We start from the raw sequence: 57,671 nt of genomic DNA, 5'->3' as shown, positions 1-57,671 counted from the left end.
CAAGCTGATGTTGCGGACAGTGCCGCCGAGGACGAACTCGAGCGGCAACACGCCGGCGCCCGCTGTCGACCGGAAGCCGATCATACGGTGTCCTTCCAGCCGTCCCAGGTGCTTGGGCATACCGTGCCGCTCGATATAGGCTGGCGAAGCAAGGGTGACTTCGTCCAGCATGGCGACACGGCGGGCGACCATATCGCTGTCCTGTGGAGTACCGACGCGCAGCACGCAGTCTATGCCCTCGCGGACCAGATCGACCAGGCGATCGCCTTCGCTCATGTAGAATTCGATGTCCGGATAGGCTTCGAGGAACGAGGGCAGACTCGGCAGAACAAAATGCCTTGCGAGCGTACCATGGACATCGACCCGCAACATGCCCTTCGGCATTGCGCCGCCGAACGCACCTTCGGCGTCCTCGATATCGGCGAGGATGGCGAGGCAGCGCTGGTAATAGGCTTCGCCGTCAAGCGTCGGACTGACATGTCGCGTCGTCCGCTGTAGCAGGCGGACGCCGAGGCGGGCTTCCAATTGCTTGACTGCATCGGTGACTGTGGAGCGCGGAAAGCCGGTATCGTCTGCGGCGGCCGTGAAACTCCGTCGCTCCACGACGCGGGAAAACACCCGCATGGCATCGAATCTATCCATTTTTGTTTGTTCGCGATTCCCGGATTGTGATGCCGGATCATGGATGATTATCCGCGTGAGTAAAGGGAGCATCTTCTCGACATTGAAAACGCGCTCCGGCGCAAAAGATCAAAGGAGAAAGACAATGGCTACCAACGCGGGCAAAGTCGCACTGGTCACCGGCGCGTCCAGAGGCATCGGCGCTGCCATCGCCGAGCGTCTTGCCAAGGACGGCTTTACCGTCGTCGTCAACTATTCCGGAAACGCGGCACCGGCCGAAGAACTGGCGGGGAAGATCGAGCAAGGCGGCGGCAGGGCGCTGACTGCAAAGGCCGATGTCAGCGATACCGAAGCTGTTCGCCGGATGTTCGATGCCGCCGAGGCTGCCTTTGGCGGCATCGATGTGCTGGTCAACAATGCCGGTATCATGATGCTGTCATCAATCGCCGATGCCGATGACGCCAATTTCGACCGCCAGATCAGCGTGAATCTGAAGGGCACCTTCAATACGCTGCGCGAAGCCGGCAAACGTCTGCGGGACGGTGGCCGGATCATCAACTTCTCAACCTCGGTGGTCGGACTCAAGCTCGAAACCTACGGGGTCTACGCCGCCACCAAGGCTGCCGTCGAGACGCTGACGGCGATCATGTCGAAGGAAATGCGCGGGCGAAACATCACCGTCAACGCAGTCGCACCAGGCCCAACGGCCACCGACCTTTTCCTGACCGGCAAGTCGGACGAGGTCGTTGCCCGCATGGCAAAGATGAACCCGCTCGAACGCCTCGGCACTCCGGGGGATGTCGCCGCGTCGGTTTCCTTCCTGGCCGGCCCTGACGGCTCCTGGATCAACGGTCAGGTGCTGCGCGCCAACGGCGGCATAGTCTGATCTCCGGAATATGTTCCCGCTGCCGGCACCGGGGCCGGCGGAACCCGAGAAATCTCGCAGAAGGACTGGGACAATGAGCAAGCAAACTATCGTCGTCACCGGTGCATCCAGCGGCTTCGGCGCTCTCACCGCCCGCGCTCTCGCCAGGGCGGGTCATATCGTCTATGCTGGCATGAGGGCCACCGAAGGCCGCAATGCCAAAGCCGTTGCCGATGCAGCAGCCTTCGCTCAAGAGAACGGCGTCGATCTGCACTCGGTCGAACTGGATGTCGCCTCAGACGCCTCGGTCGAGGCGGGTATCGCCCGAATCCTTGCCGAAGCCGGTCGTCTCGACGTGATCATCCACAATGCCGGCCATATGTCGTTTGGGCCGGCTGAAGCCTTTACGCCGGAACAGTTCGCCGAACTCTTCGACACCAACGTGCTTTCCACCCAGCGTGTGAACCGCGCCGCGCTTCCCTACCTGCGCAAGCAGGGCAAGGGGTTGGTTGTCTGGGTGTCGTCCTCCAGCACGCGCGGTGGTACACCTCCGTATCTCTCGCCCTATTTCGCCGCCAAGGCTGCCATGGATTCGCTTGCCGTCTCCTATGCCGCCGAGTTGTCCAGGTGGGGCATCGAGACGTCGATTATCGTTCCCGGCGCCTTCACCAAGGGTACTAACCACTTTGCCCATTCCGGTTCGCCAGCCGATATGGCCCGTGCGGTCGAGTACAACGAAGGCCCCTACAAAGGCGTGCCGGAACAGGCGCTTCAGGGGCTGGCGGCTCTCGAGCCGGCCGATGCGGATGCTGGCGCGGTGGCCGTTGCGATTGTCGATGTCGTCAACATGACCTTTGGCAAGCGGCCTTTCCGTGTCCACGTCGATCCTTCAGAGGATGGCGCGCAAATCGTCAACGGCGTGGCAGACCGTGTGCGTGCCGAAATGTTTCGCCGGATCGGTTTGGAGGATCTGCTGAAGCCGACCTCCGAGGTCTGATCTTGTCGTCTCAGCGCATCGGTTCATCCGCAAAAAGCTGCCATTCGCGAATCAGCACTTACAAAAGGCAGATTCAGAGCCTATATTGATTGGGTAAGGGCGACGGGAGGACCTCCAACTCCGGGCGCCAGGTTCTCAGATACCGGCTGGGCCATTTCCCTGGTGGTGTGGATGGGTCTGAAGGAAATTTGATAGCAGACAATTGCGGCCCGTCGAAGGAACTCCCTTCCGGGCCGCATTTGTTTTCAAACTTCGTTAAGCTTTGAATCCACGAGCAGTTTCACTAGCCAATCCACGAAGACACGCACCTTGTTGCTGAGGTGGCGGTTCGGCGGATAGACGATATAGAGCGCAAGCGGCTCGCGGGTCCATTCGGGCAGCACTTGCACGAGATCGCCCTTTGCCAAGGCTTCGCGGATCATGAAGCGCGGCAGTTGCGCGATGCCAAGTCCGGTCATCGTTGCGTTGACGAAGGTTCGACTGTCGTTGACGGACACCAGGTATCGCGGATTGATCTCCAATTGTTCGTTGTCCCTGCGGAACTCGAACGGAAGCGTCCGGTTGGTCTGTGCGCGAAAGTAGTTGACCGAGTAATGATCGGTTTCAAGATCTTCCGGTCGTTCCGGCTTGCCGTATTTTTCGATGTAGAGTGGCGATGCGCAGGTGATCATGTCGACTTCTGAGACACGTCTGGCAATCAGCGACTGGTCGGCGGGCGTGCCGCCGCGGAGCGCGCAGTCGACGTTCTCAGCAAGGTAGTCGACCGTGCGGTCTCCGACGCCGAGATCAATACGAATGTCCGGGTATTTCTGGTAGAAATCGCAGAGGGCCGGCACGACGATCTCGTCCGCGAAGGCGCCCGCCATTTCAACGCGCAGGCGTCCGCTAGGCAGGCCTTGCGAGTTCGTCAGGCTGCCGTCCAGTTCCTCGAGTTCGGATACGATTTGCGCCGCTCGCTCATAATAGAGTGCGCCGTCGGTGGTCACCATCACGCGGCGCGTCGTCCGATTGAGAAGCTTGGTATGCAGATGCGCTTCGAGCCCTTGAATGAGATTGGTCACCGTCGCCTTGGGCATGGCGAGCGTGTCGGCGGCCCGTGTGAAATTGCCCGTCTCTACGACACGGATGAAAGCGCGCATTGCCGAGAGTTGATCCATCGGAAATCACCTAGCAGGTTGCACTGCGGTATTGTTCGAAATCTGGAACAGTGTAATCATGATGATGCCGCTTATTCCGTGAGTGGAATAACAATATCTTTTTTTCAGAAATTGCAAGCCGTAGCGGTAGGCAATACGTTACTCCGATGAAACGAAAGCGGGAACTATGACGGTGCAGGTGAAAGACATGTTGCTGGAAAAGGTGGCGATCGGCCCCGTTTCCGCACGCGTCTATCAAGGCGCCGAATACGGAAAGGGTTCTCCTATCGTACTGTTCTTTCACGGTGGCGCGTTTCTGGAGTCCGGTGTCAAGGATAGTCTTGTTGCCGAAAGTATTGCGAGCGCGGGCGCCATCGTGGTGGTTCCCGACTACAATGCGCCGCTCGGCAACGTCTTCCCCAAGCCACTCGAAGTCGGTTTCTCGATCTTTTCCTATCTTGCCAACAAGCGTGCGTCGGGTCTCGGGGATCGGAACTCGCTGCTTCTCGTTGCCGGCGAGGAGGCGGGCGGCAACATTGCAGCTGGCGTTGCCCTGAAGGCGCGGGACCACTATGCCGAAGCGCTTGATGGTCAAATCCTGATTTCTCCCTTGCTGGACCCTTTCATGGGGACCGCATCCATTCGCAAGGCCGACGGTATCGGCATGCGGCAGCGGTGGACGGCGGGTTGGAGCCATTATCTCAGCGGCGGCGGCTGCCACCCATATGCTGCACCCTGCCTCTGCTCGCGAATCTCTGGCGTCGCGCCGGCATTGGTTCTGACCGCCGAAGACGATCCACTTCGCGACGAAACGCTTGGCTATGCGGACCGCCTGAAACAGGCCGACGTAAAGGTTCGCCAGCATGTCCTGCCTGCCGGGACAGGCTGGCCATCGATCTACGGCGGTCAGTCTGAAAAAGTTTCGAAATGGCAGCACAGCGTCAGCGAGCAGTTCGGAAGCTTTGTTCAGACCATTAGTGTTCGACCCATTGCATTGAAGACAAACTGATTAATTTTCGGCCGTGAGGGCCGTAAGGAGAGTACCAATGACGTCCAGTAAGAAGCGCTGGGCCCTTGTGGGCGCCGGTTTGGGTCTTGCTGCGTCCGTTTCGGCCGCAGCAATCTTTTTCGAACTGCCGATGAGCGCGACCGCCACGGCTGCCTCCGCCCCTGCACAGGCTCCCGCTGTGCCGGTGACGGTCGCCGTCGTCGCCAGCCGTGATGTTACGACCTGGGAAGAGTTCTCAGGTCGTCTGGAGGCCGTCGACCGCGTGCAGGTCCGCTCGCGTGTCGCCGGCGCCGTCCAGTCGGTTCACTTCCGCGAAGGTGCCTTGGTGAAATCCGGCGACCTGCTCTTTACTATCGATCCGGCACCTTACCAGGCGGCTGTCTCACAGGCGGCCGGGCAGGTGGCCTCGGCCGAGGCCAGGGTCAACCTTGCGCAGATCGAGCTTGAACGCGGCCACAGGCTTTCCGAAAACAAGACGATTTCGCAAAGCGACATGGATCAGCGCCAGAACGCCTTTGCGGAAGCGCAGGCAGGTCTTCGGACTGCGCAAGCGGCCCTTCAATCCGCCCAGCTCGAGCTTGGTTACACCGAAGTCCGTGCCCCGGTTGCTGGTCGCGTCGGCAAACTGGAGATCACTGTGGGCAACCTGGTTGCCGAGGGGTCGAGCGCTCCTGCACTGACGACGCTTGTCTCCGTCGATCCGATCTATGCAAGCTTCAATGCCAGCGAAGAAATGGTCACCAAGGCGCTTGCCCAGCTTCCCGCAACCCAGGGTGCCGTTCCCGCCATCGAGGAGATCCCGGTCGAGGTAGGCACGCTCGCGGATCAAGGCACGCCGATCAAGGGCAAGCTGCAACTGATCGATAATCAGGTCGACGCAGCGAGTGGTACGATTGGCGTTCGCGCTGTCTTCGACAATCCGGGCGGCAAGCTGATTCCTGGTCAGTTCGTCCGTGTGCGCATGGGCCAACCGAAGGCCGAGAACAAAATATTGATCAGCGACCGCGCAATCGGTACCGACCAAGACAAGAAGTTCGTGTTTGTGGTCGATGGCGAAAACAAGGTCAGCTACCGGCCGATCCAGCTCGGTGCTGCGACGGATGGTCAGCGTATCGTCGAAAGCGGTCTGACTGTTGGCGACAAGATCGTCGTCAACGGCCTTCAGCGCATCCGTCCGGGTGCCGTGGTAGCGCCGCAGACGGAAGAGAAAGTCGCCACGGCTCAGTAAGCCGTGGCAGCGAAGCGCTTCAGGGCTTCGTCGAATTCCCGAATGAACTGACCTACCGGCGGCCTTCCCAACCGCCGGAGAGGGTCGTTGCTTCCCCGATTTCATCCCGGAGAGGGCTTTGAAATGAATTTCTCCAGATTCTTTGTCGACCGTCCGGTGTTCGCCGGAGTCCTATCGGTCCTCATTTTGGTCGCCGGTCTGCTTGGCCTGCGCTCACTGCCGATTTCCGAATATCCGGAAGTCGTTCCGCCATCGATCGTCGTGCGCGCCACCTACCCTGGCGCAAACCCCGAGGTTATCGCGCAAACGGTCGCGACGCCGCTCGAAGAGCAGATCAACGGCGTCGAGGGCATGCTCTATATGTCCAGCCAGGCGACCTCCGACGGCGTGATGACGCTGACGGTAACCTTCAAGCTCGGCACGGACCCCGACAAGGCACAACAGCTTGTCCAGAACCGCGTTTCGCAAGCCGAACCGCGCCTGCCTGAAGAGGTGAAGACCATCGGCTTGACGACGGTCAAGAGTTCTCCCGACCTGATGATGGTCGTGAACCTGATCTCACCCGACAATCGCTACGACATCACCTACCTGCGCAACTATGGCGTCCTCAACATCAAGGACCGGCTGGCGCGTATCGATGGCGTCGGTCAGGTGCAGGTTTTTGGTTCGGGCGACTATTCGATGCGCGTCTGGATCGACCCGCAGAAAGCCTCCGAGCATGGCCTTGCCGCCAGCGACGTCACCAACGCGATCCGTGGCCAGAACGTGCAGGCTGCAGCAGGGACAATCGGCGCCTCGCCGAGCCTGCCAGGCGTCGACCTGCAGCTCAATGTCAATGCGCAGGGCCGCCTGCAGACGCCGGAGCAGTTCGGCAATATCATCGTCAAGACGGGAGCCAACGGCGAGATCACGCGTCTTCGCGACGTCGCGCGCATTGAGCTCGGCGCTGCCGATTACTCGCTGCGCTCGATCCTGGACGGCAAGCCTGCCGTCGCCATTCCGGTCTTCCAGTCTCCGGGTTCCAACGCCATCACCATCTCGGACGAAGTCCAGAAGACGATGGAAGAGCTGAAGGCCGGCATGCCTGACGGCGTGAGCTACGAGATCGTCTACGACACGACGAAGTTCGTCCGGTCGTCGATCGAAAAGGTCATCGACACGCTGCTTGAGGCCATTGCGCTCGTCGTCATCGTCGTCATTCTGTTCCTACAGACTTGGCGTGCCTCGATCATCCCGCTGATCGCCGTTCCGGTGTCGATCATCGGTACGTTTGGGGTGATGTACGTCTTCGGATTTTCCATCAACGCGCTCAGTCTCTTCGGCCTTGTCCTGGCGATTGGTATCGTGGTGGATGACGCCATCGTCGTCGTCGAAAACGTCGAACGAAACATCGAAAACGGGCTCAGTCCGCGGGCTGCGACCTACAAGGCAATGAAGGAAGTCTCAGGCCCGATCATTGCGATCGCGCTGGTGCTTGTCGCGGTCTTCGTGCCGCTGGCCTTCATTACCGGCCTGTCGGGACAGTTCTATCGCCAGTTCGCACTGACGATCGCGATTTCGACGGTCATTTCCGCCTTCAATTCGCTGACGCTTTCTCCGGCTCTGGCCGCGCTGCTGCTGCAGGACCATCACGCAAAGCGCGACTGGCTGACGCGGGCGATGGACGCCGTCTTCGGCTGGTTCTTCCGCGGTTTCAACAGGGCCTTCGGCGCAGGTTCGCGCGGCTACGGAAAGGGCGTCGGTGGCCTGCTGTCGCGCAAGAGCATCGTCATGCTGGTGTATGTGGTGCTGGCGGGTGCGACCTACGGCCTCTTCAATGCGGTGCCGGGCGGTTTCGTGCCGGCGCAAGACAAGCAGTATCTGATCGGCTTCGCCCAGTTGCCGGATGCCGCAAGCCTCGACCGCACTGAAGACGTCATCAAGCGGATGAGTGACATCGCCATGGCAGAACCGGGCGTTGCGCATGCCATCGCCTTCCCGGGCCTCTCGATCAACGGCTTCACCAACTCGTCGAATGCCGGCATCGTCTTCGTGACACTGAAGGACTTCGATGAGCGTAAGTCCCCGGCACTCTCGGGTGGTGCGATCGCAATGTCCCTGAACCAGAAGTTCGGGGCGATCCAGGATGCATTCATCGCGATGTTCCCGCCACCGCCGGTCAACGGTCTCGGTACGACGGGCGGATTCAAGATGCAGCTAGAAGACCGGGCCGGTCTCGGCTATCAAGCGCTCGACGAAGCCAACAAGGCGATGATCGCCAAGGCCTACCAGACGCCTGAACTGACAGGCATCTTCTCTTCCTATCAAATCAATGTTCCGCAGCTCTATGCCGATCTCGACCGTGAGAAGGCGGAACAGCTGGGTGTCCCGGTGACGAACGTTTTCGAGACATTGCAGATTTATCTCGGTTCGCTCTATGTCAACGACTTCAACGCCTTCGGCCGCACCTACAGCGTGCGCGTCCAGGCAGATGCCAAGTTCCGGGCCCAGCCTGAGGACATTGGCAAGCTGAAGGTTCGTTCGGCATCGGGCCAGATGATCCCGCTGTCGGCGCTCCTCAAGGTAAACGCGACCACCGGGCCGGAGCGGACCAACCGCTATAACGGTTTCCTCTCCGCCGATATCAACGGCGGTCCAGCTCCGGGCTTCTCCTCGGGGCAGGCTCAGGCGGCGATCGAGAAAATCGCCGATGAAACCCTGCCGAAGGGCATCAGCTTCGAATGGACGGATCTGACCTACCAGCAGATCCTGGCGGGCAATTCCGGCGTGATCGTCTTCCCGCTGGCGCTGCTGCTGGTGTTCCTCGTGCTGGCTGCCCAGTATGAAAGCCTGACACTGCCGATCGCGATCATCATGATCGTGCCTATGGGCATATTGGCCGCACTGACAGGCATCTGGCTGACCGGTGGAGACAACAACATCTTCACCCAGATCGGTCTGGTTGTCCTTGTGGGGCTCTCGGCGAAAAACGCGATTCTGATCGTGGAGTTCGCCCGTGAGCTGGAGTTCGAGGGTAGAAATCCGGTTCAAGCCGCAATCGAGGCAAGCCGGTTGCGTCTGCGTCCGATCCTGATGACGTCGATGGCCTTCATCATGGGCGTCGTGCCACTGGTCGTTTCGACCGGTGCGGGTGCCGAGATGCGCGCTGCCATGGGTGTGGCGGTGTTTTCCGGCATGATCGGCGTCACGTTCTTCGGTATCTTCATGACGCCGGTCTTCTATGTGCTGCTTCGCAGACTGACGGGCAATCGTCCGCTGGTGCAGCACACAGAGCACGAGCACGACGCGGAAGAAGCAGAAATCATACGGCTCGCTGCCGAATAGCCCCCTCTGGGTGGCGAGACGCGTGTAAGGCGGGGCATGTCCCCGCCTTTTCTGTTTTATTGCGTCGACCATGCGGCTATGTCTTGATCGATCTGCACCACCGGGCGAGAGGAGTCGCACGGTACGTGGCGAATGGGGCGTTCGGTGCATCGTGGACGCTGCGGGCACGATCGGCGGCAAGCTGACCGCGCCTGATGGTCGCTGTCGGGAGATCGCCATTCGATGTGGTGAAGCGACATCGCCAAAACCGATGCATCGCCTGAGGATATCGTTCGCGCGGATTTGAAGACAACGGGAAGGAACGATTTGATGAATGACAAGGCACGCAGCATCGCGTTTCTCGGAACCGGGCTGATGGGTGCGCCAATGGCCCGTCGGTTGCTGGATGCCGGGTTTGCTGTCGCAGTCTGGAACCGTGACAGCGCAAAAGCCGAGGCACTCGCGAAGGACGGCGCGTTTGTCGCCGATACGCCTGCCGCTGCAGTGAATGGAGCGTCCGTCGTCTTCACGATGTTGACGGATGGCAACGCTGTCGGCGACGTGCTCTTTGCGCAAGGGGTGGCCGTTACTCTGCAATCCGGTGCCGTCGTGATTGACTCAAGTTCGATCTCGCCGAAGACCGCACGCGAACATGCAGAAAAATTGGCGGAATTCGGCATCCGCCACCTTGATGCGCCGGTCTCCGGTGGGGTCGTCGGCGCAGCAGCCGGCACGCTGGCGATCATGGCGGGTGGCGACGCGGCACTTGTCGAGGAGCTTTCCGATGTCTTCGCGCCACTCGGCCGTGTCACGCATGTCGGCCCCAGCGGCGCCGGCCAACTTGCCAAGCTCGGCAATCAGCAGATCGTCGCCGTGACGATCGGTGCGATCGCCGAGGCAATGCTGCTGGTCGAGGCTGGTGGCGGTTCACGCGAAGCGTTCCGCCGGGCAATCCGTGGAGGCTTTGCCGAAAGCCGGATACTCGACATTCACGGCCAGAGGATGGTTGAGCGCAATTTCGGCACCGGCGGTCCCTCGAAGCTGCAGTTGAAGGATCTGGACAACATTCTTGCGACTGCCGAAAGCCTGTCGCTGACCTTGCCACTGACGGAGGCGGTTCGCGGCGAATTCGCCACGTTTGTCGAGCATGGCGGCGGAGAAATCGATCACAGCGGCCTGCTGCTGCAGCTGGAAGCCAGGAATGGGCGTTCGCCTGGCCTCGGGTCCAACGAATAGCACCCATTGTCCGATGGCGAAGAATTGCCTCAGCGCAATCATTGAGGGATTTTTAGGGTCTCCTAATTAATCTCTCGCCAGAAAGTGGGTTCTGTGCGCATAAAGGGGTCCTTGACCATGTGCCGTGACCAAACGGTTTCACTGAAGCTGCGTGAGGCTTAGACGGCGTTGGAAACCAGCAATCCCACACGCTCCGAGCGGGAGTTCCAGGATATCCTGCGGCGCCTCGAACTTGCGCTTGATGCGTCCCAGATCGGCGTGTGGGAACACAATCTGGATCAGAACGTCATCTCATGGGATGTGCAGATGCACCGGCTCTATCAGACCGGGCAGAAAAGCGGCGCTGTGCCAACGGCGATCTGGTCGAATGCCATTCACCCAGACGACCGCATCCGCGCTATCCAGGATTTTGAAGATGCGATCCACAGGCGGGGACAATACAATTCGGAATTCCGGATCGTCTGGCCGAACGGCGAGATCAGACATATCCGATCGCGTGCCCATTTTTACGTCAACGAGGAAGGAGCCCCGTCGTTCATCGGTGCCGAATGGGACGTTACCGCTGATGTCCGGCTCAACGACGAGGCGGCACGCCAGCGGACCGTGGCCGAAGCCCGTGCGCTGGCGCTCGAGGAAAGCAGCGCGCGTGTCGAGTATGCTGCCGAACATGATTATCTGACCGGCCTTCCCAACCGGCGGCTGTTCGACAAGCGCCTGATCGAATTGGCTGAGGATCCTACAGTCTCGACGCTGGCGGTGTTGCATCTCGACCTCGATGAATTCAAGCAGATCAACGACAGCTTTGGCCACGCGGCTGGCGATGCCGTTTTGCGGGCAGCGGCTTTGCGCATCGAAGCAGCTACACCGAGAGCCGGCATGGCGGCGCGGATCGGTGGAGACGAGTTTGTCATCATCCTCGTCAACTTCGGCAATTTGATAGAGTTGACGCGCGTCGCTCGCGACGTACAGCGGCGCCTGAAGAAGACGATTCGCTTTGGTTCCGAGATGTTGCAGTCCGGTGCTTCCATTGGAATTTCGTGGTCGGACCGTGCCGAAGCAAACCTGCTTGCCGAGTCCGATATCGCGCTCTACCAGGCCAAGGTGTCGGGGCGCGATCGCATCGAATTCTTCTCGCAGCAATTGAAGGATGAACTGATGGGCAAGCGACGGCTTGCCGAAGAGCTGAAGCTTGCGCTGGAGCACAACGAAATCGTGCCTTTCTATCAGCTACAACTTGATGCTCATACCCGTGAGATTGTCGGTATTGAAGCGCTTGCCCGCTGGAAGCACGACGAACGCGGCATCATTTCGCCGGCGGGCTTTCTGAAGATCGCAGATGAGTATGGTCTGTCGGCCGAGATCGACGCTGCCATCTTGAGGCACGTTCTGGAGGACAGGCGGGTGTGGCAGCATCATGGTGCTACCCTGCCACGCATCGCCGTGAACATTTCGGGCCAGCGGCTTTACGATCCGTTGCTGATCGATGACCTGCTGGCGCTCGATATACCGCAGGACGCCATCGTCTTCGAACTGGTCGAGACGATCTTCCTCGATGATTGCGACGACGAACTTTTACAGAATGTCGAGCGTATCAAGCAGATGGGGATCGAGATCGAGATCGACGATTTTGGCTCGGGTCACGCATCGCTTATCGGCCTTGTTCGATTGCGTCCGTCACGGCTGAAAATCGATCGGCAGCTTGTGGACGAGATAGACACCTCGGCCGAGCAGCGTCGCGTCGTGAAAGCGATCATCGAAATTGCGAAGGCTCTCGGCGTCGACGTGATCGCGGAAGGTGTTGAGACGGAAAGTCACGCTGCGACACTAACCAAGCTCGGCTGTCAGACACTGCAAGGCTTTGCGCTGAGCCTTCCGATACCGGCTTCCGAGATCGATCTCATTTTTGCGGCCACGGAAAGTGTTCGCTGAATCGATTGCTCGGACGGTCAGGCGCTTGGCTCGAGTTCGCTGCGCGCTTCCAGATACCAATCGACAAAAGCCTTCACGCCAACTTCAAGCTTGGTGTCCGGCTTGTAACCCGTCAGAGCGACTAGCAGATCCGGGCTTGCGAACGTTCGCGGCACGTCGCCCTTCTGCATCGGCAGCATCGTGCGTTTCGCAGTCTGGCCGAGTGCCTTCTCGACGGTCGCGACGAAGTTCATCAGGCTCTCAGGTTGGCCGCCACCGATATTGATGACGCGGAACGGCGCCTGGCGGGAGAGCGTTTCCGCTTTCTCGTTGTCCACGCGGTTCGCTTCCGAGGGAACAACTGCGGAAAGACGAAGGATCGATTCGACAAGATCATCGACGTAGGTGAAATCACGGCTCATATTGCCTTCGCCGTAGATCTCGATCGGCTGGTCCTCCAAGATGTTCTTGACGAATTTGAAGAGCGCCATGTCCGGACGCCCCCATGGACCGTAGACCGTGAAGAAGCGGAACGCGGTCGTCGGTACTTTGTAGAGATGCGAATAGCTGTGCGCCATCAGTTCCATGGACTTCTTGGTCGCAGCGTAGAATGTCAGTGGCTCATCGGCGCGATCGGTCTCACGGAAAGGAACGGAGGCGTTCGCGCCGTAGATCGACGACGTCGAGGCCAGCATCAGATGGCCGATGCCGACATCCTTGGCGATCTCGAGAATGTTCCATGAGCCTTCGAGATTCGACGTCAGATAAGCCCTTGGATTTTCAAGGCTATAGCGAACCCCTGCCTGGCCAGCCAGATGGATCATCACATCTGGCTTCGCGGCCGCAACCGCATCCTCCAGTGCCTTGCGGTCCTCCAGCATGGCGGTAACCGGGCGAAACGCCGGAAACTGCGCCAAAGCCGCGTTGCGCATGTGCTTCAGCTTTATGTTGTAGTAGTGCGTCATGCCGTCGAAGCCGGTGACTTCGTGGCCGTCCTGTAGCAGACGGCGAGCGAGGTGAAAGCCAATGAAGCCAGCCGTGCCGGTGATGAAATAGCGCATTCCTATTTCTCGACCTTCTTGCCGACGGCGAAATAGTTGAAGCCGTGTTTGGTGACTTCGGCGACCGGATAAATGTTGCGCAGATCGACGATCGTCGGATTCTTTACGGTCGACTTGAGACGCTTGAAGTCGAGCGCTCGGAACTCGTCCCATTCCGTGACGATGACAATCGCATCCGCGCCTTCGGCGATTTCGTAGGGATCCTTGCCGTAAGCGATATGACCAAGAACCTCCTTGGCCATCTCCATGCCTTCGGGATCGTAGGCATGAACGTTGGCTCCACCGTCAAGCAGGGCCTGAATGATGGTGATGGATGGCGCGTCGCGCATGTCGTCGGTATTCGGCTTGAAGGTGAGGCCGAGGACGGCAATCTTCTTGCCGCGCACGTTGCCGTCGCAGGCGGCAATGACCTTGCGGCCCATGGCGCGCTTGCGGTTGTCGTTGATCGCAACGGTCGTTTCGATGAGGCGAACGGGGCTATTGAAATCCTGCGCCGTCTTGACGAGTGCCAGCGTGTCTTTGGGGAAGCACGAACCGCCGTATCCAGGGCCGGCGTGAAGGAACTTGTCCCCGATGCGCTTGTCCATGCCGATGCCCTTGGCAACCTTCTGGACGTCGGCGCCGATCTGTTCGCAGAGATCGGCCACTTCGTTGATGAAGGTGATCTTCATCGCAAGGAAGGCATTGGCGGCATACTTGATCAGTTCGGAAGTACGACGTTCGCAGAAATAGAGCGGCGCCTCGTTGAGGTAGAGCGGACGATAGACTTCCCGCATGACTTCAATAGCGCGTGGTTCTTCGGTGCCGAGGACGATGCGGTCGGGTCGCTTGAAGTCGGTGATTGCCGCACCCTCGCGCAGGAATTCGGGATTCGACACGACCGAAATGTCCTTGTCGGAGAACTCGTCGCGGAAAATCCGTTCGATCTCGTCGCCTGTGCCGACGGGAACCGTCGATTTCGTGACGACGACCGTGAAGCCCGTGACAGCTGCAGCGATTTCGCGTGCGGCTGCATAGACGTAGGTCAGATCCGCATGGCCATCGCCGCGCCGAGACGGCGTGCCGACGGCGATGAAGACCACGTCGGCGTCGGCGACAGAGGGTGCCAGATCCATTGAAAAGTCCAGTCGGCCGGCGGTCCTGTTATGCTGGATGATCGCGTCGAGACCGGGCTCGAAGATCGGTACCTCACCAGCCTCCAGAGCATCGATCTTCGCCGTTGACTTGTCGACGCAGGTCACGTGATGGCCGAAATCGGCAAGGCAAGCACCAGAAACAAGGCCGACATAGCCTGAGCCAATCATCACAATACGCATGGATTCATTCCCCGATACGGCGACCGCGGCCCCGCCGATCAGCAAGGCCGCGATGGTGTTACAGAGGTAAGTTTATAAGTTCAAGACAAAGACACTCACTTGCGGCCGAACTCGTCGACGATACGAATGATATCGTCCTCTCCGAGATACGAGCCGGTTTGGACCTCGATCAGTTCAAGCGTGATCTTGCCGGGATTGGCGAGGCGATGGACCTCGCCGAGCGGGATGTAAACGGATTCATTTTCCCTCAGCATCTGAACATCTTCGCCGATGGTCACTTCCGCCGTGCCCTTGACCACGATCCAGTGCTCCGAACGGTGATGATGCTTCTGCAGCGACAGCTTCTTGCCGGGTGTGACGAAGATGCGCTTCACCTGGAATCGGTCACCGTTCAAGACCGAGGTGTAGCCGCCCCATGGACGGTAGGATGTCGGATGCGTTTCGGTGAGGCTGGATGTCGAGGGCGCGGACGCGAGCATCTTGACGATGTTGCCGACATCCTGACTATCCTGCAGGCGACCGACATAAACCGCGTCCTCGCTGGCGATGACGGCGATATCGTCCATTCCCTGGACGGCGAGATGCACGCCGTGGGTCATGACGAGCGAATTCTTGGTGTTGACGAGTGTGGTGTTGGCCGCAGCGACGTTGCCGTGCTCGTCGCGACTGCCGCTCTTCCAGACGGAATCCCAGCTGCCGAGATCGGACCATTTGAACGGTGAGGGAACGACAGCCGCATTGCTCGTCTTCTCCATGATGGCGTAGTCAATGGAGATGTTGGGACTGGCGGCGAATGCAGTCTTGTCCAAGCGGACGAAGTCGAGGTCAGCCGTTCCGTTGGCGAGGGCGTCAGCGGCCGCCTTCAATACCGCCGGCGCATAGGTCCCCATCTCGTCGAGCAGCCGCGCCACCGCGAACATGAACATCCCGGAGTTCCAATAGAAGCCGCCGTCGGCCAACATTTCCTCTGCCTTTACCAGCGGCGGCTTCTCGATGAAGCGCTTCACAGTCTGCGCCCCACTCGCAAGGCTTTCTCCGCCCTCGATGTAGCCATAGCCCGTCGCGGGTTCTGTCGGCTTGATGCCGAAGGTGACGAGCTTGCCATCGGCTGCGGCTGCAGCAGCGGTGCGCACACAACCGAAATAGGTGTCGTCTGCGACGATCTCGTAGTCTGAGCCGAGTACGTGAATGATCGTGCCGTCGTCAAAGCGATCGCGTACGAGTGTCGCTGCTGCGGCGACTGCGGCGGCGGTATTGCGCGCGACCGGCTCGAGTAGAATGCCGGAGAGAGGGATATCGAGCTCGCGGGCCTGCTCGGCGACAAGAAAGCGGAATTCCTCATTGGTGAGAACGACCGGTGCTTCGTAGAGCGTTGGATCGGAGACACGCAGCAGCGTCTCTTGAAACAAGGTCTTGTCGCCGATAAATCGGATGAATTGCTTGGGTGCGGCGGCGCGCGACAGCGGCCAGAGACGTGTGCCCTTGCCGCCGGCCATGATCACGGGAACGATTTTTTGCGTCATCTGGAATTGTCTCCGAATATCTTCTTCACGTTTGTCTACTAGTCCGCGCCCACCAGAGGACGCGCTCCAACCCGGCACGCAGCAGCTCGCTCGCCATCGCTTCGGTTTCCGCTTCAACGTAACAACGCATTTCGGGCGCATTACCGGAGGGCCGGAAATGGATGATTCGCTGATCCTTGAGCGCTACGCGAAGTCCGTCGATATCGCTGATGCCGCCAATCTCGCCGATTGGCTGCAAGAACGACGTGAGATTGTTCGAACTTGCACGCAGGTAAGCCATCAGCCGCGCGCTTGCTTCGACGGGAAAATCCTCCAGCCGGTCGGCCGAGGCAAACGGCAGGTGATAGGAGGCAGCGATCACCGAAAGCGGTTGCTTCCGCGATGCCGCAAGCGACAGGGTCGCGAGGATCGGAAGGAAGCAATCGCGCGTCGGCAGGGCGCCCAGCACGTGGCCGTTGACTGTGAACTCGCTGGCCGTCAACAGGCCGCCATTTGCTTCAAAGCCGACGACCCCGCTCTTGCCTTGGGCAAGCGATTCTTCCATGCCGGCGATTACGAACGGCGAGCCGACACGCGTGCGAATGACATCAAAGTCACCGGCCGCCTCGATGCCGGAGTTCGAAGTCACCGGCGTCACAAGCGATCTTGCGCCCAGGAAAGTCGCGGTGATCAGGCCCAGGAGATCTCCGCGCAGCGGCGTACCCGTTTCATCGGTCACAAGCGGACGATCGCCGTCGCCGTCGGTCGAGACGATTGCGTCTAGGCCTTTCTCCTCTGCTGCGCTCCTGAGTCTGGAAATAGTTTCTTCGGACACGGCTTCGGTATCAACGGGGACGAATGTTTCGGACCGGCCGAATGCAAGGACGTCAGCGCCGAAATTCGTGAGCAGGTCGACAAGCAGGTCGCGAGCGACGGTACTATGCTGGTAAACGCCGATCCTAAGGCCGGCAAGTGCCGTGCTGCCGAGGACGTTTGAGTTGCGCTCGGCAAAGAGCGCCTGGCATTCGGCGGCACAATCTTGCCACTCGGCGTTGGCGGGTTGGAAGGCGAAGTCCGATTTCTCGAGTTCGGCGGCGCCGGCAGTTATTGCCGCTTCGTCGGCTTTGTCGATTTCGCCGTCGGGACGGTAAAATTTAATACCGTTGCGGTCGGCGGGAATGTGAGAGCCTGTGATCATCAAGCACGCCGCCTTCTCCCGAAGGCCGTATAGGGCGAGCGCCGGCGTCGGCACAGCACCGCAGTCAAGGACCTTGAAGCCGAGGCCGTTCAGGGCGTCCTTGCAGTTGGCTGCAATATCTGGACTGGAATCTCGAAAGTCGCGACCGATGAGGACCGCGTCGCCGACATGGGCCATGCCACTGGACAGGAGATAGCGACCGAAGGCCGTGGCATAGAGCGCGGAAGCGCGTCCCTTGAGGTCTACGGAAAGGCCTCGAAGCCCGCTTGTTCCGAATTTCATTCTGAATAAGTCCCCCGACGCGCTTGAATTCGCGAACGATTTGAACGCAATTTGCGCTACGTATGTGAAATTTCATGGCTGCCGATCGTTAAGATGTCTGCCAATTCCCTTTGAGGCAAGCTCAAAGCGCATTCGAGCAAGAGGACCATTGATGAGTGAACAAGTGGTCGCTTTGGAAGAGAGCTGGCGGGGCGCTCTCGCTGCAGAGTTCGATAGTCATTACATGCAGCAGCTCAACGCTTTTCTCGTGGCGGAGAAGCAAAGCGGCAAACGGATATTTCCGAAAGGAACCGAGTATTTCCGGGCGCTGGACCTGACACCGCTTGCGGATGTCAAGGTAGTGATCCTTGGACAGGACCCGTATCACGGGCTTGGTCAAGCCCACGGTCTTTGCTTCAGCGTTCGCCCCGGCGTGCGGATCCCGCCTTCGCTGGTCAATATCTACAAGGAAATGCAAAGCGATCTGGGCATCGCACCTGCACGGCACGGTTTCCTGGAGCATTGGGCGCGTCAGGGTGTGTTGCTGCTGAACAGCGTGCTGACTGTCGAGGAGGCGCAGGCGGCGTCGCATAAAAACAGAGGCTGGGAGCGCTTCACCGATGCCGTGATCCGAAAGGTGAACGACGAATGCGATGCCGTGGTCTTCATCCTCTGGGGCTCGTATGCGCAACGCAAGGCGGCTTTCGTCGATACCTCACGCCATTTCGTGCTGAAGGCGCCGCACCCATCGCCGCTTTCCGCACATAATGGCTTTTTCGGCTGCAAACATTTCTCCAGGGCCAACGCGTTTCTGCAATCCCGCGGTCGTGGTCCTGTCGATTGGCAGTTGCCCGCCAATCCCCAAGATGCCTAGCATTTTTGAACGGCAAAATTCTATCGTTCACTAATGAGAGACAATGCGTTCGGGCCCTCGGGGCTATTCCAATCGGCGCTCAAAGCTCATTTATGATCCATCCAAAGCCTGCGAGGCAGGCAAGAAAGGGGTCTCAAATGCTCGATCAAATCAAGGGTCTGCACCACGTCACGTCGATGGCGGGGGATGCCCGCACCAACAACCAGTTTTTTACCAACGCGCTCGGCCTGCGCCGAGTCAAAAAGACCGTCAACTTCGATGCGCCGGATGTCTACCACCTGTACTACGGTGACGAGACCGGAGCGCCCGGCACCATCATGACCTACTTCCCGTTCGCGAAGATGCCGCAAGGCCGTCCGGGAACAGGAGAGGTCGGCACCACCGTTTTCTCCATCCCCCAGGGCTCGATTGGCTTCTGGACAGATCGGCTTGGCAAACTCAACGCCGGCGGTCTGAAGACCGAGGAAACGTTCGGCGAGAAGCGCCTCAATTTTTCCGGTCCGGATGGCGACGGCTTCGCGCTCGTCGAAGTCAAGGATGATGCACGTTTGCCCTGGACGCATGGCGGTGTAGGCGAAGAACAGGCCATACGCGGCTTTCACTCGGTGGCCATGCGGCTGCGCGATGATGGCGCCACCTCCGAACTCCTGAAATTCATGGGATATGAAGTGCAGGAGGAACGCGACGGCGTGAAGCGCATGACGATTCCGGGCGGAAACGGTGCGCACCTCGTTGATCTGGAAACGATGCCGAGCATATCGCGGGCTTTGCCAGGCGCCGGTTCCGTCCACCACGTGGCCTTCGCTGTCGACAACCGTGAGAAGCAGCTGGAAGTGCGCAAGGCGCTTTTGGATACAGGCTATCAGGTAACGCCGGTGATCGACCGTGACTATTTCTGGGCGATCTATTTCCGTACGCCAGGCGGCATCCTGTTCGAAATCGCAACCAACGAGCCTGGCTTCGACCGGGACGAGGACACGGCACATCTCGGCGAGGCGCTCAAGCTGCCGCAGCAGCATCAGCATCTGCGTGCTCTCATCGAGCAGCACCTGCAGCCGCTCGAAGCCTAAAGCAGGAGAAAGTCGATGTCTGACAACAATTATGTGCACCAGCTGCATGCCGGTGCACCGGGAAAACCCATCCTTGTCACCTTGCATGGCACCGGTGGTGACGAGAACCAGTTCTTCGATTTCGGCCGGAGAATGCTGCCGGATGCGACCATACTCTCGCCGCGCGGCGATGTCTCGGAGTTCGGAGCTGCGCGGTTCTTCAGGCGAACGGGTGAGGGTGTCTATGATACGGTGGACCTCGCACGGGCGACCGAGAAAATGGCCGCGTTCGTTACTGAAGTTGCGGACGCACACGGTGCATCCGCAGTTCTGGGACTAGGTTTTTCCAACGGGGCAAACATTCTTGCCAATGTGCTCATCGAGAAGGGATTGTTCGATGCTTCCGTCTTGATGCATCCGCTCATCCCGTTCCAGCCGAAGAGCAATCCGGCATTGGCCGGGCGCACGGTGTTGATCACGGCAGGCGAGCGTGATCCGATCAGTCCCGTACCTGTCACCAAGGCTCTGGCGGAGTACTTCGCAAGCCAGAGCGCCATGATCACGACCGAATGGCATGCTGGCGGGCACGACATACGCCCCAATGAAATCGAAGCGGTGCGTGCGCTCTTCGAGCCGTACCTCTGACATGGCGCAGTCGGAGACCTGTTCATGGCTCCGACGGCTACCCCTTTTTGAGGATGCGGGCAGGCTTGTTCTCCGTATCGATCTAGGGGTGTGGCGGCGAGTATTTCTGGTATCTATCCTCATATACTACTGGAGCGTGTAGCTGGTTTAGAACCCGAGAGTTTGCATTCGTATGAACGACGTTGCCGATCTTCGAATGCTGCTTGGATTGGTTCGCCGCCAAATGCGAACGATACTGGCAACGGGACTCGCGATCTTCCTCCTCAGTGTTGCTGTCGTCTTTCTGCTGACACCCCGGTTTTCGGCTCAGGCACTTGTTCTTGTCGACACAAGTTCCAAGAACCTCTTGGCTCCCGATGCCGTTACGGCAACCGGCTTGACCGACAATTCGCGGGTCGAGGGCGAGGTCCGGATTGCCCAATCCGATGCCGTTCTGCTCGACGTCGTCCAGGAGAGCGAATTGCTCTCCGATCCCGAGTTCGGGCCACATCGGCTTACAGATAAATTGCTGGCATTGATCGGTAGCCAAAGCAATTCCGTCAACGCTGAAGATCTCGCAAAGGGTAAGGTGTTGGCATCGCTCAAGGATGCCGTCAGGGTTCGAAGGGAAGGCTTGACCTATCTGATCACCGTAGGCGTGACGTCGGACGACCCCCAGAAAGCGGCGAAGCTGGCCAACCAGGTGGCAGCGGTCTACATCCGAAAGCAGGTCGATGCGAAGGTCGCGAGCACTATTTCAGCTCGTAACATCCTGCAACATAAAGTTGAATCCGCAAGGGATGTTCTGGCGGAGCACCAGAAAGAGCTCGATCTTTTCGTCGCCACGCATGGCGATCCACATGCAACGTCAGGCAACGCCGCATCGTTTTCGGAGCGCCACCTTGCCGATGCTGGTTTCGGCAAAACCGTCACGGATGTGATCAGCGCCGGCGAACAGGTCGGCGCTCCATCCGGGCTGCCGACACAATTCTACAGCCTGCAGCAATCGGCGCAGATTGCCAGAACGCAATACCAGAACCTCCTGACGCGGTTGCAGGACTTCGAAGCGCAAGCGAGCCTTCAGGTCGCGGACAGCCGCGTTGTTTCCGAGGCGCTTACACCGATTGTTCCGTCCTACCCGAAGAAGGTGCTTTCCCTTGCCGTGATGGCTATCGTTGCACTCGGGTTCGGTGTCGGTGCAGCTGTCATGAAGGAGTTCTTCATCGGAGGATTTACCAGCGAGGATCAGGTCGGCGCGGTCCTTAACATTCCGCTCGCTTCGGTTTCGCCGCATCAGGAAGGCAGCGAACTGGACAGACCCCAGGGTCGCGGTCTGTCGGATACCATCATGGCGGCACCGCTTTCGGTCTTTTCGGAGTCGATCAGGCGAATACGGGCGGCGATTGATCAGATATTGCTCGGGAAGTCGGGTGTCTTCGACCATGAAACTGATGAGGGGATCGTGGTCATGGTCTGTTCCACGCTCCCCGGTGAGGGGAAGTCGACGCTTGCCGTCTCGCTGGCGCGAACATACGCGCTCGCCGGAAAGCGGACGCTTTTGATCGACTGCGATCTTCGCAAGCCAAGCATTCACCGGCACGTTGATCGCGAGCCGACGCCCGCATTCGTCAACCTTCTGCGCGGCGAGCCGGATCCGGGACTGGCGAGCATGGTGGTGATGGATAGCGCGACCAATCTTTCGGTGATCCTTGGCGCCCGTCCGGCCGATTTTCCGACCGACGACCTTTTGATGAGCCCGAAGGTCAAGAAGCTGCTGGCCCGCGCGCGGGAGCATTTCGACTACATCGTCATCGACACGCCTCCCGTCGAAGCTGCCGTTGACGCCCTGTACCTTGCCCGTCTCAGTGATGCGGTTCTCTTCGTCGTCCGATGGGCCAACACCCCGCAGAACGCCGCGAGGCGGGCGGTCACGGCGTTGAAGGGAAATGCGAGAGAAGGGGTACCAGTCGTCGCGGCGTTGAATATGCAAGACCAGCGTGGCTGGTTTGGCACGGGATTGAAGACATGACCCGTGGAAAGCGTATCCTTGTTCATGATTATTCCGGGCATCCGTTTCAGGTTCAGCTTTCCCGTTGCCTTGCAAAAAGAGGTCATCAGGTCCGGCACGTCTATTCCGCGAGCTTTCAGACGCCGAAGGGCGACCTGAGCAAAGGTCCTGAAGATTCCAAGCGGTTGGATATTGTCGGAGTTTCGCTGGGATCGGTTTTCCGGAAGGACGGCTTCATCAAGCGGCGCTCACAGGAAATAGAGATCGGCCGGCAAGTTGCCGAACAGATCCGTCAATTTCGGCCCGATATCGTTCTTTCCTCGAATGCGCCTCTCGATACACAAGCCGTCATACACAAGGCGACGCGCTCCCATGGCGCAAGGTTCGTCTTCTGGCTTCAGGATTTGTATAGCGAAGCCATAGGACGCATCCTCCGTCGGAAGCTTCCTGTCATCGGTGGTGTCGTGGCCATGCGCTATCACAGGCTGGAGTTCGATCTTCTCAGACGCAGCGACCACATCATTGCAATCACTGACGACTTTCTTCCGCACCTTCGAGGCAATGGTATCGTACCTGGGTGCGTCTCCGTTGTGGAGAACTGGGCGCCGCTCGGCGAGCCCAACGCGAATTGCGGAGCGGTTGCGGTGGCGGATACGATCCGCGCTGTCTATGCCGGGACATTGGGCTACAAGCACAATCCCGATATCCTGCTTGCGGCTGCGAAGTCCTTGCCGGTTGCGATAGAGGTGTTCTCCGAGGGTCGTGTCGCTGAGGATCTCGCGCGTCGCGCCGCAGCCGATGGCGTATCCAATCTTCGTGTTCTGCCGTGGGTTTCATTTTCAGACCTGCCCCGTGTCTTGGGCCGTGCCGACGTATTGATCGCGATGATCGAGGTCGATGCGGGCGCTTTTTCCGTGCCATCGAAAGTGCTCACCTACCTAGGTGCCGGAAAGCCGGTGATAGCCGCAATCCCGCGGAGCAATCTTGCACGCAGGATTTTGGAGCGGGAGCAGGCCGGGCTTGTGTCTGATCCAGGCGCTCACTTAGGGTTCATAGACAACCTGCGGCGCCTCGCCGGTGACGGCGAACTGCGCAAACGGCTCGGCGCCAATGGCAGAGCCTATGCCGAGGCAAATTTCAACATCGACCGGATCACGGATCGATTTGAGGGAATTTTCGACGATCTGATTCTGACGGAGTTGCGGGCAATCTAACGCTGGGGGGCGTGACGTGCTGAGGAAGACTGCTCTTGTTTGTGGTGCCGGAGGCTTCATCGGCAGCCATCTCGTTCGACGTTTGAGGCACGAAGGGTTCTGGGTCCGTGGTGTGGATCTCAAGTTGCCTGAGTATGAAGAAACGGAGGCCGACGAGTTCGTTGTCGACGACCTTCGCAAGCAAGAAACCTGCGAGCGGGTGGTCGATGGCCGTTTCGACGAGGTGTACCAGCTCGCTGCCGACATGGGAGGTGCCGGCTACATATTTACCGGCGAGCACGACGCGGACATCATCCACAACTCGTCGACGATCAATCTCAACATCGCACACGGTTGCCGTCGACGCGGCATTGATCGCATCTTCTACTCCTCATCGGCCTGCATATACCCGGCCCATAATCAAGACGATCCTCACAATCCGAATTGCGCGGAGTCGTCCGCGTATCCAGCGGCGCCCGACAGCGAATACGGATGGGAGAAGCTGATCTCGGAGCGGCTTTTCCTTGCCTATAATCGCAACTACGCAATGAGGAACCGGATTGCCCGGTATCACAATATCTTTGGACCATCAGGTACCTGGCAAGGCGGCAAGGAGAAGGCTCCGGCGGCCATCTGCCGCAAGGTTGCGATGGCATTGAATGGAGGCGACATCGAAATCTGGGGCGATGGCCAACAGACACGCTCTTTCCTGTACGTGGACGAATGCCTCGAGGGCACAACTCGTCTGATGCGGTCGGATTTCGAGGGGCCAGTGAACATTGGTTCCGATGAGATGGTCAATATCGACCAACTCGTCGATCTCGTTTGTGCCATTGCCGGAAAGCGACTTCACAAGCGGTATATTGCCGGGCCTCTGGGTGTTCGCGGGCGCAACTCCGACAATCGGCTAATCGAGCAGAAACTTGGTTGGCGTCCGTCGCAGAGCCTGACTGCCGGGCTGGAAAAGACCTACGCCTGGATCGAGAGCCAGCTGCTGCGGAAGGCGGCATGAGAATAGCCAGCGGGGACTTGCCGCAGAGAGATGGCCTCGCGCCTCTCTCGCTGCGCGGTCCGGGAAACGCAGCATTGCTGATTGTCAGTTTTGCAGTCGGGCAGGGTTCCATTTTCCTTGCGCAGACCTGGCTGGTCAGCCGTGGCATGCTTGAACTCATGGCACATTTCGGCGGGTGTTTTTCATTTGCCATTCTCGCGCTAATGATCGTCGACTGTGGATCGGTGACCACTGTTGCCCGACGAATCTCGTTGGCCGACCTGCCAGACCGCAAAGCAGAAATCGGGCGCTGCTACTGGTCGACGAGTATCACGCGGTTGCTCCTGGCCGCCGTGGTGGCGCTGTTCGCCTTGCCATATGCGATGCTTACGCAGGACGTCTTTGCCAGCGTATATATTCCGTCGGCAGTTCCAGCACTCGTTATCTGGTCCTTCAACGGTAGTGGCATCCTAGACGGACTGAAGCTCAGCGGCGTGAGCGGGCTCACAGCTATGGTCGCCTACCTGTGTTCGGCTGTGGCGTTGGTCCTGACGGGCGGTGTGTCCGCCGAACAGGCGGGGTTGGTTCTCGGTGCTGCCCTGTCCGCTGGATATGCCCTGGCGGTGGCAACGCAATTGGCTGTTCTCTATTTTCTCGGTCACTTTCCGAAACGAACGGAGATGATATGGTCCCATGTCCTCGAACTTGCCCGGGAAGGCTCGGCAGTGCTGCTCGCCAATATTCCCGGGCAATTGTCATTCCGGTTTCAGATCGTCGTTTGCTCGCTGTTTTTCGGTGAGGCTGTGACGGCGATCTTTCTTTATGGCAGGCAAGTTGCCGCGGCAGGTTCACAAGTGCTGGAGTTCGTTCGCAGGGCGCATTTTCCTCTGCTGGTTGATAGGGTTTCCCGAAGTGACAACCCGGTCTCGAGCGCCTTCCGCGTTCAGCTTCTCGCGACGTGGCTTGCGGTCGTGATTTCCTTGGCCATGTTGGCGAATGGCATCTTCCTGCAGCAAAAATCCCACGGACCAATCGCAGCCGCGGCCGGCGTCGTGGCCCTGTTTTCTGTCGGCGTGCTGACGGGCGCGTTGTCGCAAACGCTAGCACAAGCAGCGCAAGCGCTGGGCCGCTACGGTACCGTCGCCCGGGCAGCGAATGCAGCCATGTTGGCATGTTCTGCTTCTAGCGCCGCTTTCGGCTGGTGGTTCGGCCTCGCAGGTCTCGCGGTTTCGGAGGTGCTTTCGCACGGGGTTGCAGCGATCTTTCTGGGGCTTTTCGTTTTCGCGTCCGGTCCCCGCCGACGTAGCCTGCAGGCGATGTCGTGACCAGGATCTGGACGGTACTCGTGCTGTATTTCATCAACCTGCCGTTTGCCGACGATATGTTTGTTGTCGTGCTCACGTTGCCAATGTTCGCACTGGTGATGGTAGGCATGATCCGACTGCGATCGCGCTATTTCGAGATCGGCGACATATTCTGGTTCTGCCTGTTCATTTATTTCGTCGTTTCGCCGCTGCAGCGGATCCACGGTGACCGGATTGGAGGCGCAACGGCAATAACCGCCTATGCCTATGAGGCTGACGAGTATGTCATGGCCATGCTCGTTGCATGTGTGTTTGTGTTCCCATTTGTGTTCGTACAGATGCAACGCGAGGAAGGCACCTCGACCGAGCCAGGCGCCCGGCCGAGCATGCCGATGATCGTGCTCAGCAACGCATTTGCGTTCGTGTTGTTCGTCCTGTCCCAGGGAGGCATCGATCGGCTTCTGTCGTCACGGTTGGAGCAGGACGGTTCTCAAGGGTTCATTGCAAGCATGCTGTTTCTGGGCATGCAGTCCGTTACGGCGTGTCTTGCCATCGCACGTTTTCGCCTCTCGCCTCACAGGCTTTTGTCGGTGATATCCATCTGCGTGGTGCTGCTTTTCCTAGCTGTCGCGAGAAATCCCTTCAACGCGCCACGTTTTGAGCTTCTGGCGGTGTGGGGACCCGTCCTTTTGGCCTTTTCGGGCGGCAAAGTCCCCGCAAGCAGGTTTTATGCCTGCTGCCTGATTGTGCTCACGTTCGTGTTTCCGATCCTCAACGTAACAACACGATCGGGGATCGGCGGACTGCAGGATCTGGCCGGCATTTCCATGATGGAGAATTTCTTCGACATCCCCTCGGTCGACGTCTTTGATACGGCCGTCCATTCCGTTCGGTTCATGTCAACGCACGACCACATGTGGGGTGAAAAGCTTGCTGCGGTAATCCTGTTCTTCGTCCCGCGCTCCATCTGGCCTGGAAAGCCTGTTGTCGGCGGCCTGGACATCGGTAACGAACTCTTCGCCGCCGGCATGTACGGAACGCCAAATCTCTCGTTTTTTCTTGGCTATGATTTCTACATGGATTGCGGATTTGCGGGCGTTCTGGTTGGCGGCGTCGCTGCAGCCTTCGTTTTGAACGCCGCGATCAGGGCTCGCCTCGGCATCTTCTTCCAGCTTCGCGTGCTCCATTTCGTCATCGCGTCATCCTTGCCCATCCTGTTGCGAGGCCCTGTCGGGGCAGTTTTGCCGCTCTTCGTCTGCCAGGTCTTCCTCATCCTGCTGTTTTCGATGCCTTGGTGGAGGCGAAACGCAGGAACAGGCCCAGTTGACGCAATGCCGTTTCGCCGAGGGTCATAAGCAATGGACCAAGATTTGAGTATACTGGATGCCCGGCGAAGCGGGTCCCGCATGGGAGGTCCAAGCTTCTCGCTGAGACACCGCCTTTTGCGCGCCTTCTGGAGCATCGTATGGACGCTGCTTGCCACCTGGACGCCACCGCCTCTCTATCGATGGCGCTCTTTCCTGCTAAGGATGTTTGGCGCGCGGCTGGCGGCAAACGTTCGTGTCCATGCGTCGGCGAAGATATGGTATCCGCCGAACCTGATAGTGGACGACAACGCGCTCATCGGCCCGCGCGTCATCTGCTATGCCATGGCTCCCATCCATATCCGCAGGAATGCCGTCATTTCTCAAGGCGCGCATCTCTGTGCTGGCACCCATGCCGTCGACGATCCCGACTTCCAGTTGGAGGCGCGGCCCATCACGATTGGCGTCAACGCATGGGTGGCGGCAGAAGCATTTGTCGGTCCGGGCGTCATCCTCGAAGAGGGCGCGGTCCTTGGAGCGCGCGGCGTCGCGTTCAAGGACATCGCCGCCTGGACAGTTTGTGCCGGCAATCCCGCGCGCGTTCTCAGGATGAGGACGCGCTTCACCATCCCATAGCAAGCGTCGCAGCCCGCCATCTCGATGCGACGAGCGCATAGCCCTGATCGTTGAGATGAATTCCGTCATATCTCAGCGAGCGAGGAACCAAGCCAGCCGCGGTGTCCTGCTGGTCTTCGAGTGTACTGTTACCAGAAGAGAGCAAGGCTGCGTGCAGATCGACGTAATGCTCGGCGTAAAGTGTAGCCAGTGCCTGGTTTATTTCGAGGATGGATTGAATGAGTTGCGGCGAGTCTCCCGCGGCGGGCAGGATCGAGCCGACCAAATATCGGCCTGCAATCAGACGTGCGGTCATCGCCGCAATGTCGCCAATGACGGTTTCTGGACTGTCGGCGTTATTGCGTCCAACCCAGATCCACTGGATATCTCCCCTGGGCGAAATCCTGGCATCCGGCGTGAAGATAGAGCCATAAGGTACGGCAACGCCATCCCCTGGCGTGCTCCGGGTAAAGGTCCAGTTACCATCGGCGTCGGTCGCGATCGTTCCCTCCAGACCGGACAATGTGCCGAATATCGTGCCCATGTGGGAGCCGGAATCGTAGAGGACGTCGACCGACCGGTAGGTGACCGGCACCTGCGGGCTTTCATCGCTCCATTCTATCACAACGTTGTCGAGCGACCAGGTAACCACGCTGCCGCTGCTGGCAAAGGCAATGGCTCCGCAGGTTGCGTTGCCGAAATCCGAGTTGCCGCTGACAAAGACCATTTCATAGCGACCGCCACGGCTCGCGATCCACGTCGGGTTGCCATCCATCGTCGTCGTTGCCCAACTGCCGCCGGGTGACTGCGCGCCGCCGACATGAACCGCGGCACTACCGGAAATGAAGGCGAGGTCAAAGGCGACCCGAATAAACTTGCCCTCCGGGATTGCAGCCAGTGCAAGCTCGCATCCGTGCAAGATTCCGGCGTCGTCATTTTGGACAATGAGGCTGCCGCCTTCGGCACGAACAGGTGTCGAATGCCCATCCTGGACACGAGGCGTCCATCCTTCCTCGCTGCTGTCGAACCCATACGTCCGCGAAAATGACGGATGATAGGCGGGTATCAAGCTGTCGCCCGGCGTCAGCTCCAGTGGAGTGGGCTCGGGACCAGCTTCAAACTGCCCCGGAAAGATGCGAAGCGTTATATCAACCGCACTGCCGGAAACAACGTTCAGCAGGAACGTTGATCGAATGAACGAATGAACTGCCGTGCCCGTTCCGTATACCGCGTTTCGCGAGCCTTCGAGCTGGAACAACGGCGAGGCGATTTCGTTGATATAGCCGCCAGACTCGTCTGCCTGAATGAGCAGCAGGTGGAACCCTAGGACGCCATTCGTTGAGCCGCCGATCAACTGGGCTTCGCCCCGGACGCTCCAGCTCGATTGCGGCTCGACCTGATAGTTTCCGGCAATCGAACCGTATATCTGCCGGCCGATATCCGTATAAGGTGCCGTGGCGGTGCCGTGAATACGGATGTCGCCGTAGGGAAGGCCAGTATCGTCGAGGCCGGTTTGTACGAGTTGATGCGTGAGACCGTTGATTGTCCCGGTATCAAACTCGTGCATCCAGTCGCGCGTGTGCGGGAACAGGTTCCTCGGGTGCTGGCCCTGAACGGCGAGCCGGAGGAGCACGCCACCCTGCCTCGCTGCAATCTGCGTGGATGTCTGGCCTCCTGTGCCACGATTGACGATTTTTCGAGGCGGATCGAACAACAGCGAGGCGATCGCTGGATAGGCATGATCGGGTGACGAAGCACCTGCGCCCGTCGTCAGGCTGTCGCCGAATGCCACAATGGATCGGGGGCCGCGGTTTTGACGAGATGCGGATTGGATGGGGCTGACATTCAAACCAACAAGCATGCGAAATCTCCGAGCGGATGATGTAGGAATGTAATCCTACATGATGTCACCGTCGCGGGAATTTTGGTGCCGATAGTGAACGCGTTGATGCTGTGAGGTGGCGCGCCTTTGCGAACACAAAATTTATCAACTGCCGGCGACTTCATGGTGTCTTAAGTAATTCTCTTGAGATTGGAATGTCGTTGTTCCATGATGATTGTTATGCGAAGAATTTCGTGTCGTACATCATGACGATCGATGCAGATCGTTCCTGCGATGAAAATGTTTCTTCACGCCGGCTGTGTTCCGCGGCCGTTAGACTTTGTTTCCTTTGACCGTGAGGCTACTCGCGGCATGTATGATTTAGGGACGTTGCATGAATTCGGAGTTTGCCGTTCGCCCAATGCGGCCCGGTGAGTTGGAGCTAGTGCTCGAATGGGCACGTCAGGAGGGCTGGAATCCCGGTCTCGACGATTCGCTCGCATTCCAGGATGCCGACCCGTCCGGCTTCTTCGTAGGCGTGCTCGGCGAGGTGCCGGTCGGTTCCATCTCCGTGGTCAAGTACGGTGACGATTTCGCCTTCCTCGGTCTCTATATCGTCCACCCGGATTTCCGCGGAAAGGGCTATGGAAAGGCCATCTGGAACGCCGGCATGGCGTCGGCCGAAGGCCGATCCATTGGTCTCGATGGTGTCACTGGACAGCAGGCCAACTACCGCAAAGCTGGATTTGAAGAAGCCTACAAGACGATCCGCTATGGCGGCGTAGTCGCTGCCCTGCCGCAATCGACGCTCGTCGCGCACGCGGTATCGGACAAGCTCGACGGATTATTGCGCTACGATGCGACGATATTTCCAGCGCCTCGACCAACCTTCGTGACGTCGTGGTGTGCTGCTCGAAAGGACCGGCGCACGGCGATCGTTCGCAAAAGCGGGAAGATCCGGGGCTATGGAACGATCCGTCGGTGTTACGAGGGCTACAAGATCGGCCCGCTGTTTGCAGCGGATGCGGATAGCGCGGCAGCATTGCTCGCGACCCTCGCACCGGTGGCCGGAGGGAGGCCGGTGTTCATCGACATTCCAAGCGACAATACCGGCGCGATTGCCCTTGCCGAAGGTATGGGTCTGGCGCCTGTTTTCGAGACTGCCCGCATGTACCGCGGCGCGGCACCTGTGATGCCGCTGCGAAATATCTTCGGCGTCACCACGCTGGAGCTTGGCTAGTCCATAGGGGATGCCGGGACGGTCGGGGCTGATAGCCGCGGTCGCCCACGTTCGGCGATGGCGATGCCGCCGAGCGCCAGCACAAGCGCGATCATGTGGAACGCCTGCAGCTGTTCGCCAAGCAGCGCGACAGACAGCAGGGTTCCGAAGACCGGCACGAGATTGATAAAGAGGCCCGCTCGATTTGCGCCGATCGCTTCGACGCCCTTGATATAGAGTATCTGGGCGAGCAGCGATGCAAAGATCGCCGTGTAGAAGGCAAGCAGCCACCCCTTGTTGTCCGGCAGCTGCACGGTCCCCTCCATGCTTTCCCACACCAGAAGCGGAATTGAGGTCAGCATGGCCGCAAACGCCGGCACGGCCATCAGCGTGCGCCAGTCGACGGGCGGCTTCCAGCGCAGAAAGATCGTGTAGACCGCGTAGGCGGCGACTGCGATCAACATCAGTCCGTCGCCTTGGTTGAGACCAAGCTCGAGCAGGGCTGCAAGGTCGCCATGGGCGGCTGTCAGCCCCACGCCGACCAGCGTCATGCCGAAGCCTGCGATTTGTGCTTTCGAGACCGCTGTACGGAAGAAGACGAAATTCAACAGGAAAATCAGCATCGGGATACCGGCCTGCTCGATCGCGACATTGATCACGGTCGTGTATTTCACGGCAGAATAAAGCATGGCGTTGAACAAGGTGTAGCCGACCACGCCATAGAAGAAGAGGAGCGGAAGGTTCTTGCGGACAATCGGCCAGTCGCGCTTCAATTGCGGCACGGAAACAGCGGCGATGAGTGCGGTGGCGAGAAACCAGCGCAGGAAGGTAAGCATCATCGGGCTGACATGTCCGAGGGCGAGCTTGCCGGCCACAGCGTTTCCGCCCCAACAGAGAGCGGCGATGACGAGGCAAACATAAGCAGTAACCTGCACGGCGATTCTTTCCGACGACCGCGAGCGCGGCTCCTGATATCTTTCTGGCCGCGGAATAGCCCGGCTACGGCTGTTTTGTCACGTAAAAAGCCAATTCAGGCGGCAATACAGGGTCGCTTTCCCAAAAACAAAGCATTATAGATGCGCGGGTTTGAGCAGGGTGCGGTTTTATCCGCCTTTAACAGGAAGACGTGAATGACGAACGTGGTCGTGGTCGGTTCGCAATGGGGTGACGAAGGCAAGGGCAAGATTGTCGACTGGCTTTCTGAACGCGCGGATATTGTTGTGCGCTATCAGGGCGGCCACAATGCAGGCCATACGCTGGTTATCGACGGCACAAGCTACAAGCTATCGCTTCTTCCTTCGGGTGTGGTTCGTCCCGGCAAGATGGCGGTCATCGGCAACGGCGTCGTGGTCGACCCGCACGCCTTGATAGCGGAGATCGAAAAGCTTGGCGCTCAGGGCGTCACGATCACTCCCGACAACCTTCGCATTGCCGACAACGCGACACTCATCCTGTCGCTACACCGCGAACTCGACGCTTTCCGCGAGGACGCGGCTTCCAACAGCGGCACGAAGATCGGCACCACGCGCCGGGGCATCGGTCCGGCTTACGAAGACAAGGTCGGTCGCCGCGCGATTCGTGTCATGGACCTTGCTGATCTCGATACCCTTCCGGGCAAGGTCGATCGCATCCTGACCCATCACAACGCACTTCGTCGCGGTCTCGGCGTTGCCGAAGTCAGCCACGACGCGATCATGACCGAGTTGACGTCGGTTGCTGACCGCGTCCTGCCGTTCCGCGATACCGTCTGGCTGCTGCTCGACAGGGAGCGCCGTAAGGGCGCGCGCATCCTCTTCGAAGGCGCGCAGGGCAGCCTGCTCGACATTGATCACGGCACCTATCCATTCGTGACTTCATCGAACACAGTCGCCGGCCAGGCCGCGGCCGGTTCGGGCATGGGCCCCGGATCGCTCGGCTATATCTTGGGGATCACCAAGGCCTATACGACACGTGTCGGCGAAGGGCCGTTCCCGACGGAACTGCATGATGAAGTCGGCCAGTTCCTAGGTGAAAAGGGCCACGAGTTCGGCACGGTCACGGGCCGCAAGCGTCGTTGTGGATGGTTCGATGCCGCGCTGGTCCGCCAGTCGGTCGCCACCAACGGCATTACCGGCATTGCGTTGACCAAGCTCGACGTGCTCGACGGGCTGGAGGAACTGAAGATTTGCGTCGGTTATACACTCGACGGCCAGCATATCGACCATCTCCCTGCAAGCCAGGGCGCGCAGGCTCGGGTCGAGCCGGTGTACATCACGCTCGAAGGCTGGAAAGAATCGACCGTTGGCGCCCGCAGCTGGGCCGATCTGCCGGCTCAGGCGATCAAGTATGTGCGCCAGGTCGAGGAATTGATCGGAGCGCCTGTCGCTCTCCTGTCTACAAGTCCTGAGCGCGATGACACGATACTTGTGACCGATCCGTTTGAGGATTAAGCTCGCAGGTTAGTATTTGTGCGCTTCGGGAGCTGAGCCGCACTTTTAGAGAAAGTACGAATGGCGGATTTTATCGCAGTTATCCGGCGGGCGGTTGACGGCCTGACCGAAAATACTCCCGAGATGCGGGTAAAGGTTTACGAGCGTGCCCGCGGTGCCGTGCAGCGGCAGCTCGAGAACATGAAGCCGCGTCCGCCGGAAGCGATGTTGCAGCGCCAGCTTGAAAAGCTCGAGGCTGCAATCCGGGAAGTCGATGCTGAACATGCCGAGGCGGTGCCTGCGGAAAGTGCCGAACCCGTCGCCGACGTGCCATCTGAAGCGCCTGCAGAAGCGCTTCACGATCCGGAGCCGTCGGCGCCTGAGACCGCGCACGAACCGGTAGCTGAAGAGCCGGTTCATGAGGCGTTTGCGCCGGAGGATCCGGCGCCGGTCTACGAAGAGCCTGCGCAATATCATGAGGAGCCGGCTGCCGCCGAGCCGCAACACGCCGTCCAACACGAAGCGCACTGGCCCGAGGTGGAGCCTGCGGTACCCGTCGAGGATGTGGAACCCGCCGAGCATTGGCAGGCAGTCCATCCGGAAGAGGTCGATCACGAAGAGCACCACGCTCGTGAAGAACATATCGGCGAACCCGAGGCGGTTGTCGAGCTGCTGCCGGTGCCGACCTACGAAGAGCCGGTATTGCAGCCGGCAACGCGCGAGTACGACCTGACAAATCGCCTCGTCGAGCCGGTCTACGCGTATGACCGCCCGCCTGAGGAATTCGTGGATCACAGCCAGCAAGAGCCGCTACATGCGGATGCTGCCGGTCATTTCGATCCGGTTTGGGCGGAACCCGTCGAGGAAACGCCCGCGCCGCCCGCCAAGGATGCGTCGACGGACTGGGCGCTCGAGGAACTCAGGCAGTTTTCGGAGGCGGCCCCGGTCGCGCCTGCGAACGAAGCCGCGCGCGCCTTCGAAGATGTTATCGCCAGGCTGGAAAGCCACTCGGCGGGCGCGAAAATGCCTGCCGCGAACGAAGGTTTTTCCTGGGAGGCAGCGGCATTCGACGACCTGCCGCCAATCGAGAACAGCCAGAAAGTGCCGATCAGCGCTCATTTCGATGACGGTGATCTTTTTTCCGAGGTTCACGGCACCGCTGCGCCGAAGGCCGCGAGCAACGACGCCTGGCAGGAGGCGATACCGTTGCGCGGATACGACAACCGCGGTGTTGTCGCAGAGGATGACGAGAGTGCTGCACCGCCCGCGGATATCGACAGCGCAATCGCCTCGAAATTCCAGGGCAAGAATTTCCGTATGGAGCCGAAGCGCCGTCGTTTCGGCATCGGCTCGATCGTTACGATCCTGATAGCACTCGGTGCTGTCGGTGGCGGGGCCTACGCGGCCTGGACTAATCAGGATGCCCTGACCGCGATGGTAAAGGGGCTCGTCAGCGCGGCGCCTTCTCAAAGCGCGAAGAACGAGCAACAGCCGCAGACCGACACGGGCACGCCAGCCCAGGCGCCAAAGACCGCCGACCCAAGCACGGCAAAGCCAGCCGAGGCGGATAAGCAAGTTGCATCACTGGGCGATGGCTCCGCCTCCGCCAGCAAGTTCAACCAGCGGCTTCTCGCCGATGGCACGGAGGTGGACAGTGGCCCGGCCGCCATTCCCGGCACGCCGACCGCGGAAGGAAAGTCCATAGCCGAACAGAATGTGGCTTCAAGCGACGCGCCGCCCGCCTCTGCGCCAGCGACGTCCGCGCCGACTAACACGACGCCTGCAGCAAGCGCACCGGCCACCACAGCGCCGGCTGCCGCCGCGCCTCAGGCGGCTCCGGTCGGTTCGAGCGAGAAGATGTTCCTCTACGAAGAGCGGATTGGCCAGAGTTCGCCGACGGCAATTCAGGGTTCGGTCGTCTGGAGCCTGCAGCACGACGCAGGCCAGGACGGCAGGCAGGAAGCGACCGTTCAGGGGACGGTGACGGTTCCCGAGCGCAATCTGTCCGCCCAGGTCACTTTCAAGCGCAACTCGGACTCGTCGTTGCCGGCAAGCCACATCGTTGAGATCGTCTTCTCGCTGCCACCGAATTTCGAAGGCGGGGCAATCGAGAGTGTCCAGCGCATCTCGATGAAGCGTACCGAACAGGATCGCGGCGATCCCTTGATCGCGGTGCCTGCCAAGATCACCGATGATTTTCACATGATTGCGCTCAACGATTACCCGGATGCGCGCAAGGCCAACCTCGATCTGCTGTCCAGCCGCGATTGGATTGATATCCCGATCACCTATCGCAATGGTCGCCGTGCGCTTCTGACAATGCAGAAGGGGGCAACTGGCGTGGAAGCATTCAACGCCGCGATCAAGGAATGGGCTGCTTTCGGCGACGTGTCGACGAGCCAATAATTACCGAAGCACGAAATGCAAAAGGGCGGGTCCATCGGACCCGCCCTTTGTTTGTTTGCGCGACATGGCTGGTCAGGCGGTTGCTTCGACCACGCGGACAGCCTTGGCGCGTTCCATGGCTTCCTTGCGCACGGCATCCTGAACCTTTTCGAACGCGCGCACCTCAATCTGGCGAACGCGTTCGCGGCTGATATCGAATTCCGAAGAGAGGTCCTCCAGCGTCACCGGATCTTCAGCAAGGCGGCGGGCCTCGAAGATACGGCGTTCGCGGTCGTTGAGAACGCTCATCGCCTTCGCCAGCATACGGCGGCGCGTGTCGAGTTCGTCCTGCTCGATCAGGACGTCTTCCTGACTGTCGTGGTCGTCCACAAGCCAATCTTGCCACTGGCCGGAATCGCCTTCGGAAGCCTTGATCGGTGCATTTAGCGATGCGTCGCCGGAAAGGCGGCGGTTCATCGATACGACTTCTTCCTCGGAGACCTTCAGCTTGGTAGCGATTTCGGTCACATGCTCAGGCTTCAAATCGCCTTCGTCGATGGCCTGGATTCGGCCCTTGAGACGGCGCAGGTTGAAGAACAGGCGCTTCTGGTTTGCAGTCGTGCCCATCTTCACCAGAGACCATGAGCGCAGGATGTACTCCTGGATCGAGGCCTTGATCCACCACATTGCATAGGTGGCGAGACGGAAACCACGCTCCGGGTCGAATTTCTTGACGGCCTGCATGAGGCCAACGTTACCTTCGGAGACGACTTCGCCTATCGGCAGGCCATAGCCACGGTAACCCATCGCGATCTTCGCGACGAGGCGGAGGTGGCTGGTGACGAGCTTGTGCGCAGCCTCGCGATCGCCATGTTCGGCATAGCGCTTGGCAAGCATATATTCCTGCTGCGGTTCCAGCATCGGGAATTTGCGGATTTCGTCGAGGTAACGATTAAGACCGGCTTCGCCGGCGGTAATTGACGGCAAACTATTTCGGGCCATGAGTGCACCCTCCTATCTGAATTCCGGTTCCCGATCGAACGCGTCCCTGCGTTTTAAAGGCGAACCGTGACGTGCGGCTTTTTCCAAGCCCGCACTAAGTCAATGTACAGATAAGTATGGCGGAACATCGGTTCAAGCCTCCTTACAGCTTCACGATAGCGTTACAGCTCGACGGCGCGCAGCGCCTCGATCAGCGCGATCATGTCATCCGGCAGCGGGATTTCAAAACGCATGACTTCGCCGGTGCGCGGATGCTCGAACTGCAGCATGTAGGCGTGGAGCGCCTGTCTGCCAAACCCGTTTACGACCTTCCTCGCGGCGTCCGGCAGCAGGTTTGCCTTGGTCTTGAAACCGGCGCCATAGACGGTGTCGCCGAGCAGCGGGTGGCCGATATGGGCCATGTGGACCCGGATCTGGTGGGTGCGGCCGGTTTCCAGATGGCACTCGACCAGCGAGGCGAGCGACAGCGCGTTCGGGGTCTCGTGGAAGCGTTCCAGCACCTCGTAATGCGTGATCGCCTCGTCGGCGTCGGCCGTGCCCGGGCGCTTGACGGCGCGTCGCGTGCGGTCGCCGGTATCGCGGCCGAGCGGCGCGTCGATGCTGCCGGTCAGGGTGCGCGGACGGCCCCAGACGATCGCCTGGTAGGCGCGTTCGAGTGGCATGGTGCGGCCGTGGTCGGCGAACTGCAGCGACAGATGGCGGTGGGCGATATCGTTCTTGGCGACGACCATGACACCCGTCGTGTCCTTGTCGAGGCGATGGACGATGCCCGGGCGGCGAACGCCACCGATGCCCGACAGCGTGTCGCCGCAATGATAGATCAGCGCGTTGACCAACGTACCGTTCCAGTTGCCGGCGGCAGGGTGCACGACCATGCCAGATGGTTTGGAGATGACGATGAGATCGTCATCTTCGTAGAGGATGTCTAGTGGGATATTCTCGCCCTTCGGCGTCGGATCTTCGGGTTCCGGCAGGTTGATCTCGAAGACGTCGCCGGGGCGCACCTTCTTCTGCGGATCGGCAACGATTGCGCCCTTGGAGGTGACCTGGCCTTCCTTGATCAGCACCTTGATGCGGCTACGGGAAAACTCCTCGCCAAGCTGTGCGGTCATCCACGCATCGAGCCTGCCTTCGGCGGTCTCATCTGCGGTCAGGACTTTCATAATGCCGGATGCTTGTTTAAAGGGGTCGCTCAAGACGCTTCTTCTCCGAAGTATTTTATAGAATGGAACGCGACATATGACGAATATCCAGCCAGAAGACGATCAGGAAGAAAAGCCCCTGGATCCGGCGATGGAAAGTGTCCGGCGCAAGATGATCCGACTGCAGATCGTCTCGGGCGCTATCATGTTCGTGAGCCTTATGGCGGTCTTCGGTGCCGTTGTCTACAAGACCATGCGGGCTCCAGCCAAGGAACCGAGCGCGGTGACATCTGCAAGCGTACCCTCCGACGCGCCGGTCTCAGTGACGGCGACGCTGCCGCCAGGCTTTGTCATCCGGTCCTCATCGCTTTCCGGTGGCCAGATCATGTTCTTCGGCGCAACGTCTGACGGCGTCATCAAGTCGTTCGTGTTCGACATAAAGGCCGGCCGCATCGTTGCGGACGTGACCATCAACGGCAGTTGAGGCGATGGTTTCCCGTCTCATCGCGATCGAGAGTGCCGACGATCCGAGGATCGCCGAGTTTCGCGACATACGCGAACGTGACCTGACGGGCAGGCAAGGTCGCTTCATTGCGGAGGGTACAGTAGTGCTTCGTATGCTTGCTGATGCGAGCCGGAGAAGAAGCGGTTTTGCAGCCGAGAAGGTCCTGCTGCTGAACAACCGGGTTGGCGGCGTTTCGGCGATCCTGGACCGCTTGCCGGATGATGTGCCGGTCTATGTCGCCGAAGCGCAGGTGCTTGATCGCATCGTCGGGTTTCACGCGCACCGCGGCGTGCTCGCGCTCGGTCGGCGCGAGACCAATGCAGGGGATCTCATCGACCGGCTACCGGAGCGCTCGCTGGTCCTTGTCGGCTGCGGCATTTCCAACCATGACAATGCAGGCTCCATGTTCCGCAATGCCGCCGCCTTCAAGGCGGATGCGATCCTTCTCGATGAAACGTCCTGTGACCCGCTATATCGCAAGGCGCTGCGCGTCTCGGTGGGTTCCGTTCTCAGTGTTCCCTACGAGAGGGGCGGGGACGCTCTCGACACCCTCACCAGGCTTGCGGCGCATGGTTTTGCGATCTGGACACTTTCGCCTCGTGGTGAGACCGATATCCGGCAAATACCGCCGTCCGATCGGATGGCGCTGGTTGTGGGGACGGAGGGCGAGGGGTTACCTCAATCTGTTCTGGCGCGTTTCCGCAGCGCACGCATCCCGCAGTCCGAGGGCCTGGACAGCCTCAACGTCGCGACGGCGACCGGCATTGCGCTCTTCGCTATGTCGTCGGCTGCGAAACGGATCTGAGATCAGCCCGGCTCGGAGAGAATGGTGGCCGCGCGCTGTGCAAGGTTGATGCGCTCGCCGTCCTGGCTTTCCACCGGTTCGGGCAGGAGATCCCTGATTGGCGAGGAGGGACCTTCGTTGATTGCGGTTAGGGCTACCATGCTCGCGGCAATGCCGGCGATCTCGCCGCGGATCGCCTCATCGCCATCGGAGGCTGTCTTCGCCTTCAATAGCTGCTCCGTGACGGCCGCGCTGCGCTTGCGCACCTCGTCGGTCAGTCGCGCGGCTACGGCTACGGTGTCGATTGGGGTAGGCATTGCTTCCTCCGTCGCCTCGTCCTCTGCGGTTGCTTCCACTGGCAACGGCGGAAGTCCGGCGTTGCGGAGTGCACGGTTTGCCTTGCGCACGCCGGCGTTTGCCGCCTTGACCTCTTCCTTGAGTTTCGAGATTTCCTGCTGCCGGCGGACAAGCAGAGCATCCTTGTCTGCCAGCGTGGCTTCATTCCGGGCAGCCTGATCCTCAAGCCGGAGCACTGCGTGCTCCTGTTGTGCTAGCTGTTGCTCGGCATCCTTGGCGCGTTTCTGCAGCAGGTTCACATCCTGCCGGAGATTGTCGCGTTCGGTCCGGACTGTGTTCGATTTGAAGTTCCGGCTTTCAAGCTCTGTATCGCGCGCGGCCATGTCGATCTTCAAACTGTCGGACTGCTCGGCGAGTTTGTTCAGCCGGGTGCGCAAAGCGTCGAGTTCAGCCTCCTTGGCGGCGCTGGCCTGCTCAGTGATGTGAAGACTGGTTTTCAGCTGGCTGATATAATTCTCGTCCTTGCGCAGGTGTGAGCGCAACTCCGCGGCTTCGACGCTCATGTCTGCGACCTGGGACTGCAACCCGCTGATTTCCGCGGCCGAATGCCCGGCGTCGAGCGCGATGGCATCGTGCTTCAGCTGCAATGACAGGGATTTCTCTCGTTCGCGGATCAAGTCCTGAGCGGTTCGGGCATTCTCGGCGGCATAGAGCGCTCGCACCATGTCCTTCTGCGCGCGAACTTCCTGGGGGCTGAGCGGCATCGTCGCGCGCATGCGGTTTTCGGTATACCCGACAATGCGGCGGTGGACGGCAGGCGATATCAGGAAAACCAGAAACGCTGCGGTCAGGAAGCCCAATCCGAACAAGAGAGCATATTCGATCACGGCGTGGCCACTGCTTCCGGAAGTTGTTGCGTCATGGCAATGTTTAAGCGGACCCGGCGTCTAGGGCAAGGGGTGGAAAGCCAACGGCGAGCGAGAGTTCGCCGTTGGGGCTATCAAAAGGGGTTCCAGGTCGCGGCCGGCGTAATCTTGAGGTAGCCTACGTTCAGGCCAAGCCGGGCGCCGACGCCGGTGCGAATGGGCACGATCAGCACGTTGTTGTTCTTGAGCAGCGTCATGCCAAAGCCGGCAATGACAAATGCCTGGCCGCTGACGCCGCCGAAGCGGGCGTAGATCGCGTCTGTGGACGGCAAGTCGTAGACCAGCATCATCACCCGCGTGCCCTGGCCGCCATAGTCGAGCCCGAGTGACGGCCCCTGCCAGTAGAGGGGGTGCTCGCCGGCATTCTTGGTGTTGAGCTGGCCTTCGCCGTATGTCAGACCGGCTATGAAAGCACCGGAACCCTCCTGTCCAAGGACGTATCCGTTCGGCAGGCCATATTTCTGGAAGGCGCCCTCGACGACCTTGGCCAAGCCGCCACTGGTAGAGCCGAAGAACGAATGGCCCGCATCGACGATCTCCTGCATCGAGTACTGGCTATTGTCCGCCTGCTGTGCCGATGCGGCGACGGGCAGGAGCAACGGTGGGAGCGTCAGCGCGACAAGCAGCCGGCAGAAGGCGGTGAATCTTCCGAGGTTATGGGGGCGCATGGTATCATCCGTTCATCATGGTCGGGGTGATGAGCCGTTTCCGGCGTTTCCTGCATTTTGCGCGTATGGTCTTAACAATCGGTTTACCAAATATGGTGTCATTATGGCGCCGAGTACGCTCGCAAACTTCGCGCAATTTTGATGAAGCACGATATACGGCGGATGATCCCGCCGCCCCTCTGGAGACGATGATGTCGAAGAACCCAAACCTTACCCTAACTGGTCCCGACCTGGCCGCGCTTCTGTGCAGCCGCGTCTGCCACGACGTCATCTCGCCGGTCGGTGCAATCAACAACGGCCTTGAACTTCTGGACGAGGGTGGCGCCGACGCCGATGCGATGGACCTTATCCGCACGAGTGCGCTGAACGCGTCTGTCCGTTTGAAGTTCGCACGTCTGGCGTTTGGCGCCTCGGGCTCGGTTGGAGCGTCGATCGATACGGGAGAGGCCGAGCGCGCCGCCAAGGAATTTGCCGCAGCAGAGAAAAAGACGGAGATCAACTGGACCGGCCCCCGCGCGATCATCGCGAAGAATCGCGTCAAATTGCTGCTCAATCTGTTCCTGGTCGCTTATTCGTCCATCCCGCGCGGCGGATCTCTTGAAATCACGCTGGAAAATCCGGAACTGGACGCGAAGTTCAAGATCGTCGCGAAGGGCAAGATGATGCGCATGCCGCCGAAGTTCGTGGAAATCTCGACAGCCGAAATCGAGGAGGCGATCGATGCACATACGATCCAGCCCTACTACACGGTTCTGCTTGCAGAAGAATGCGGAATGGTGCTCGGGCACAGTGCGACAGGCGAGGAACTCATCTTCACGGCCGAAATGGCGACTGCGTGAAGGCGTGCCTCGGCGCCGATTCCAGTGCCGAGGTAATGAATCGTTAGCCTAATGTTTCTATCCTTCGAGGGTAAGACGCCGGCCAATACGGATGCTAGGCGAAGGAGCAGACATGCAGAGGTTCATGATCGCCGATTCGTCGGACGTCGTTCGCAAGGTGGGCAAGCGCATTCTCACCGAGCTTGATTTTCTGGTCAGCGAAGCCTCCAGTGCCGCCGAAGCTTTCTCCAATTGTCAGACTGCGCTGCCGAACTATCTGATCGTCGATTCCGGCATGGAAGCCGCGCTCGAACTGATTGCCGCCGTTCGCGCGATGGAAGGCGGCAAGGAAGTCAAGATCTATTACTGCGTGGTCGAAGCCGACCTCAAGAAGCTGATGATGGGCAAGCGGGCAGGGGCGACGGATTTTCTTCTCAAGCCGTTCGATCGCAAGATACTGACCGCCGTCTTCGGCAATCGCGCCATCGCCGCATAGAAAACCGTCCAGTTTGCTGACGTTCGCAAGCCGCCCCTAAAGGCGGTTTTTGTTTGTTGGTGCCCGAAAGCAAGAAATCCCGCCGGGAAGGGCGGGATTTCCGATTTCGCAAAGGGGATGCAGCGCGTTAGGCGGTTTCGGCGTACTCGGCGTTGTCCGGCTCGCGCAGTACGTAACCGCGGCCCCAGACGGTTTCGATGTAGTTGGCGCCGCCGGCAGCATTCGCGAGCTTCTTGCGAAGCTTGCAGATGAAGACGTCGATAATCTTCAGTTCCGGCTCATCCATGCCACCGTAGAGGTGGTTGAGGAACATTTCCTTGGTGAGCGTCGTGCCCTTGCGGAGCGAAAGCAGCTCCAGCATCTGGTATTCCTTGCCCGTCAGGTGAACGCGCTGGCCACCGACTTCGACGGTCTTGGCGTCGAGGTTGACGATCAGTTCGCCGGTCATGATGACCGACTGGGCATGACCCTTGGAACGACGGACGATCGCATGGATGCGAGCAACCAGTTCGTCCTTGTGGAAAGGCTTGGTCATGTAGTCGTCGGCACCGAAGCCGAGACCGCGGACCTTGTCTTCAATGCCGGCCATGCCCGAGAGAATCAGGATGGGCGTCTTGACCTTAGACAGGCGGAGAGTGCGGAGCACTTCATATCCGGACATGTCGGGCAGGTTGAGATCAAGGAGGATGATATCATAATCATACAACTTGCCGAGATCGACGCCTTCTTCACCAAGATCGGTGGTGTAGACGTTGAAACTTTCTGATTTGAGCATCAACTCGATACTCTGCGCTGTCGCGCTGTCATCTTCGATGAGTAGTACCCGCATTCTTATCCCCTTTACCGCCGCCGAAAGGTGGTCTGGCCCCCTACGCGATACCGAATATGTCACTGCGTGATTTGGAAGCTGCCACGAAATGGTTAACAAATTATGATTCACTCTGGCAAGAGGTAATCAATTTATTAAGTAATTTCTCCATTTCGCTGTTTTCCAACGATAATCCGCAAAGCCGCTTTCTCAACTTTTACATTAAGAATGGCTGGTAAGCGATTCATTCGACTCACCAATGAAACGGTATCGGAAATCGCGTAGTTGTGTTTACCGACCCTTAAATCATCGGGACTATCATTAACGATGCCCGTAAACGAAAGGTTACCAGCGGTAGGTTTTTGTTAACACCGACGGAAATTTTTTCGGCAGGCCGTGTCAAAGCGGCTCGCAGGGGTGGTTTCAAGTGAAGCCGGGGTCTCGCATCACTGGAGTAATGCGTATGAAGTCGCGTGAGAGCCTAGTTCGCCTGAAGGAGTTTCAGGTGAACGAAAAACGTCGCCAGATGCAGCAATTGCAGATGATGATGTCTGAATTTGAGCGAATGACGAAGGACCTGGAGAGTCAGATCGTCGTCGAGGAAAAGAAGTCCGGCATTTCCGACCCGAATCACTTCGCCTATCCTACCTTCGCAAAGGCAGCTCGCCAGCGCGCGGACAATCTTCAGGTCTCCATCAAGGAACTGAAGATGCAGGAAGAGTCCCTTGAACAGGCTCTGGAAGAGATGCAGGCGGAATACGCACGTGCAGCCGCGCTTGAAGAGCGCGACGGCGCCGTCCGGGCTTGAGCCTAAGACAAGGCGACGGGCGCCCGCAGGGCGTCTGGGGCGTTGCCTGAAGAAAAGCCATGTATGATGGAACCTTGCGTCCGTCATACATGGCTTTTGGCGTTGCCTGCGACCTACATATTGACGACGTCGCGCCATTCCTCGTGGCGTAGCGACTGCGCCTTGAAGAACGGGCACAGCGGGAAAATCTTCCATCCGCCGTTTCGGGCTTCGTCCACCGCGTGCTGTGCCAGGGCTTGGCCGACGCCCTTGCCGCGCAGCGCGTCCGGCACGCCCGTGTGGTCGATGATCACAAGCTTTGGGGATGCGCGGGAATAGGTCATTTCTGCCACGTGACCGTCGAGGTCTGCGGTATAGCGACCACCCGATGTATGTTCTTCGTTCCTGATTTCCATTGCTGCCCTCATTTGCGGATGCTGCTTGAGGGAAACCTGACACGGTCCGACGGACACGCCAAGTCAACGAATGAGGATGCAGTGTTCGATGAAGGGACTATTGCAACATTGGCTGCCGGGAGAAGCCGGCAGCGCATTGTGAATGGCCGCTAGAGGGGGCTTTCGTCCATGTGGTCTATGATGGACCCAAGCCCCGCGATATTTGCAGCTGTGCTTCGGCGAAGAATGCTTTCGCCACCGCATCAATAATTTCGGGCCGCCATCATACCCTTTGGGGAAATGAGTCCGGCCCGAAAACGAACTGTTGTTGCTTACGGAACACCAATCAGTGGCGATATTGCTGGATACGCGTTGTGCGCAAACCAGCAAGGCCATGGCTGTTTATCGAGGACTGCCAGGACAGAAACTCTTCGACGGTCAGCGTATAGCGCTCGCATGCTTCTTCCAAGCTCAGCAAGCCACCGCGCACTGCCGCGACAACCTCTGCCTTGCGGCGGATAACCCAGCGCCGTGTATTCGGCGGCGGCAGATCCGCAATCGTCAGCGGGCTGCCATCGGGGCCGATGACATATTTCACTCGGGGACGTATCATTTCGGTCATTGGACTCTCTACACAACTCAAGACCACGGCAGCCACTCTAGCTTGTCACATTTAAAAATTGCCTAAACACATCGTAACACTTTGATAACAAGTTTAGCGGCCCGACGCCGACAGCACTTGTGGCAGCTTTTTCGCCTTCCCCTGCGTAAATTTGTAATATTTGCATGGGAGCCATGCGTATTGTGCGGTGGGCTTTTGATTTTGGTCAATTTATAAGCACCGCAACATAGTTGTGAGCGCAGGACCGCGTCTCCGTTCTTCTCAGGTGTTCGGACTACGGCTCACTGCCTTGCATCATTCTGATGCAGGGCAGTTTTGCTTTTCCGATACGCGGCGCCGTCTGGCCGCCGAGAGAAGGTCGAGCCTTGGTCGACCGGGTGTAGGATAGTGCAAATGAAGAACCGAGAGCGCGCCGTACGCGACGGCGCGGGGGATGATGTTTTTTCACGTTTGGATTCCAGGCCCAAAGCATCGGCGTCCGGATTGTTCCGGCAGATCGAAGAAATGGCGAAAACCGCCGGCTTCTCTTACTATCTGCTTGCAGACTTTCCGCGAGGCGACCGCAGCGGTTTTTTAGCCAATTGTCTTGCCAGCAACTGGCCAAAAAACCTCATAGCGTTCTATGAGGAAGCCGATCTGTTCTATTGCAGCAAACTGATCACACAGCTGAAACGGCAGATAACGCCTGTATTCTGTGACAATGCGCCTTTCGAGGGCGCTGCGGCGAACCAGGAAAACCACAGTCTCACCACCCTGTTTCGCATGCATGGCCTGAAGAACACCTTTGCCTTCGCGCTGCACGACGCAAATCTCCGACAGTATGTCTTTGCCTTCTCGGGCGAGCGGACAGCGCTGCCGCGTGACGAGGTGAAAGAACAGGTTTTCCGCGGCATGGAGTTTCTGGACGCGTTTTCCAGACTGAACCCTGTCGAGCAGCCCTCCGAAGCATTGAGCAGCCGGGAGATCGAATGCCTGCGTTGGTCGGCCGCGGGTAAAAGCAGCGACGAGATTGCCATCATTCTCGACCTCTCGCCGCACACGGTCGCCGGTTACCTGAAAAGCGCAATGCGAAAGCTCGATTCGGTCAACCGCATGCAGGCCGTGGCGCGCGCTTTCCGCTATCGGTTGCTTTGAGCGACCGGCGCTAGAGCATCAGAACCGATAGTTCGGTCTTTCCTGCTCCAAATTCATACAACGCCGAGCCGGAGTGGACGAGCGCAAGCCAATCGCCGGCATTCAGCGACGCCAGAGTGAAAGCAGTGTGACGGGCAGGCATTGCGGAGGCGGAGCCACCCGTGGACGCCAGGAGAGTTGTGCCGTTCGCCTCGATCGCCGCACCGTGCCCGGACGACGAATTCGTGTCGGCAGTCAGGAGCAGAAGATAGAGACCGCTCGCCGGGACAATCAGGCGATAACCGGTGCCGGAGGGAACGATGGCGCCGAGGGTAAAACCACCCTGCAGCAAATTGAACTCGTCGAAACCCGTTCGGCCGCCGGGCGCGGGCGTCGCGGTTTGCTGGGCGAGGGCCGTGCGAGCCATCGGCCGAGCGGGCATTTTGACGATACCGGCAGGCGAAATTGCCAAAGCTGTCTGCCAGTCGCTGCCGTCGCTGCTGACCTTGATCGAGAAATCGTCATTGCCGGTGAGCCCTATTTCGGCTCGGCCGGACCATTCTGTCTGAAAAACCAGGGAGCCTGTCTCCGAGGCGCTTGCCTTGTTGACCTTGATCTGATGCCCCTGACCGGCATGGTTGAAGAGGCTGGCTGGCGAGGCGATTGACAATCGATTGACATTATCCGGGCTTGCGTTGATTCCGATCATCGGCACAGAGCCTTCAGCGTCGAGGGAAACAGGGCGCCATAAGCCCCCGCTGAAGACGTGGATCTGTCCCAACTGGGCGAAGAATGCGCGCCAGCCCATCCGTGGCTCCAGATAGATCCATGCGCCATCCTGGCGAAAAGCAAGGAGTCCGTCTTTCCCGGTCCAGTCGCCGCCAGCGCCGTCGGCGACGAGATAGCATTGCCCTTCGACAGGGTCGGAAGGCGGGTTCGTTGCTTCGGCGTCGACGCAGAGTTGCACGATCGCATCAAGACGCTGCAGGGCTTCGTTGTGGGTCACATGCTTCTGCGCCTGCGACGGCAATATATAGGGCAGGGCGAGATTGCTGGTGGTATCGAACATAATAGGGCGCTCCCGGATTGGATTACCGGAAATTCTAGACGCCGTGCCTCAGACGTGGATCAACGTGACCCAACAACGCTGAATCTGCTCATCAATCTGAAGCGATCATGCTCGCTCAAACGTGGATTTCGTCCTCCCCCACGAGATGAAGCTGGGATTCGCAAAGTCGACGTCGTGCGCCTGGCCGGTTTTTCCGTAGGTCAAGGGCAGTCCGTCGACGGTCACGGTAGAGCCACCGGCGGCGCGCAGCACGGCGTCGCCTGCGGCCGTGTCCCACTCCATCGTGCGGGTAAACCGCGGATAGACATCCGCGCCGCCTTCAGCCAGCAGACAGAATTTCAGCGATGAGCCGATATTCGTGCATTCTGAAATTGCATGTTTGGCAAGGAAGGTCGCTGTTTCTGGACTGTTGTGCGACCGGCTAGCTAGAGCCTTGCGCACCGGAGGCTGGCTGCGGGCACGAATAGCGATTCGCTTGGTGACACGAAACTCGTCGTCTATGGCGAGCTTCTCGGCCTCGTCGCCCTGACCCGCAAACGCCACGCCGAGCGCTGGTGCAAGGACGATGCCGGCGACAGGGCGACCATTTTGGATATAGGCAATGTTAACAGTGAATTCGCGCCGCCTGTCGAGAAATTCGCGGGTTCCGTCGAGCGGGTCGACAAGGAAGAACGACGTGTCGATCGTCGGCACGTTGCCGGCGGCAACCGCCTCTTCGGCGATGATGGGTACGCTTGGGAAATCGCGCTCGAGATGCGCAATGATGATGCGCTCAGCTTGCTCGTCGGCAATGGTTACCGGGCTGTGGTCGGTTTTCTTCCTTGAGGGGCAACCGCTCGCAAAGACTTCCATTATCGCCTTGCCCGCTTCCAGCGCGGCTTTCTCAAACGTCTCGAGCATTGCTCGCCTTCCAGATTCTGCCAGCCTCATGAGTACCGTTTATATAGGAAATTTTATCGCGATTGGAAATCACGTCCACATGCTGGCGAAGACTCCTGCGCAAACAGTTGGCTCGAGAAAGCCGTCATCGCAAATATCCCGACAGCGATTTTCTAAGTTGATACCCGCATTTTCAGTTAAAACACGCACTTTCATCGTTTAAGTGCTAAAAAAATCGACTTTCAGACCGATAAAAAGTCATTTTCACCAAAACGGCAAAGAAGTTTGGAGCTTTGCGATTTTGCACTTCACTTTTGGCTTGAAAGCGGTATGAAATCTTTAAACAAGGGCTCGCTAAGAGTTCTAATAACAAGAGACACAGGTGATCCGGCCGGTGTCCAGGGGAAATTGTGTATGGAATATTTTGTCCAGCAGCTCGTTAACGGGCTGACTCTTGGATCCATCTATGGCCTGGTGGCTATTGGCTATACGATGGTTTACGGCATCATCGGCATGATCAACTTCGCCCACGGCGATATTTTCATGCTTGGCGGATTTGCTGCCCTCATTGTTTTTCTTGTCCTTACTTCGATGTTTGCAGGTCTGCCAGTCGCTGTTTTGCTGCTGGTCATGCTCCTCGTTGCGATGTTGATGACGAGCTTGTGGAACTGGACCATCGAGCGGGTCGCCTATCGACCGCTGCGTGGTTCGTTCCGCCTCGCGCCGCTGATCACAGCGATCGGCATGTCTATCACCCTGTCGAACTTCATCCAGGTGACGCAGGGTCCGCGCAACAAGCCGATCCCGCCGATGGTCAGCAGCGTTTACAACGTGGCCGGTATTTCGATCTCGCTGAAGCAGATCATTATCATTGTCATCACGGCAGTGCTGTTGACGCTGTTTTGGTACCTGGTCAATCACACGTCGCTGGGCCGGGCCCAGCGCGCAACGGAGCAGGACCGCAAGATGGCGGCTCTCCTCGGCGTCAACGTCGACCAGACGATCTCCATCACCTTCATCATGGGTGCGGCACTCGCTGCAGTGGCCGGTACAATGTACCTGATGTATTATGGTGTTGTGAACTTCAACGATGGCTTCGTGCCCGGTGTGAAGGCGTTTACGGCGGCGGTTCTGGGCGGTATCGGCTCCTTGCCGGGTGCGGTTCTGGGCGGGCTGATGATCGGTCTCATCGAGTCCCTGTGGTCTGCCTACTTCACCATCGCATACAAGGACGTGGCGACGTTCGGCATCCTCGCTTTCGTGCTGATCTTCAAGCCGACAGGTATCCTCGGGCGGCCGGAAGTCGAGAAGGTTTAACATCATGGCAAATGTTGAAAACGCCGCTGGCAAGCCCGCAACCGGGCTGGTCCAGAAAGGTATTAAAGAAGCTCTGTTTGCTGCCGTCATCTCGTTCGGCATGTTCGTGCTGTATGTCGGTCTCAAGAGCGATCAGAACATCAGCAACGAGCTCATCATCGTCCAGCGCTGGGGCCTGCTCGCGATCTTTGTTGCGGTAGCGGCGGTCGGCCGGTTCCTCATCGTTGTCTTCGTGCGGCCGCATCTGGATGCGCGCAAACTCGCGAAGGCACGCAGCGGCGAACTCGATATTTCGGCTGAAAAGGGCTTCTTCCATACGCACTTCCTGAAGATCGCCCTGGTCGCCTTGCTTCTCTATCCGGTGGTCATAGTGGCGTTGGTCGGCGCGCAGGGCTCGCTGAAGTGGGTAGACAATTTCGGCATCCAGATCCTCATTTACGTGATGCTTGCCTGGGGCCTCAATATCGTCGTCGGTCTCGCTGGCCTTCTCGATCTCGGCTATGTCGCCTTCTATGCGGTCGGCGCCTATTCCTACGCCCTTCTGTCCAGCTATTTTGGACTGTCCTTCTGGGTGCTTCTGCCGCTGTCCGGCATTCTGGCTGGCCTGTGGGGTGTCATCCTCGGCTTCCCGGTGCTGCGCCTGCGTGGCGATTACCTGGCGATCGTGACGCTCGCTTTCGGTGAAATCATTCGCCTCGTCATCATCAACTGGACCGCCCTCACGAAGGGTACATTCGGTATTTCGGGCATTCCGAAGGCGACGCTCTTCGGCATTCCCTTCGACGGCAGCGCCGGTGGCTTCGCCAAGCTCTTCCATCTGCCGATGTCGTCTGCCTACTACAAGATCTTCCTGTTCTATCTCATCCTGGCGCTGTGCATGCTCACGGCATATGTCACGATCCGCCTTCGCCGCATGCCGATCGGTCGCGCCTGGGAAGCGCTGCGTGAAGACGAAATCGCCTGCCGCTCGCTCGGCATCAATACGGTGACGACGAAGCTGACGGCCTTTGCCACGGGTGCTATGTTCGGCGGCTTTGCCGGCTCGTTCTTCGCCGCCCGCCAGGGCTTCGTATCGCCGGAATCCTTCGTCTTCCTGGAATCGGCCGTCATTCTTGCCATCGTCGTGCTTGGCGGCATGGGTTCCCTGACAGGTATCGCAATCGCCGCCATCGTAATGGTGGGCGGCACGGAACTGTTGCGCGAAATGTCCTTCCTGAAAGCCATTTTCGGACCTGATTTCACACCGGAGCTATACCGCATGCTGCTCTTCGGCCTGGCGATGGTCATTGTCATGCTGATCAAGCCACGCGGTTTCGTTGGCTCGCGCGAGCCGACAGCTTTCCTCAAGGAGCGCAAGACCGTTTCCGGAAGCTTTACCAAGGAGGGCCACGGTTGATGAGCCCCCAGGAAACCAACATGACCAGCGATACCCTGCTCAAGGTCGAGCACCTGTCGATGAAGTTCGGCGGCCTGATGGCGATCAACGACTTCTCGTTCGAAGCCAGGCGCGGCGAGATTACCGCGCTGATCGGGCCGAACGGCGCGGGAAAGACGACGGTCTTCAACTGCATTACCGGTTTCTACAAGCCGACGATGGGGATGATCACGCTGCAGCAGAAGAGCGGAAAAGACTTCCTGCTCGAGCGTCTGCCGGATTTCCGCATTACCAAGGACGCCAAGGTCGCACGTACGTTTCAGAACATCCGGCTTTTTTCCGGTCTCACCGTTCTCGAAAATTTGCTCGTGGCCCAGCACAACAAGCTGATGAAGGCCTCGGGTTACACGATCCTCGGGTTGCTCGGGATCGGAAAGTACCGTCAGGAATCGAAGAATTCGATCGAGCTTGCGCGGCATTGGCTTGAGAAGGCCGATCTTATCGATCGTGCTGACGATCCCGCGGGCGATCTGCCTTACGGTGCACAGCGTCGGTTGGAGATCGCCCGCGCGATGTGCACGGAGCCGGAGCTGCTGTGCCTCGACGAACCCGCGGCCGGTCTCAATCCGCGCGAGTCGGCAGCGTTGAACGCTCTGTTGCGTGATATCCGTGCCAACAGCGGCACTTCGATCCTGCTGATCGAACATGACATGTCGGTGGTCATGGAGATCTCCGACCACGTGATCGTGCTCGAATACGGTCAGAAGATCTCCGACGGCACGCCGGAGCACGTAAAGAATGATCCGAGGGTCATCGCGGCCTATCTCGGTGTCGAGGATGAGGAAGTGGAAGAAGTGATTGCAATCGTCGAGAACCTCGAAGGAGGCTCCAACTGATGACCGGTCAGCCACTTCTGAAAGTTCAGGGCGTCGAAACGTACTACGGCAACATCCGGGCTCTTGCAGGGATTGACGTCGAGGTGAACCAGGGCGAAATCGTCAGCCTGATCGGCGCGAATGGCGCGGGCAAGTCGACCTTGATGATGACAATCTGCGGCAGTCCGCAGGCGCGCAACGGTGCCGTCGTTTTCGACGGCCGCGACATAACCCGGATGCCGACCCACGAGATTGCGCGACTGCGCATCGCTCAGTCGCCGGAAGGACGCCGGATCTTTCCGCGCATGTCCGTCATGGAAAACCTGCAGATGGGCGCCGGTCTCGATAACCTCAGGTACTTCAACGAGGACGTCGAGAAGATCTTCACGCTGTTTCCACGTCTCAAGGAGCGCCAGACCCAGCGTGGCGGCACGCTGTCGGGTGGGGAGCAGCAGATGCTTTCCATCGGCCGTGCGCTGATGGCACGTCCGAAGCTGCTGCTTCTTGACGAGCCATCGCTCGGCCTCGCGCCGCTGATCGTGAAGGGTATCTTCGAGGCGATCAAGAAGTTGAACAAGGAAGAAGGACTGACCGTGTTTCTTGTCGAGCAGAACGCCTTCGCGGCGTTGCGCCTGTCCGACCGCGCCTACGTGATGGTCAACGGCAAGGTGACGATGAGCGGATCGGGCAAGGAACTGCTGGCCAATCCGGAAGTCCGGGCTGCCTATCTCGAAGGCGGACGGCATTGAGCTTGGCGAAGGGGAGACTTTGATATGCAGGGACTTTTCTTTGAGAGCGACACGGGTGTGCGCAGCGTCATTCGCCTTTTTGTCGTGCTGATCGGCTTTTGGACCGCTTGGCGAGCCGGCAGAGCGGTGGCTGAAAGCTGGGACAACTATCCGTTGGTTATCGCCTACACGATTCTGCTGGCCGCAGCGATGCAGTTCCTGCACCACGCGCTCTTTGACGGGCCGGTTCTCAGCGTCTTTTACTATGTCATCGACTTAGTACTCCTTTTGATCTTCTCGACGGCCGGCTACCGCTATCGCCGGACCAACCAGATGGTCAATAACTACTACTGGCTGTACGAAAAAACATCCCCTTTCTCCTGGAAGGCAAAACATTGACAGTCAGTTGAATCTAGGGACAGATCGCCCCTGGAAGTGGAAAGAGTTTCCTGGCGCAGTAAAGTGGGTAATGCGCTAGGTTCTTGAACGGAACCCGCTTAGAACTGGGAGTAACAGAAAATGAAGAAGTCTCTTCTGTCGGCAGTGGCTCTGACGGCGATGGTCGCCTTCAGCGGCAACGCATGGGCCGACATTATCGTTGGCGTTGCCGGCCCGCTGACAGGCCCGAACGCTGCGTTCGGTGCTCAGCTCCAGAAGGGTGCCGAGCAGGCAGCTGCCGACATCAACGCTGCAGGCGGCATCAACGGCGAGCAGATCAAGATCGTGCTTGGCGACGACGTTTCGGACCCGAAGCAGGGCATCTCGGTTGCGAACAAGTTCGCTGCTGACGGCGTCAAGTTCGTAATCGGCCACTTCAACTCGGGCGTTTCCATCCCGGCGTCGGAAGTCTACGCTGAGAACGGCATCCTGGAAATCACTCCGGCTGCAACGAACCCGAAGTTCACCGAGCGTGGCCTCTGGAACACCTTCCGCACTTGCGGTCGTGACGACCAGCAGGGTGCGATCGCCGGCAAGTATCTCGCAGACCACTTCAAGGATGCGAAGATCGCTGTCATTCACGACAAGACGCCTTACGGTCAGGGTCTCGCTGATGAAACCAAGAAGGCCATGAATGCCGCTGGTGTCACCGAATCGCTGTACGAAGGCATCAATGTCGGCGACAAGGACTTCTCGGCTCTCATCGCCAAGATGAAGGAAGCCGGCGTTTCGATCGTCTATTGGGGTGGCCTCCACACGGAAGCTGGCCTGATCATCCGCCAGGCTGCTGACCAGGGTCTCAAGGCTACACTCATTTCGGGCGATGGTATCGTTTCGAACGAACTGGCCTCGATCGCTGGTGACGCTGTCGCCGGTACCCTCAACACGTTCGGGCCTGATCCGACGCTGAACCCGGCCAACAAGGACCTCGTCGCGAAGTTCAAGGCAGCCGGGTTCAACCCGGAAGCCTACACGCTGTACTCCTATGCCGCTTTGCAGAGCATTGCTGGCGCAGCAAAGGCAGCCGGCTCGGTCGATGCTGAAGCCGTTGCAGCAGCAATGAAGGCAAAGGGTCCGTTCCCGACCGTTCTCGGCGAAATGTCGTTCGACGAAAAGGGCGATCCGAAGCTTCCTGGCTACATCATGTACGAATGGAAGAAGGGTCCGGACGGCAAGTTCAGCTACTTCCCGCAGGGCATGTAAGCTTTGCTTGCACGGTTCAGTACCGTTTTACGGAAGCCCGGTTTCGCCCGGGCTTCTTTCTTTTCGGGCAGGCGTTCCAATTTCCGTGGCCATCCTTTAGTTCTTGGAAATCCATTGGAAGCACGGAATCCTACATGTCCCGACCGCGCATTTTCGTCACCCGCCGTTGGCCTGCCGCGGCAGAAGCCGTCCTGGCCGAACGTTTCGATGTGACCCTCAATGAGGGAGATATTCCGCTCAGCCTCCCTCAGATCCAACAGGCGCTGAACAGCTATGATGCGGTTCTGCCGACGGTCTCCGACAAGCTGCCCGCCGGTGTTTTCGAAGGCGATGTTCGCGCAAGGATCCTTGGCAATTTCGGCGTCGGCTACAATCACATCGACGTGGCCGCGGCAAAGGCGAGAGGCATTGCGGTTACAAACACGCCAGGCGTCCTCACCGATTGCACGGCCGATCTCGCCATGTTGCTGCTTCTCTCCGTCGCGCGTCGTGGGGGAGAGGGTGAGCGCCAGCTAAGGGCCCGCGAATGGCACGGCTGGTCTCCAACGCACATGGTCGGCACCAAGGTCGCCGGCAAGATGGTCGGGATCATTGGCTTCGGCCGCATCGGCAAGGCGTTTGCCAAGCGGTGCCATTTCGGCTTCGGCATGGATGTGGTCTTTCACAATCGCTCACCGGTGGACCCAACCGAGGCGGCGGGCTATGGGGCGCGCCAGTTGCCGACGGTCGATGACGTGCTCGCTGCATCCGATTTCGTCTCGCTTCATTGCCCGGGCGGGGCAGAAAACCGGCACCTGATGAATGCTGCACGGCTTGCTACAATGAAGCCCGGGGCATTCCTGATCAACACGGCGCGCGGCGACGTCGTCGATGAAGAGGCGTTGATCGCGGCCCTGAGAAAGGGCGTCATCCGTGGTGCTGGTCTGGACGTCTATGAGGCGGAGCCGGCTGTGTCGGAAGCGCTAAGGACAATGGAGAACGTTATGCTCCTGCCGCATCTTGGCAGCGCCACCGAAGAGACGCGAACCGCGATGGGCATGAAGGTCGTTGATAATGTGACGGCTTTCTTCGAGGGCCGTGAGCCGCCGGATCGCGTCGGCTGACCGCCCTTCTTTCTCGGGAATTGCTGTAGGGTCTAACCGTCTTTACGCCGGTGGCGAGCTAGCTTGCCGGCGTTTCATCGACCGGTGGTCGTCTTCACATCTCATGCAGCACATGTGCCGCCTTTACGGCAGCCGACGCGCGATTTTCGACGCCGAGCTTGACGTAGATTTGTTCGAGATGCTTGTTCACTGTGCGAGCAGAAAGCCCCAATATCTCACCGATATCCCGGTTTGCCTTGCCTTTGGCGATCCACAGCAATACCTCGGACTCCCTATGGGTGAGTGCGAAGTGTTGTCGAAGCACCTGATCGTCGGCGCGCTGATTGGTGGCGGTCAGGCGGAAGAGATATTCGTCCGGACCTATGGTTCCCAGGAACGAGAGGTGAAGCACCTCTTGCCCGCCATGCGTAACAGCAAAAGCGCTGTCTCGTCCGGCCGCGACACGCGTCGCCATCCAGCCGGCAATCGCCTCGACCAGCGTATCCATACCGTCGTCGCTGCCTATCGCGGCGTTGACGAGGCGGGTTGCCTGCGGGGTTGACCAATGAATGCTGCCGTCACCCTTGACTGCGAGAAGATGCCGACCGGCTGCATCGAGCGCGACACGGGCACTCTGCGCCGACCGCGCATTCTTAAGATGGACACCGATACGTGCGCGTAGTTCGTCGATGTTGATCGGCTTCGTCAGGTAGTCGACGCCGCCGGATTCCAGCGCGTGCACCACATGCTCAGTTTCCGTCAGACCGGTCATGAAGATAACCGGTATCTGACTGACCGCGGGGTTGGATTTCACCTTACGGCAGGTTTCAAAGCCATCCATCAATGGCATGACGGCGTCGAGCAGGATCAGATCGGGCGTAATGCGTTCGACAATACTCAATGCTGCCCATCCCGAGGTCGCAATCAGCACCGAGAAGCCGGATTGTTCCAGCGCATCCGTCAGGAACCCCAGCGCCTCCGGCGAGTCGTCAACCAAAAGAACGATATCGCGCGGACGTTCAGCCAATGGGTTCTACCTTTTCGTCGAAGCGGTGGAGGAAGCTCATGAAGCCGTTGAGATCGAAGGCGGCAACATAAGCGCGAAGTTCCTCTGTAAATGGCTGATTTGCCTCCTCCTTGGCAAGGTCGGCCAGCTTGGCTTCGATACCCCTGATGTAGCCAATCTCACCAAGCCGCAGGAGTTCCTGTACGTGCGCGACGCCGGGGCTGCGCATCGGCTGTTCGAGTTTCACGGCAGCGGGCCGGATAGACTGCGCGTAGATCCATTTGAGGCCGAGATGCAGCGCCAGCTTGTCGCGCAGCTGCTTGATGTCGACAGGCTTGCCGATCGCGTCATTGTGGCTGTCATCGCTGTCGCTGTGGGCTGCGGCATCGCCGATATTGGCGGAGAGCATCACGACCGGCGACGTCTGCCCGGCTTCCCGCAGTCGGGAGGCAAGTTGCCAGCCGTTCATGCCCGGCATCCGGATGTCGACAAGGAAAAGATCCGGCTGGATGCCCTCGATCAGCGTCAGACATTCCGTGCCGCCTGCCGCTGTCAGCACGATGAAGTCGAGGGGTGCGAGGATTTCCCGCATCATTTCGCGGTGATCTTCGTTGTCGTCGACAATCACAATGGTGCGCCGCGGTCCATCGTAGCTGACGATTTTCTTTTCCTGCGGCGCTGGCGTCATTTCGCGCAGGACGGCCGATAGCATCAGACGAACACGGAACGTCGAGCCTCGATCCCGTTCACTGGTCGCCGAAATCTCTCCCCCAAGCGTGTTGGTGAGCAATTGTGTGATCGTCAGGCCGAGGCCAAGGCCAGGCATGGGACGGATGCTTTCGGCCTCGCCGCGCTGGAAAGGCTCGTAGATGCGACCCAGATCCTCCTCGGTGATGCCGCGGCCGGTATCGGAAACGGTGAAGGTCGCAACCTGGCTGCGATAGCCGACGTCGAAGGCGACGCTGCCCTCATCGGTGAACTTGATGGCGTTCGAGAGCAGGTTGACGAGAATCTGGCGCAGCCGCTTTTCGTCGGTTCGCACGAACTGCGGCAGGGCAGGCGCGCGGTGGTGGTTGAAGGTCAGGCCCTTGGCCTGAGCTTGGGGCCGGAACATGTCGACGATCTGATCCAGGAAGTCCTGGATATTGATCTCGTTCGAATAGACCTGCAGGCGGCCAGCTTCGATCTTCGAGATGTCGAGCAGGCCGTCGATCAGGCCGGAAAGGTGCTCGGCGCTGCGCCGGATGACCTTGATGGAGGATTGGCGCGGCGGCGGTATGGTGTCGTCGCGTTCGAGAATCTGCGCGTAGCCGAGGACTGCGTTGAGCGGCGTGCGAAGTTCGTGACTGAGGCCGACGACATATCGGCTCTTTGCACGGTTGGCGGCCTCGGCCGTTTCCTTGGCGGTCTGCAGCGCCGCATCGGTTTTCTTATGGGCGGCGATCTCCTTCAGCAGCAGAGTGTTCTGGCGCGAGGACTCCTCTTCTGCCACCACCCGGCTGTCGTGCGCCAGGACGTAGAACCAGCAAACGATCCCGGCGATGACGGCAAAGACGAAGAATACGATCAGGATCGTGCGGTTGACGACCTCGCCGGTCTCCGGCGAGGCGGAGGACACCTGGTGTGCGATCATTGCCAGGATGGCGCCGACCGCAGTCAGCGCCAGTACCACCGCGATGCCGTAGCGGCCGAGGCGCGTGGTCAGCTTCTGCACGACACTTCTCGGCAGTACGGCTCTCGCGACGGTGCCCACCTGAGCATTGAGGTGCGCCTTCGGCTTGCACATGTCGTGGCAGCGGCTATCCAGCGAACAGCAGAGCGAGCAGATCGGCGCAGCATAGGCTGGACACCACGCCATGTCCTCCGGCTCGAAGGGGTGCTCACAGACCGAACAGGTGA

General features: G+C 59.2%; 51 protein-coding genes (2 of these 51 running past the window's edge). 32 read left to right on the top strand and 19 right to left on the bottom strand.

The genetic code is table 11. The annotated features are described in order from the left end of the window. Positions 1–642, bottom strand: partial view of a LysR family transcriptional regulator gene (locus tag ASC90_RS03630; protein ID WP_056535465.1) — the 5' portion only. 249 nt of this gene lie to the left of the window's left edge; only the first 642 of its 891 coding nucleotides appear in the window; the start codon lies at positions 640–642; the stop codon falls past the left edge of the window. Between the two features lie 124 nt (positions 643–766). On the opposite strand from ASC90_RS03630, the gene ASC90_RS03625 reads away from it, so the two are divergent. Next, complete coding sequence (locus ASC90_RS03625) at positions 767–1,507, top strand: SDR family oxidoreductase (protein ID WP_056535462.1); 741 nt, start codon at positions 767–769, stop codon at positions 1,505–1,507. 73 nt (positions 1,508–1,580) lie between these two features. After that, positions 1,581–2,483, top strand: coding sequence for an SDR family oxidoreductase (locus tag ASC90_RS03620; RefSeq protein WP_056535459.1), 903 nt, complete (start codon positions 1,581–1,583; stop codon positions 2,481–2,483). Between the two features lie 245 nt (positions 2,484–2,728). Here ASC90_RS03620 and ASC90_RS03615 read toward each other — a convergent pair whose 3' ends face one another. Then, positions 2,729–3,640, bottom strand: coding sequence for a LysR family transcriptional regulator (locus ASC90_RS03615; RefSeq protein ID WP_056535456.1), 912 nt, complete (start codon positions 3,638–3,640; stop codon positions 2,729–2,731). Between the two features lie 166 nt (positions 3,641–3,806). On the opposite strand from ASC90_RS03615, the gene ASC90_RS03610 reads away from it, so the two are divergent. From ASC90_RS03610 to ASC90_RS03590, 5 genes are all read left to right on the top strand, one after another. After that, the gene (locus ASC90_RS03610) at positions 3,807–4,628 is read left to right on the top strand and encodes an alpha/beta hydrolase (RefSeq protein WP_056535448.1); all 822 of its coding nucleotides are present in this window, start codon (positions 3,807–3,809) and stop codon (positions 4,626–4,628) included. Between the two features lie 37 nt (positions 4,629–4,665). Beyond that, complete coding sequence (locus tag ASC90_RS03605) at positions 4,666–5,856, top strand: efflux RND transporter periplasmic adaptor subunit (RefSeq protein ID WP_056535446.1); 1,191 nt, start codon at positions 4,666–4,668, stop codon at positions 5,854–5,856. A 123-nt stretch (positions 5,857–5,979) separates the two neighbouring features. After that, positions 5,980–9,180: an efflux RND transporter permease subunit gene (locus ASC90_RS03600; RefSeq protein WP_056535445.1), complete on the top strand. Its 3,201-nt coding sequence runs from the start codon at positions 5,980–5,982 to the stop codon at positions 9,178–9,180. Positions 9,181–9,489: 309 nt separating this feature from the next. After that, positions 9,490–10,395 (top strand): NAD(P)-dependent oxidoreductase, encoded by a 906-nt coding sequence (locus ASC90_RS03595; protein WP_056535444.1) that lies wholly within the window; start codon positions 9,490–9,492, stop codon positions 10,393–10,395. Positions 10,396–10,563: 168 nt separating this feature from the next. After that, on the top strand, positions 10,564–12,324 hold the full coding sequence (locus ASC90_RS03590) for a GGDEF domain-containing phosphodiesterase (RefSeq protein ID WP_056535443.1): 1,761 nt from the start codon (positions 10,564–10,566) through the stop codon (positions 12,322–12,324). A 17-nt stretch (positions 12,325–12,341) separates the two neighbouring features. Here the strand turns inward: ASC90_RS03590 and ASC90_RS03585 are convergent, their stop codons facing one another. The 4 genes from ASC90_RS03585 to ASC90_RS03570 form a co-directional block, all read right to left on the bottom strand. Next, positions 12,342–13,364 (bottom strand): NAD-dependent epimerase/dehydratase family protein, encoded by a 1,023-nt coding sequence (locus tag ASC90_RS03585; RefSeq protein ID WP_056535442.1) that lies wholly within the window; start codon positions 13,362–13,364, stop codon positions 12,342–12,344. A gap of 2 nt (positions 13,365–13,366) precedes the next feature. Then, positions 13,367–14,680 carry a UDP-glucose/GDP-mannose dehydrogenase family protein gene (locus tag ASC90_RS03580; protein WP_056535723.1) on the bottom strand — a complete coding sequence of 438 codons (1,314 nt, stop codon included), beginning with the start codon at positions 14,678–14,680 and terminating at the stop codon, positions 13,367–13,369. Between the two features lie 95 nt (positions 14,681–14,775). Next, complete coding sequence (locus ASC90_RS03575) at positions 14,776–16,203, bottom strand: mannose-1-phosphate guanylyltransferase/mannose-6-phosphate isomerase (protein ID WP_056535441.1); 1,428 nt, start codon at positions 16,201–16,203, stop codon at positions 14,776–14,778. A 25-nt stretch (positions 16,204–16,228) separates the two neighbouring features. Next, positions 16,229–17,662, bottom strand: a complete 1,434-nt coding sequence (locus ASC90_RS03570) for a phosphomannomutase (protein WP_056535438.1) — start codon at positions 17,660–17,662, stop codon at positions 16,229–16,231. 151 nt (positions 17,663–17,813) lie between these two features. On the opposite strand from ASC90_RS03570, the gene ung reads away from it, so the two are divergent. The 9 genes from ung to ASC90_RS03525 all read left to right on the top strand — a co-directional run bounded on the left by ung (position 17,814) and on the right by ASC90_RS03525 (position 27,624). After that, complete coding sequence (ung, locus tag ASC90_RS03565) at positions 17,814–18,515, top strand: uracil-DNA glycosylase (RefSeq protein ID WP_056535435.1); 702 nt, start codon at positions 17,814–17,816, stop codon at positions 18,513–18,515. A 137-nt stretch (positions 18,516–18,652) separates the two neighbouring features. Then, positions 18,653–19,585: a VOC family protein gene (locus ASC90_RS03560; protein WP_056535433.1), complete on the top strand. Its 933-nt coding sequence runs from the start codon at positions 18,653–18,655 to the stop codon at positions 19,583–19,585. Between the two features lie 15 nt (positions 19,586–19,600). Beyond that, positions 19,601–20,209, top strand: coding sequence for an alpha/beta hydrolase (locus ASC90_RS03555; protein WP_056535432.1), 609 nt, complete (start codon positions 19,601–19,603; stop codon positions 20,207–20,209). A 172-nt stretch (positions 20,210–20,381) separates the two neighbouring features. Beyond that, complete coding sequence (locus ASC90_RS03550) at positions 20,382–22,217, top strand: Wzz/FepE/Etk N-terminal domain-containing protein (RefSeq protein ID WP_056535431.1); 1,836 nt, start codon at positions 20,382–20,384, stop codon at positions 22,215–22,217. After that, positions 22,214–23,410, top strand: a complete 1,197-nt coding sequence (locus tag ASC90_RS03545; protein ID WP_056535426.1) for a glycosyltransferase family 4 protein — start codon at positions 22,214–22,216, stop codon at positions 23,408–23,410. The genes ASC90_RS03550 and ASC90_RS03545 overlap by 4 nt, the downstream gene beginning before the upstream one ends. Positions 23,411–23,426: 16 nt before the next feature. Continuing rightward, on the top strand, positions 23,427–24,401 hold the full coding sequence (locus ASC90_RS03540; protein ID WP_082519783.1) for an NAD-dependent epimerase/dehydratase family protein: 975 nt from the start codon (positions 23,427–23,429) through the stop codon (positions 24,399–24,401). Then, positions 24,398–25,705, top strand: coding sequence for a hypothetical protein (locus tag ASC90_RS03535; protein WP_056535424.1), 1,308 nt, complete (start codon positions 24,398–24,400; stop codon positions 25,703–25,705). The genes ASC90_RS03540 and ASC90_RS03535 overlap by 4 nt, the downstream gene beginning before the upstream one ends. Continuing rightward, complete coding sequence (locus ASC90_RS03530; protein WP_056535422.1) at positions 25,702–27,039, top strand: hypothetical protein; 1,338 nt, start codon at positions 25,702–25,704, stop codon at positions 27,037–27,039. The genes ASC90_RS03535 and ASC90_RS03530 overlap by 4 nt, the downstream gene beginning before the upstream one ends. Before the next feature lie 51 nt (positions 27,040–27,090). After that, the gene (locus ASC90_RS03525; RefSeq protein ID WP_244480287.1) at positions 27,091–27,624 is read left to right on the top strand and encodes a putative colanic acid biosynthesis acetyltransferase; all 534 of its coding nucleotides are present in this window, start codon (positions 27,091–27,093) and stop codon (positions 27,622–27,624) included. Here ASC90_RS03525 and ASC90_RS03520 read toward each other — a convergent pair. Beyond that, positions 27,611–29,464 (bottom strand): hypothetical protein, encoded by a 1,854-nt coding sequence (locus ASC90_RS03520; RefSeq protein WP_056535420.1) that lies wholly within the window; start codon positions 29,462–29,464, stop codon positions 27,611–27,613. The two genes, ASC90_RS03525 and ASC90_RS03520, sit on opposite strands and share 14 nt — an antisense overlap. Positions 29,465–29,819: 355 nt before the next feature. On the opposite strand from ASC90_RS03520, the gene ASC90_RS03515 reads away from it, so the two are divergent. Then, on the top strand, positions 29,820–30,665 hold the full coding sequence (locus ASC90_RS03515; RefSeq protein ID WP_056535419.1) for a GNAT family N-acetyltransferase: 846 nt from the start codon (positions 29,820–29,822) through the stop codon (positions 30,663–30,665). Here the strand turns inward: ASC90_RS03515 and ASC90_RS03510 are convergent. After that, a complete protein-coding gene (locus ASC90_RS03510) occupies positions 30,662–31,579 on the bottom strand; it encodes a DMT family transporter (protein ID WP_056535418.1) in 918 nt (305 codons plus the stop codon). The genes ASC90_RS03515 and ASC90_RS03510 overlap by 4 nt on opposite strands. 195 nt (positions 31,580–31,774) lie before the next feature. Here ASC90_RS03510 and ASC90_RS03505 point away from each other — a divergent pair, with 195 nt between their 5' ends. Together ASC90_RS03505 and ASC90_RS03500 are read left to right on the top strand one after the other, a co-directional pair. Continuing rightward, complete coding sequence (locus ASC90_RS03505) at positions 31,775–33,073, top strand: adenylosuccinate synthase (RefSeq protein ID WP_056535414.1); 1,299 nt, start codon at positions 31,775–31,777, stop codon at positions 33,071–33,073. 60 nt (positions 33,074–33,133) lie between these two features. Continuing rightward, positions 33,134–35,458, top strand: coding sequence for a hypothetical protein (locus ASC90_RS03500; RefSeq protein WP_056535412.1), 2,325 nt, complete (start codon positions 33,134–33,136; stop codon positions 35,456–35,458). A gap of 72 nt (positions 35,459–35,530) precedes the next feature. On the opposite strand, the gene rpoH is transcribed toward ASC90_RS03500, so the two are convergent. After that, positions 35,531–36,439, bottom strand: a complete 909-nt coding sequence (gene rpoH / locus ASC90_RS03495) for an RNA polymerase sigma factor RpoH (protein WP_056535406.1) — start codon at positions 36,437–36,439, stop codon at positions 35,531–35,533. Between the two features lie 161 nt (positions 36,440–36,600). After that, positions 36,601–37,635, bottom strand: a complete 1,035-nt coding sequence (locus ASC90_RS03490) for an RluA family pseudouridine synthase (RefSeq protein ID WP_056535405.1) — start codon at positions 37,633–37,635, stop codon at positions 36,601–36,603. 43 nt (positions 37,636–37,678) lie between these two features. Here ASC90_RS03490 and ASC90_RS03485 point away from each other — a divergent pair, with 43 nt between their 5' ends. After that, entirely contained in the window at positions 37,679–38,065 is a 387-nt protein-coding gene (locus tag ASC90_RS03485; protein WP_056535404.1) for a hypothetical protein, read from the top strand. A gap of 4 nt (positions 38,066–38,069) precedes the next feature. Continuing rightward, the gene (locus ASC90_RS03480; RefSeq protein ID WP_056535403.1) at positions 38,070–38,891 is read left to right on the top strand and encodes an RNA methyltransferase; all 822 of its coding nucleotides are present in this window, start codon (positions 38,070–38,072) and stop codon (positions 38,889–38,891) included. A gap of 2 nt (positions 38,892–38,893) precedes the next feature. Here ASC90_RS03480 and ASC90_RS03475 read toward each other — a convergent pair whose 3' ends face one another. Together ASC90_RS03475 and ASC90_RS03470 are read right to left on the bottom strand one after the other, a co-directional pair. Beyond that, positions 38,894–40,054 (bottom strand): hypothetical protein, encoded by a 1,161-nt coding sequence (locus ASC90_RS03475; protein WP_056535402.1) that lies wholly within the window; start codon positions 40,052–40,054, stop codon positions 38,894–38,896. A gap of 113 nt (positions 40,055–40,167) precedes the next feature. Next, the gene (locus ASC90_RS03470) at positions 40,168–40,761 is read right to left on the bottom strand and encodes an EipA family protein (RefSeq protein ID WP_056535401.1); all 594 of its coding nucleotides are present in this window, start codon (positions 40,759–40,761) and stop codon (positions 40,168–40,170) included. Between the two features lie 191 nt (positions 40,762–40,952). On the opposite strand from ASC90_RS03470, the gene ASC90_RS03465 reads away from it, so the two are divergent. Next, positions 40,953–41,600 carry a histidine phosphotransferase family protein gene (locus tag ASC90_RS03465; RefSeq protein ID WP_056535400.1) on the top strand — a complete coding sequence of 216 codons (648 nt, stop codon included), beginning with the start codon at positions 40,953–40,955 and terminating at the stop codon, positions 41,598–41,600. A 112-nt stretch (positions 41,601–41,712) separates the two neighbouring features. Further along, complete coding sequence (locus ASC90_RS03460) at positions 41,713–42,075, top strand: response regulator (protein WP_056535399.1); 363 nt, start codon at positions 41,713–41,715, stop codon at positions 42,073–42,075. A gap of 127 nt (positions 42,076–42,202) precedes the next feature. Here the strand turns inward: ASC90_RS03460 and ctrA are convergent, their stop codons facing one another. Next, complete coding sequence (gene ctrA / locus ASC90_RS03455) at positions 42,203–42,904, bottom strand: cell cycle two-component system response regulator CtrA (RefSeq protein ID WP_037062441.1); 702 nt, start codon at positions 42,902–42,904, stop codon at positions 42,203–42,205. Positions 42,905–43,346: 442 nt separating this feature from the next. Here ctrA and ASC90_RS03450 point away from each other — a divergent pair, with 442 nt between their 5' ends. Further along, entirely contained in the window at positions 43,347–43,691 is a 345-nt protein-coding gene (locus ASC90_RS03450) for a hypothetical protein (RefSeq protein WP_056535398.1), read from the top strand. A gap of 113 nt (positions 43,692–43,804) precedes the next feature. Here ASC90_RS03450 and ASC90_RS03445 read toward each other — a convergent pair whose 3' ends face one another. Together ASC90_RS03445 and ASC90_RS03440 are read right to left on the bottom strand one after the other, a co-directional pair. After that, positions 43,805–44,086 (bottom strand): GNAT family N-acetyltransferase, encoded by a 282-nt coding sequence (locus tag ASC90_RS03445; protein ID WP_056535397.1) that lies wholly within the window; start codon positions 44,084–44,086, stop codon positions 43,805–43,807. Positions 44,087–44,411: 325 nt separating this feature from the next. Beyond that, a complete protein-coding gene (locus tag ASC90_RS03440; protein ID WP_007533628.1) occupies positions 44,412–44,687 on the bottom strand; it encodes a DUF1153 domain-containing protein in 276 nt (91 codons plus the stop codon). A 393-nt stretch (positions 44,688–45,080) separates the two neighbouring features. Between ASC90_RS03440 and ASC90_RS03435 the strand changes: the two genes are divergently transcribed. Next, on the top strand, positions 45,081–45,821 hold the full coding sequence (locus ASC90_RS03435) for a LuxR C-terminal-related transcriptional regulator (RefSeq protein WP_056535396.1): 741 nt from the start codon (positions 45,081–45,083) through the stop codon (positions 45,819–45,821). Between the two features lie 10 nt (positions 45,822–45,831). Here the strand turns inward: ASC90_RS03435 and ASC90_RS03430 are convergent, their stop codons facing one another. Both ASC90_RS03430 and cysQ read right to left on the bottom strand, forming a co-directional pair. Beyond that, positions 45,832–46,869 carry a DUF2793 domain-containing protein gene (locus ASC90_RS03430; RefSeq protein ID WP_056535395.1) on the bottom strand — a complete coding sequence of 346 codons (1,038 nt, stop codon included), beginning with the start codon at positions 46,867–46,869 and terminating at the stop codon, positions 45,832–45,834. A 105-nt stretch (positions 46,870–46,974) separates the two neighbouring features. Further along, on the bottom strand, positions 46,975–47,769 hold the full coding sequence (gene cysQ / locus ASC90_RS03425) for a 3'(2'),5'-bisphosphate nucleotidase CysQ (protein WP_056535394.1): 795 nt from the start codon (positions 47,767–47,769) through the stop codon (positions 46,975–46,977). A 393-nt stretch (positions 47,770–48,162) separates the two neighbouring features. Between cysQ and ASC90_RS03420 the strand changes: the two genes are divergently transcribed. The 7 genes from ASC90_RS03420 (at position 48,163) to ASC90_RS03390 (ending at position 54,787) form a co-directional block, all read left to right on the top strand. Further along, positions 48,163–49,065, top strand: coding sequence for a branched-chain amino acid ABC transporter permease (locus tag ASC90_RS03420; protein ID WP_056535392.1), 903 nt, complete (start codon positions 48,163–48,165; stop codon positions 49,063–49,065). Positions 49,066–49,069: 4 nt separating this feature from the next. Next, positions 49,070–50,461: a high-affinity branched-chain amino acid ABC transporter permease LivM gene (gene livM, locus ASC90_RS03415; RefSeq protein WP_056535390.1), complete on the top strand. Its 1,392-nt coding sequence runs from the start codon at positions 49,070–49,072 to the stop codon at positions 50,459–50,461. Then, positions 50,461–51,336 carry an ABC transporter ATP-binding protein gene (locus ASC90_RS03410; protein WP_056535388.1) on the top strand — a complete coding sequence of 292 codons (876 nt, stop codon included), beginning with the start codon at positions 50,461–50,463 and terminating at the stop codon, positions 51,334–51,336. Before livM ends, ASC90_RS03410 begins: the two co-directional genes overlap by 1 nt. Continuing rightward, positions 51,336–52,064, top strand: a complete 729-nt coding sequence (locus ASC90_RS03405) for an ABC transporter ATP-binding protein (protein ID WP_056535386.1) — start codon at positions 51,336–51,338, stop codon at positions 52,062–52,064. The genes ASC90_RS03410 and ASC90_RS03405 overlap by 1 nt, the downstream gene beginning before the upstream one ends. Before the next feature lie 24 nt (positions 52,065–52,088). Next, positions 52,089–52,442 carry a DUF6867 family protein gene (locus ASC90_RS03400; protein WP_056535384.1) on the top strand — a complete coding sequence of 118 codons (354 nt, stop codon included), beginning with the start codon at positions 52,089–52,091 and terminating at the stop codon, positions 52,440–52,442. 120 nt (positions 52,443–52,562) lie between these two features. Beyond that, positions 52,563–53,684, top strand: a complete 1,122-nt coding sequence (locus ASC90_RS03395) for a branched-chain amino acid ABC transporter substrate-binding protein (RefSeq protein WP_056535378.1) — start codon at positions 52,563–52,565, stop codon at positions 53,682–53,684. A 134-nt stretch (positions 53,685–53,818) separates the two neighbouring features. After that, complete coding sequence (locus ASC90_RS03390) at positions 53,819–54,787, top strand: D-glycerate dehydrogenase (protein WP_056535377.1); 969 nt, start codon at positions 53,819–53,821, stop codon at positions 54,785–54,787. A gap of 94 nt (positions 54,788–54,881) precedes the next feature. Here the strand turns inward: ASC90_RS03390 and ASC90_RS03385 are convergent, their stop codons facing one another. Together ASC90_RS03385 and ASC90_RS03380 are read right to left on the bottom strand one after the other, a co-directional pair. Next, positions 54,882–55,793, bottom strand: a complete 912-nt coding sequence (locus ASC90_RS03385) for a response regulator transcription factor (RefSeq protein ID WP_056535376.1) — start codon at positions 55,791–55,793, stop codon at positions 54,882–54,884. Then, positions 55,786–57,671: the 3' portion of an ATP-binding protein gene (locus tag ASC90_RS03380; RefSeq protein ID WP_056535375.1), read on the bottom strand. 1,501 nt of this gene lie beyond the right edge of the window; the window shows 1,886 of its 3,387 coding nt (coding positions 1,502–3,387); the start codon falls outside the window, past its right edge; its stop codon occupies positions 55,786–55,788. Before ASC90_RS03380 ends, ASC90_RS03385 begins: the two co-directional genes overlap by 8 nt.

This window comes from Rhizobium sp. Root1220, assembly GCF_001426265.1.
GTDB lineage: Bacteria > Pseudomonadota > Alphaproteobacteria > Rhizobiales > Rhizobiaceae > Rhizobium.
This window is presented reverse-complemented; position numbering and strand designations above follow the sequence as displayed.

Bases quoted from the DNA above. Each gene is read 5' to 3' on its own strand.
- ASC90_RS03575 (WP_056535441.1), bottom strand. From the start codon at position 16,203: ATGACGCAAAAAATCGTTCCCGTGATCATGGCCGGCGGCAAGGGCACA.
- ASC90_RS03395 (WP_056535378.1), top strand. From the start codon at position 52,563: ATGAAGAAGTCTCTTCTGTCGGCAGTGGCTCTGACGGCGATGGTCGCC.
- ASC90_RS03550 (WP_056535431.1), top strand. From the start codon at position 20,382: ATGAACGACGTTGCCGATCTTCGAATGCTGCTTGGATTGGTTCGCCGC.
- ASC90_RS03595 (WP_056535444.1), top strand. From the start codon at position 9,490: ATGAATGACAAGGCACGCAGCATCGCGTTTCTCGGAACCGGGCTGATG.
- ASC90_RS03555 (WP_056535432.1), top strand. From the start codon at position 19,601: ATGTCTGACAACAATTATGTGCACCAGCTGCATGCCGGTGCACCGGGA.
- ASC90_RS03445 (WP_056535397.1), bottom strand. From the start codon at position 44,086: ATGGAAATCAGGAACGAAGAACATACATCGGGTGGTCGCTATACCGCA.
- ASC90_RS03625 (WP_056535462.1), top strand. From the start codon at position 767: ATGGCTACCAACGCGGGCAAAGTCGCACTGGTCACCGGCGCGTCCAGA.
- ASC90_RS03420 (WP_056535392.1), top strand. From the start codon at position 48,163: ATGGAATATTTTGTCCAGCAGCTCGTTAACGGGCTGACTCTTGGATCC.
- ASC90_RS03390 (WP_056535377.1), top strand. From the start codon at position 53,819: ATGTCCCGACCGCGCATTTTCGTCACCCGCCGTTGGCCTGCCGCGGCA.
- ASC90_RS03430 (WP_056535395.1), bottom strand. From the start codon at position 46,869: ATGTTCGATACCACCAGCAATCTCGCCCTGCCCTATATATTGCCGTCG.
- ASC90_RS03580 (WP_056535723.1), bottom strand. From the start codon at position 14,680: ATGCGTATTGTGATGATTGGCTCAGGCTATGTCGGCCTTGTTTCTGGT.
- rpoH (WP_056535406.1), bottom strand. From the start codon at position 36,439: ATGGCCCGAAATAGTTTGCCGTCAATTACCGCCGGCGAAGCCGGTCTT.
- ASC90_RS03460 (WP_056535399.1), top strand. From the start codon at position 41,713: ATGCAGAGGTTCATGATCGCCGATTCGTCGGACGTCGTTCGCAAGGTG.
- ung (WP_056535435.1), top strand. From the start codon at position 17,814: ATGAGTGAACAAGTGGTCGCTTTGGAAGAGAGCTGGCGGGGCGCTCTC.
- cysQ (WP_056535394.1), bottom strand. From the start codon at position 47,769: ATGCTCGAGACGTTTGAGAAAGCCGCGCTGGAAGCGGGCAAGGCGATA.
- livM (WP_056535390.1), top strand. From the start codon at position 49,070: ATGGCAAATGTTGAAAACGCCGCTGGCAAGCCCGCAACCGGGCTGGTC.
- ASC90_RS03500 (WP_056535412.1), top strand. From the start codon at position 33,134: ATGGCGGATTTTATCGCAGTTATCCGGCGGGCGGTTGACGGCCTGACC.
- ASC90_RS03585 (WP_056535442.1), bottom strand. From the start codon at position 13,364: ATGCGCTATTTCATCACCGGCACGGCTGGCTTCATTGGCTTTCACCTC.
- ASC90_RS03570 (WP_056535438.1), bottom strand. From the start codon at position 17,662: ATGAAATTCGGAACAAGCGGGCTTCGAGGCCTTTCCGTAGACCTCAAG.
- ASC90_RS03465 (WP_056535400.1), top strand. From the start codon at position 40,953: ATGTCGAAGAACCCAAACCTTACCCTAACTGGTCCCGACCTGGCCGCG.
- ASC90_RS03485 (WP_056535404.1), top strand. From the start codon at position 37,679: ATGACGAATATCCAGCCAGAAGACGATCAGGAAGAAAAGCCCCTGGAT.
- ASC90_RS03440 (WP_007533628.1), bottom strand. From the start codon at position 44,687: ATGACCGAAATGATACGTCCCCGAGTGAAATATGTCATCGGCCCCGAT.
- ASC90_RS03505 (WP_056535414.1), top strand. From the start codon at position 31,775: ATGACGAACGTGGTCGTGGTCGGTTCGCAATGGGGTGACGAAGGCAAG.
- ASC90_RS03600 (WP_056535445.1), top strand. From the start codon at position 5,980: ATGAATTTCTCCAGATTCTTTGTCGACCGTCCGGTGTTCGCCGGAGTC.
- ctrA (WP_037062441.1), bottom strand. From the start codon at position 42,904: ATGCGGGTACTACTCATCGAAGATGACAGCGCGACAGCGCAGAGTATC.
- ASC90_RS03450 (WP_056535398.1), top strand. From the start codon at position 43,347: ATGAAGTCGCGTGAGAGCCTAGTTCGCCTGAAGGAGTTTCAGGTGAAC.
- ASC90_RS03620 (WP_056535459.1), top strand. From the start codon at position 1,581: ATGAGCAAGCAAACTATCGTCGTCACCGGTGCATCCAGCGGCTTCGGC.
- ASC90_RS03405 (WP_056535386.1), top strand. From the start codon at position 51,336: ATGACCGGTCAGCCACTTCTGAAAGTTCAGGGCGTCGAAACGTACTAC.
- ASC90_RS03535 (WP_056535424.1), top strand. From the start codon at position 24,398: ATGAGAATAGCCAGCGGGGACTTGCCGCAGAGAGATGGCCTCGCGCCT.
- ASC90_RS03605 (WP_056535446.1), top strand. From the start codon at position 4,666: ATGACGTCCAGTAAGAAGCGCTGGGCCCTTGTGGGCGCCGGTTTGGGT.
- ASC90_RS03560 (WP_056535433.1), top strand. From the start codon at position 18,653: ATGCTCGATCAAATCAAGGGTCTGCACCACGTCACGTCGATGGCGGGG.
- ASC90_RS03515 (WP_056535419.1), top strand. From the start codon at position 29,820: ATGAATTCGGAGTTTGCCGTTCGCCCAATGCGGCCCGGTGAGTTGGAG.
- ASC90_RS03545 (WP_056535426.1), top strand. From the start codon at position 22,214: ATGACCCGTGGAAAGCGTATCCTTGTTCATGATTATTCCGGGCATCCG.
- ASC90_RS03525 (WP_244480287.1), top strand. From the start codon at position 27,091: ATGGGAGGTCCAAGCTTCTCGCTGAGACACCGCCTTTTGCGCGCCTTC.
- ASC90_RS03610 (WP_056535448.1), top strand. From the start codon at position 3,807: ATGACGGTGCAGGTGAAAGACATGTTGCTGGAAAAGGTGGCGATCGGC.
- ASC90_RS03400 (WP_056535384.1), top strand. From the start codon at position 52,089: ATGCAGGGACTTTTCTTTGAGAGCGACACGGGTGTGCGCAGCGTCATT.
- ASC90_RS03480 (WP_056535403.1), top strand. From the start codon at position 38,070: ATGGTTTCCCGTCTCATCGCGATCGAGAGTGCCGACGATCCGAGGATC.
- ASC90_RS03615 (WP_056535456.1), bottom strand. From the start codon at position 3,640: ATGGATCAACTCTCGGCAATGCGCGCTTTCATCCGTGTCGTAGAGACG.
- ASC90_RS03520 (WP_056535420.1), bottom strand. From the start codon at position 29,464: ATGCTTGTTGGTTTGAATGTCAGCCCCATCCAATCCGCATCTCGTCAA.
- ASC90_RS03435 (WP_056535396.1), top strand. From the start codon at position 45,081: ATGAAGAACCGAGAGCGCGCCGTACGCGACGGCGCGGGGGATGATGTT.
- ASC90_RS03470 (WP_056535401.1), bottom strand. From the start codon at position 40,761: ATGCGCCCCCATAACCTCGGAAGATTCACCGCCTTCTGCCGGCTGCTT.
- ASC90_RS03410 (WP_056535388.1), top strand. From the start codon at position 50,461: ATGAGCCCCCAGGAAACCAACATGACCAGCGATACCCTGCTCAAGGTC.